This is a genomic window from Micromonospora sp. CNZ295, from assembly GCF_004217535.1.
The window spans coordinates 1-57,671 of sequence record NZ_SHKZ01000001.1; the positions used below are offsets into that span (position 1 = coordinate 1).

At 72.5% G+C, this 57,671-nt stretch carries 49 protein-coding genes (1 of these 49 running past the window's edge); 15 read left to right on the forward strand and 34 right to left on the reverse strand.

Going from position 1 to position 57,671, the window contains the following annotated elements; translation table 11 throughout:
- On the reverse strand, positions 1–4,009 hold a 4,009-nt coding region (locus EV376_RS00005; RefSeq protein WP_130320111.1), incomplete at its 3' end, for an NAD-glutamate dehydrogenase.
- Positions 4,010–4,296: 287 nt separating this feature from the next.
- On the opposite strand from EV376_RS00005, the gene EV376_RS00010 reads away from it, so the two are divergent.
- Complete coding sequence (locus EV376_RS00010; protein ID WP_130320112.1) at positions 4,297–6,255, forward strand: penicillin-binding transpeptidase domain-containing protein; 1,959 nt, start codon at positions 4,297–4,299, stop codon at positions 6,253–6,255.
- A gap of 129 nt (positions 6,256–6,384) precedes the next feature.
- On the opposite strand, the gene EV376_RS00015 is transcribed toward EV376_RS00010, so the two are convergent.
- The 5 genes from EV376_RS00015 to EV376_RS00035 form a co-directional block, all read right to left on the reverse strand.
- Positions 6,385–7,722 (reverse strand): arginase family protein, encoded by a 1,338-nt coding sequence (locus EV376_RS00015; protein WP_486482476.1) that lies wholly within the window; start codon positions 7,720–7,722, stop codon positions 6,385–6,387.
- 67 nt (positions 7,723–7,789) lie between these two features.
- Positions 7,790–8,704 (reverse strand): tetratricopeptide repeat protein, encoded by a 915-nt coding sequence (locus tag EV376_RS00020; RefSeq protein ID WP_130320113.1) that lies wholly within the window; start codon positions 8,702–8,704, stop codon positions 7,790–7,792.
- A 95-nt stretch (positions 8,705–8,799) separates the two neighbouring features.
- Positions 8,800–10,488 carry a coenzyme B12-dependent isobutyryl-CoA mutase large subunit gene (gene icmA, locus EV376_RS00025; RefSeq protein WP_130320114.1) on the reverse strand — a complete coding sequence of 563 codons (1,689 nt, stop codon included), beginning with the start codon at positions 10,486–10,488 and terminating at the stop codon, positions 8,800–8,802.
- Between the two features lie 105 nt (positions 10,489–10,593).
- Positions 10,594–11,529, reverse strand: coding sequence for a methylmalonyl Co-A mutase-associated GTPase MeaB (gene meaB / locus EV376_RS00030; RefSeq protein ID WP_486482845.1), 936 nt, complete (start codon positions 11,527–11,529; stop codon positions 10,594–10,596).
- Between the two features lie 62 nt (positions 11,530–11,591).
- Complete coding sequence (locus EV376_RS00035; RefSeq protein WP_130320116.1) at positions 11,592–12,791, reverse strand: acetyl-CoA C-acetyltransferase; 1,200 nt, start codon at positions 12,789–12,791, stop codon at positions 11,592–11,594.
- Between the two features lie 63 nt (positions 12,792–12,854).
- On the opposite strand from EV376_RS00035, the gene mce reads away from it, so the two are divergent.
- From mce to EV376_RS00060, 5 genes are all read left to right on the forward strand, one after another.
- Positions 12,855–13,319 carry a methylmalonyl-CoA epimerase gene (mce, locus tag EV376_RS00040; RefSeq protein ID WP_130320117.1) on the forward strand — a complete coding sequence of 155 codons (465 nt, stop codon included), beginning with the start codon at positions 12,855–12,857 and terminating at the stop codon, positions 13,317–13,319.
- A gap of 306 nt (positions 13,320–13,625) precedes the next feature.
- The gene (ccrA, locus tag EV376_RS00045) at positions 13,626–14,981 is read left to right on the forward strand and encodes a crotonyl-CoA carboxylase/reductase (RefSeq protein WP_130328462.1); all 1,356 of its coding nucleotides are present in this window, start codon (positions 13,626–13,628) and stop codon (positions 14,979–14,981) included.
- Positions 14,982–15,261: 280 nt separating this feature from the next.
- Positions 15,262–16,533 (forward strand): DivIVA domain-containing protein, encoded by a 1,272-nt coding sequence (locus tag EV376_RS00050; RefSeq protein ID WP_130320118.1) that lies wholly within the window; start codon positions 15,262–15,264, stop codon positions 16,531–16,533.
- Positions 16,534–16,704: 171 nt separating this feature from the next.
- Entirely contained in the window at positions 16,705–18,945 is a 2,241-nt protein-coding gene (locus tag EV376_RS00055) for a hypothetical protein (protein WP_130320119.1), read from the forward strand.
- 140 nt (positions 18,946–19,085) lie between these two features.
- A complete protein-coding gene (locus EV376_RS00060; RefSeq protein ID WP_486482477.1) occupies positions 19,086–20,369 on the forward strand; it encodes an AI-2E family transporter in 1,284 nt (427 codons plus the stop codon).
- A gap of 24 nt (positions 20,370–20,393) precedes the next feature.
- On the opposite strand, the gene EV376_RS00065 is transcribed toward EV376_RS00060, so the two are convergent.
- The 5 genes from EV376_RS00065 to EV376_RS00085 all read right to left on the reverse strand — a co-directional run bounded on the left by EV376_RS00065 (position 20,394) and on the right by EV376_RS00085 (position 25,563).
- Positions 20,394–21,200, reverse strand: a complete 807-nt coding sequence (locus EV376_RS00065; protein ID WP_130320120.1) for an alpha/beta hydrolase family protein — start codon at positions 21,198–21,200, stop codon at positions 20,394–20,396.
- A 73-nt stretch (positions 21,201–21,273) separates the two neighbouring features.
- The gene (locus EV376_RS00070; RefSeq protein WP_486482478.1) at positions 21,274–21,600 is read right to left on the reverse strand and encodes a hypothetical protein; all 327 of its coding nucleotides are present in this window, start codon (positions 21,598–21,600) and stop codon (positions 21,274–21,276) included.
- An 88-nt stretch (positions 21,601–21,688) separates the two neighbouring features.
- Positions 21,689–23,479 carry a 3-hydroxybutyryl-CoA dehydrogenase gene (locus EV376_RS00075; RefSeq protein WP_130320121.1) on the reverse strand — a complete coding sequence of 597 codons (1,791 nt, stop codon included), beginning with the start codon at positions 23,477–23,479 and terminating at the stop codon, positions 21,689–21,691.
- A 296-nt stretch (positions 23,480–23,775) separates the two neighbouring features.
- Complete coding sequence (locus tag EV376_RS00080) at positions 23,776–24,843, reverse strand: alpha/beta fold hydrolase (protein ID WP_207227982.1); 1,068 nt, start codon at positions 24,841–24,843, stop codon at positions 23,776–23,778.
- Positions 24,844–25,056: 213 nt separating this feature from the next.
- Positions 25,057–25,563, reverse strand: a complete 507-nt coding sequence (locus EV376_RS00085) for an FHA domain-containing protein (RefSeq protein WP_130320123.1) — start codon at positions 25,561–25,563, stop codon at positions 25,057–25,059.
- A 319-nt stretch (positions 25,564–25,882) separates the two neighbouring features.
- Between EV376_RS00085 and EV376_RS00090 the strand changes: the two genes are divergently transcribed.
- Complete coding sequence (locus EV376_RS00090) at positions 25,883–27,379, forward strand: aldehyde dehydrogenase family protein (RefSeq protein ID WP_130320124.1); 1,497 nt, start codon at positions 25,883–25,885, stop codon at positions 27,377–27,379.
- 17 nt (positions 27,380–27,396) lie between these two features.
- Here EV376_RS00090 and nucS read toward each other — a convergent pair whose 3' ends face one another.
- On the reverse strand, positions 27,397–28,056 hold the full coding sequence (nucS, locus tag EV376_RS00095) for an endonuclease NucS (protein ID WP_130320125.1): 660 nt from the start codon (positions 28,054–28,056) through the stop codon (positions 27,397–27,399).
- A 71-nt stretch (positions 28,057–28,127) separates the two neighbouring features.
- Here nucS and EV376_RS00100 point away from each other — a divergent pair, with 71 nt between their 5' ends.
- On the forward strand, positions 28,128–28,745 hold the full coding sequence (locus EV376_RS00100) for a DUF4126 domain-containing protein (protein WP_130320126.1): 618 nt from the start codon (positions 28,128–28,130) through the stop codon (positions 28,743–28,745).
- A gap of 302 nt (positions 28,746–29,047) precedes the next feature.
- Here the strand turns inward: EV376_RS00100 and EV376_RS00105 are convergent, their stop codons facing one another.
- The gene (locus tag EV376_RS00105) at positions 29,048–29,638 is read right to left on the reverse strand and encodes an isopeptide-forming domain-containing protein (RefSeq protein ID WP_130320127.1); all 591 of its coding nucleotides are present in this window, start codon (positions 29,636–29,638) and stop codon (positions 29,048–29,050) included.
- A gap of 688 nt (positions 29,639–30,326) precedes the next feature.
- On the opposite strand from EV376_RS00105, the gene EV376_RS00110 reads away from it, so the two are divergent.
- On the forward strand, positions 30,327–30,626 hold the full coding sequence (locus EV376_RS00110) for a DUF1540 domain-containing protein (protein ID WP_130320128.1): 300 nt from the start codon (positions 30,327–30,329) through the stop codon (positions 30,624–30,626).
- 42 nt (positions 30,627–30,668) lie between these two features.
- On the opposite strand, the gene EV376_RS00115 is transcribed toward EV376_RS00110, so the two are convergent.
- Positions 30,669–32,675 (reverse strand): protein meaA, encoded by a 2,007-nt coding sequence (locus tag EV376_RS00115; protein WP_130320129.1) that lies wholly within the window; start codon positions 32,673–32,675, stop codon positions 30,669–30,671.
- A 151-nt stretch (positions 32,676–32,826) separates the two neighbouring features.
- Here EV376_RS00115 and EV376_RS00120 point away from each other — a divergent pair, with 151 nt between their 5' ends.
- Positions 32,827–33,675 (forward strand): ABC transporter ATP-binding protein, encoded by an 849-nt coding sequence (locus EV376_RS00120; protein WP_130320130.1) that lies wholly within the window; start codon positions 32,827–32,829, stop codon positions 33,673–33,675.
- Positions 33,672–34,517 (forward strand): ABC transporter permease, encoded by an 846-nt coding sequence (locus EV376_RS00125; protein WP_130320131.1) that lies wholly within the window; start codon positions 33,672–33,674, stop codon positions 34,515–34,517. Before EV376_RS00120 ends, EV376_RS00125 begins: the two co-directional genes overlap by 4 nt.
- A gap of 89 nt (positions 34,518–34,606) precedes the next feature.
- On the opposite strand, the gene EV376_RS00130 is transcribed toward EV376_RS00125, so the two are convergent.
- A complete protein-coding gene (locus tag EV376_RS00130) occupies positions 34,607–35,455 on the reverse strand; it encodes a 3-hydroxyacyl-CoA dehydrogenase family protein (RefSeq protein WP_130320132.1) in 849 nt (282 codons plus the stop codon).
- Between the two features lie 76 nt (positions 35,456–35,531).
- Entirely contained in the window at positions 35,532–36,968 is a 1,437-nt protein-coding gene (gene murA, locus EV376_RS00135) for a UDP-N-acetylglucosamine 1-carboxyvinyltransferase (RefSeq protein WP_130320133.1), read from the reverse strand.
- Here murA and EV376_RS00140 point away from each other — a divergent pair.
- Positions 36,967–37,539, forward strand: coding sequence for a cob(I)yrinic acid a,c-diamide adenosyltransferase (locus tag EV376_RS00140; protein WP_130320134.1), 573 nt, complete (start codon positions 36,967–36,969; stop codon positions 37,537–37,539). The two genes, murA and EV376_RS00140, sit on opposite strands and share 2 nt — an antisense overlap.
- Positions 37,515–37,967, forward strand: coding sequence for a VOC family protein (locus EV376_RS00145; protein WP_130320135.1), 453 nt, complete (start codon positions 37,515–37,517; stop codon positions 37,965–37,967). The genes EV376_RS00140 and EV376_RS00145 overlap by 25 nt, the downstream gene beginning before the upstream one ends.
- 52 nt (positions 37,968–38,019) lie before the next feature.
- Here the strand turns inward: EV376_RS00145 and EV376_RS00150 are convergent, their stop codons facing one another.
- The 13 genes from EV376_RS00150 to EV376_RS00210 all read right to left on the reverse strand — a co-directional run bounded on the left by EV376_RS00150 (position 38,020) and on the right by EV376_RS00210 (position 49,026).
- Positions 38,020–38,475 carry a DUF2550 domain-containing protein gene (locus tag EV376_RS00150; protein ID WP_130320136.1) on the reverse strand — a complete coding sequence of 152 codons (456 nt, stop codon included), beginning with the start codon at positions 38,473–38,475 and terminating at the stop codon, positions 38,020–38,022.
- Positions 38,476–38,487: 12 nt separating this feature from the next.
- A complete protein-coding gene (locus EV376_RS00155) occupies positions 38,488–38,772 on the reverse strand; it encodes a F0F1 ATP synthase subunit epsilon (protein WP_130320137.1) in 285 nt (94 codons plus the stop codon).
- Between the two features lie 120 nt (positions 38,773–38,892).
- Positions 38,893–40,041, reverse strand: coding sequence for an LCP family protein (locus EV376_RS00160; RefSeq protein ID WP_130320138.1), 1,149 nt, complete (start codon positions 40,039–40,041; stop codon positions 38,893–38,895).
- A 245-nt stretch (positions 40,042–40,286) separates the two neighbouring features.
- Complete coding sequence (atpD, locus tag EV376_RS00165) at positions 40,287–41,726, reverse strand: F0F1 ATP synthase subunit beta (RefSeq protein ID WP_130320139.1); 1,440 nt, start codon at positions 41,724–41,726, stop codon at positions 40,287–40,289.
- On the reverse strand, positions 41,726–42,655 hold the full coding sequence (locus EV376_RS00170) for a F0F1 ATP synthase subunit gamma (protein ID WP_130320140.1): 930 nt from the start codon (positions 42,653–42,655) through the stop codon (positions 41,726–41,728). Before EV376_RS00170 ends, atpD begins: the two co-directional genes overlap by 1 nt.
- A 3-nt stretch (positions 42,656–42,658) precedes the next feature.
- Positions 42,659–44,311 (reverse strand): F0F1 ATP synthase subunit alpha, encoded by a 1,653-nt coding sequence (atpA, locus tag EV376_RS00175; protein WP_130320141.1) that lies wholly within the window; start codon positions 44,309–44,311, stop codon positions 42,659–42,661.
- A gap of 94 nt (positions 44,312–44,405) precedes the next feature.
- Entirely contained in the window at positions 44,406–45,227 is an 822-nt protein-coding gene (locus EV376_RS00180) for a F0F1 ATP synthase subunit delta (protein ID WP_130320142.1), read from the reverse strand.
- Positions 45,227–45,766: a F0F1 ATP synthase subunit B gene (locus EV376_RS00185; protein WP_130320143.1), complete on the reverse strand. Its 540-nt coding sequence runs from the start codon at positions 45,764–45,766 to the stop codon at positions 45,227–45,229. Before EV376_RS00185 ends, EV376_RS00180 begins: the two co-directional genes overlap by 1 nt.
- A gap of 28 nt (positions 45,767–45,794) precedes the next feature.
- On the reverse strand, positions 45,795–46,022 hold the full coding sequence (locus EV376_RS00190) for an ATP synthase F0 subunit C (RefSeq protein WP_130320144.1): 228 nt from the start codon (positions 46,020–46,022) through the stop codon (positions 45,795–45,797).
- Positions 46,023–46,087: 65 nt separating this feature from the next.
- The gene (gene atpB / locus EV376_RS00195) at positions 46,088–46,885 is read right to left on the reverse strand and encodes a F0F1 ATP synthase subunit A (RefSeq protein WP_130320145.1); all 798 of its coding nucleotides are present in this window, start codon (positions 46,883–46,885) and stop codon (positions 46,088–46,090) included.
- 12 nt (positions 46,886–46,897) lie between these two features.
- A complete protein-coding gene (locus tag EV376_RS00200) occupies positions 46,898–47,134 on the reverse strand; it encodes an AtpZ/AtpI family protein (RefSeq protein WP_130320146.1) in 237 nt (78 codons plus the stop codon).
- Between the two features lie 178 nt (positions 47,135–47,312).
- Positions 47,313–47,747, reverse strand: a complete 435-nt coding sequence (locus EV376_RS00205; RefSeq protein ID WP_207227984.1) for a hypothetical protein — start codon at positions 47,745–47,747, stop codon at positions 47,313–47,315.
- Positions 47,740–49,026: a serine hydroxymethyltransferase gene (locus EV376_RS00210; RefSeq protein WP_207228474.1), complete on the reverse strand. Its 1,287-nt coding sequence runs from the start codon at positions 49,024–49,026 to the stop codon at positions 47,740–47,742. Before EV376_RS00210 ends, EV376_RS00205 begins: the two co-directional genes overlap by 8 nt.
- Positions 49,027–49,067: 41 nt before the next feature.
- Here EV376_RS00210 and EV376_RS00215 point away from each other — a divergent pair, with 41 nt between their 5' ends.
- Positions 49,068–50,564 (forward strand): SDR family oxidoreductase, encoded by a 1,497-nt coding sequence (locus EV376_RS00215; RefSeq protein ID WP_130320148.1) that lies wholly within the window; start codon positions 49,068–49,070, stop codon positions 50,562–50,564.
- On the opposite strand, the gene EV376_RS00220 is transcribed toward EV376_RS00215, so the two are convergent.
- The 4 genes from EV376_RS00220 to prmC all read right to left on the reverse strand — a co-directional run bounded on the left by EV376_RS00220 (position 50,539) and on the right by prmC (position 55,073).
- A complete protein-coding gene (locus EV376_RS00220) occupies positions 50,539–52,647 on the reverse strand; it encodes a transglycosylase domain-containing protein (protein ID WP_130320149.1) in 2,109 nt (702 codons plus the stop codon). The two genes, EV376_RS00215 and EV376_RS00220, sit on opposite strands and share 26 nt — an antisense overlap.
- 112 nt (positions 52,648–52,759) lie before the next feature.
- Entirely contained in the window at positions 52,760–53,371 is a 612-nt protein-coding gene (locus tag EV376_RS00225; RefSeq protein WP_130320150.1) for an arsenate reductase/protein-tyrosine-phosphatase family protein, read from the reverse strand.
- On the reverse strand, positions 53,372–54,016 hold the full coding sequence (locus EV376_RS00230; RefSeq protein ID WP_130328466.1) for an L-threonylcarbamoyladenylate synthase: 645 nt from the start codon (positions 54,014–54,016) through the stop codon (positions 53,372–53,374). It lies immediately after the preceding gene.
- A gap of 148 nt (positions 54,017–54,164) precedes the next feature.
- Positions 54,165–55,073, reverse strand: a complete 909-nt coding sequence (gene prmC / locus EV376_RS00235) for a peptide chain release factor N(5)-glutamine methyltransferase (RefSeq protein WP_130320151.1) — start codon at positions 55,071–55,073, stop codon at positions 54,165–54,167.
- Positions 55,074–55,147: 74 nt separating this feature from the next.
- Between prmC and EV376_RS00240 the strand changes: the two genes are divergently transcribed.
- Positions 55,148–56,698: a GGDEF domain-containing protein gene (locus EV376_RS00240; protein WP_130320152.1), complete on the forward strand. Its 1,551-nt coding sequence runs from the start codon at positions 55,148–55,150 to the stop codon at positions 56,696–56,698.
- A 5-nt stretch (positions 56,699–56,703) separates the two neighbouring features.
- Here the strand turns inward: EV376_RS00240 and prfA are convergent, their stop codons facing one another.
- Positions 56,704–57,671 carry the 3' portion of a peptide chain release factor 1 gene (gene prfA / locus EV376_RS00245; protein ID WP_130320153.1) on the reverse strand. The gene runs 121 nt beyond the window's last position, so the window shows 968 of its 1,089 coding nt (coding positions 122–1,089); the start codon falls outside the window, past its right edge; the stop codon is at positions 56,704–56,706.

The following is a 57,671-nucleotide window of genomic DNA, read 5'->3' on the forward strand; positions in this document are numbered from 1 at the left end:
CCGCCAGTTCCTCGTCCGGCGGCAGCGCCTCCAGCGCCCGGTCCAGCTCACCGGAGCGCTCCAGATCAGTGATCATCCGCCGGTGCACCGGCAGCAGTGACGCGGCCTGGGCCTGGGCGTTGTTGATCGCCCGGGCCTGGTCGTAGTTGTCCCGCAGCACCAGCTCGGCGACCTCGTCGGTCATCTCGGCCAGCAGCCCGTCCCGCTCGGCGACCGACAGCTGCCCGTCGGCGACCGCCGTGTTCAGCAGGATCTTGATGTTCACCTCGTGGTCGGAGCAGTTCACCCCGGCCGCGTTGTCGATGAAGTCGGTGTAGATCCGGCCGCCGCCCAGCGCGTACTCGATCCGGCCGAGCTGGGTCCAGCCCAGGTTGCCGCCCTCGCCGGCCACCCGGCAGCGCAGATCCTTGCCGTTGACCCGGATCGCGTCGTTGGACTTGTCGCCCACCTCGGCGTTGGTCTGGCTGGACGCCTTCACGTAGGTGCCGATGCCGCCGTTCCAGAACAGGTCGACCGGCGCGGTGAGGATGGCCTTCATCAGCTCCTGCGGCGACATCTGCGTGACGTCGTCGTCGAGGTCGAGCACCGCGCGCACCTCGGGCGAGATCGGCACCGACTTGGCGGTACGCGGGAACACCCCACCGCCGGCCGAGATCAGCTCGGCGTTGTAGTCCTCCCACGACGACCGCGGCAGGTCGTACAACCGCTTCCGCTCCGCCCACGAGATGGCCGCGTCCGGGTCGGGGTCGAGGAAGATGTGCCGGTGGTCGAACGCGGCCACCAACCGGATGTGCTTCGACAGCAGCATCCCGTTGCCGAAGACGTCGCCGGACATGTCGCCGACACCGACCACGGTGAAGTCCTGCGTCTGGGTGTCGTGCCCCAGCTCGCGGAAGTGCCGCTTCACCGACTCCCAGGCACCGCGTGCGGTGATGCCCATCTTCTTGTGGTCGTAACCCGCCGACCCGCCGGAGGCGAACGCGTCCCCCAGCCAGAAGTTGTGCGCCGTGGAGATCTCGTTGGCGATGTCGGAGAACGTGGCGGTGCCCTTGTCCGCCGCGACCACCATGTACGGGTCGTCCCCGTCGTGGCGGACCACGTCCTCCGGCGGCACGATCTCGCCGCTGACGATGTTGTCGGTGACGTCCAGCAGCCCGGAGACGAACGCCTTGTAGCAGGCGACCGCCTCGTCCCGGTCACCCGGCTTCTGCTTCAGCACGAAGCCGCCCTTGGCGCCGACCGGCACGATCACCGCGTTCTTCACCATCTGCGCCTTGACCAGGCCCAGCACCTCGGTCCGGAAGTCCTCCCGGCGATCCGACCAGCGCAGCCCGCCCCGGGCCACCGGCCCGAACCGCAGGTGCACGCCCTCGAACCGGGGCGAGTAGACGAAGATCTCGAACTTCGGCCGGGGCGCCGGCAGGTCCGGGATCGCCTGCGGGTCGAGCTTGAGGGCCACGTACGACTTCGGCCGCCCGTCGGCCCGCTTCTGGTAGAAGCTGGTCCGCAGGGTGGCCTGGATCAGCGTCAGGTACGACCGCAGGATCCGGTCCTGGTCCAGGCTGGCCACGTCGTCCAGCGCGGCGTGCAGCTCGGACACCAGCTCCTTGCTCTGCTGCTGGCGCTGCTCCGGGCTGGTCGCCCCGGGCGCGAACCGCGTCTCGAAGAGCCGCACCAGCAGGGCCGCGATCCGCGGGTACGCGATGAACGTCGACTCCATGTACTCCTGCGAGAAGACCGTGCCCGCCTGGCGCAGGTACTTCGCGTACGCCCGCAGCACGACCACCTGCCGCCAGGTGAGGCCGCCGCGCAGGACCAGCTCGTTGAAGCCGTCCACCTCGGCCTCGCCGCGCCACGCCGCCGCGAAGGCGTTCTCCACGTGCGGGCGCACCTCGGCCAGCTCCTGGTGCCCCTCGGGCAGGCGCAGCCCGAAGTCGTACAGCCAGATCCGGCCGTCGACCCGCTCCACCTCGTACGGGTGCTCGTCGACCACCCGCACGCCGAGCGAGTGCAGCACCGGGAGCACCGCCGACAGCATCATCGGCTCGCCGTACCGGTAGACCTTGAACCGCACGTCCATCGACTCGTCGACGTCCGTCGCGCGGCTGCCGGCGCGCGGCGCCAGCTGTTTGCGGAACAGGTGCATCTCCAGCTGGCCGGGCTCCTCCAGCAGCTCCAGCTTCGCCAGGTCCTTCATCGCCTCGTACGGCGTGTGCCCGTCCTTGTAGCCCTCCGGGAAGGCGTCGGCGTACCGGGCGAACAGGTGCTTGGCCTGCTCGTCGCCGAGCTTGCGCTCCAGCACCAGTCGGTAGTCGTCGTCCCAGAGGCGGGTGGCGTCGGCCAGTTCCTCGGCGAGCAGGTCCGCGTCGATGTCACCCGGCGGCTTGGTCGGGTCGGTCCGGACGATGAAGTGCACCCGCGCGAGCATCGACTCGGTGACCCGGGTCGTGTAGTCCACCCCGACACCGTTCAGCTCACGCAGCAGGATGTCCTGCATCCGGAGCCGGTTCTGGGTGGTGAACCGGTCCCGCGGGAGGTAGATCAGGCAGGAGATGAACCGCCCGTACGCGTCCCGCCGCAGGAACACCCGCAGCTGCCGGCGGCCGGCCATGCGCAGCACGCCGATCACCGCGTGGTAGAGGTCGTCGGTCTTGATCTGGAACAGCTCGTCGCGCGGGTAGGTCTCCAGGATCTGGAGCAGGTCCTTGCCCGAGTGGCTGCGCTGGCTCAGGCCCGAGCGCTCGAGCACCTCCGCCACCTTGCGCCGCACCACCGGCAGCTCCCGCACGCTGGTGCGGTACGCGGCGGTGGAGAACAGGCCGAGGAAGCGCCGCTCCCCGACCACCTCACCGGCCTCGTCGAACACCTTGAAGCCGATGTAGTCCAGGTACGCCGACCGGTGCACGGTGGCCCGCGAGTTCGCCTTGGTGATGATCAGCAGGCGCTTCTCGGTGACCCGCTCGTGTGCCTCCGGCGTCATCGACGACAGGACCCGCGCCTCGGTGGAGTCCGACCGCAGGATGCCCAGGCCGGTGCCGAGCACCGCCTGCAACGCCTGTCCGCTGCCACCGTCGGGCGCATCCACCAGGCGGTACTCCCGGTAGCCGAGGAAGGTGAAGTGGTCGTGGGCCAGCCACCGCAGCAGCTCGACCGAGTCGGTGATGTCCTTCTCCGGCACCGGCGGCCGGTTGTCGCTGGTACGGGCGGCGGCCAGCTCGTCGGCCAGCCCCAGCGCCCGCTGGCGCATCTTCGGCCAGTCCTCGACCGCCTCCCGCACGTCGGTGAGCACCCGCTGGAGCTCCCGGCGCAGGTTGTCCCGCTCGCCGGCGTCCCGGACCGGGTCGATCTCGATCCGCATCCAGCTCTCGACCAGATCGCCGGCGATCGCGTCGTCGGGCTCCACGTCGGCGGCCACCTCGACCAGCCGGCCGAGTGGCTCGCGCCGGACCACCACGAGCGGGTGGACCAGCAGGTGCACGTCGAGGTGGTGCGAATTGAGCAGGGCGGTCACCGAGTCCACCAGGAACGGCATGTCGTCGGTGACGATCTCGACGACCGTGTGGTGCTGGTCGGCGTCGGGTGAGTGGATCCGCAGCTTCAACTCGCCCGGTACCCGCTGCTGGGCGAGCTCCCGGTGGGCCCGCGCCGCCTCGAGCATCTCCTCGGCGGTGAAGCCGATCAGCTCCTCGTCCGGCGCGTACCGCCAGTAGCGGCCGACCAGCGACGCCGCGTCGTGGTCGTCGCCGGCGAGCGCGACCGCCTGCGCCACCAGGCGTTCCGCGTTGGGTACCGGTTCGTCGAGCTCGGCGTCCTCCGCGTCCCCGGCCAGCGCGTCGGCGGGCAGGCCCAGGTCGTAGATGGTGTCGATGCTCGAGCCGGTCAAGCCGGTCACGCCGGTGTCGACGTGGCCGAACCCGTCGGAATCGGTCGCCGAATCGAAGTTGTCGTCCCGGCCGGTGTCAACCTGCCGGAGGTCGGGTCCCGGTTTAGTAGCCGGACGCCGGTCCATCGGTGCCACTCCCCTCGACCCACCGCGTTGTGGGTCACTCTGCCGCCCACCATAGGCCCTGCCGATCCGCGCCTTGGTCGGCGGACCGTGGTGCGGACGTCCGGTTCAGGACTGTCGTCCTTTCACCTCTTGCGGTACGCGGTCGGCCCGTCCCGGGATACCCCGCCTCCGGTTGTTCATCACACCGTCCCGGGTGCGTCTTTCCACCCGCCCCGGCCCGACGGGGTACGAGGGGGACGGCACGGTCGTACTACGGTGCAGGCAGTCCATACCTCGGGGGAAGATCAATGCACCTACCGTACCGACGTCGTCACCGATCGTCACCACGACCGCTCGCCCTGTTCGCCACCGCCCTGCTCGCCGCCGCCGGGCTCACCGCCTGTTCCGGGGAGGACGGGCCGGACCGCAGCGTCGACGCCTTTCTGAAGGGCTGGCGGTCGGGGGACCTCAACGCGGTCGGCTTCGTCGACGCCACCGGTGCCCGCGTGCCGGCGGCCGACGTGGCGCAGGCGATCAAGGAGCTCTCCGGCGAGCTGGCCGGCAACCCGCCGGCGCTACGGCGCAGCGGGGAGTCGACGGTCACCGCCAACACGGCCACCGCCAAGGTCCACGTCGAGTGGACCCTGCCCGGCGACACCCGCTGGGCGTACGACCGGCCGGTACGGCTCATTCGGGGCAGCGGCGACGACTGGCAGGTCATCTGGGAACCGCAGATCGTCCACGAGCAGCTCACCCGGGGGGACCGGTTGGGCCTGCGCCGCGAGTCCGGGCCCCGGGCGGCGGTGCTGGACGCGGCCGGCCGGCCGCTGGTGGCGCCGCGGCCGGTGGTCCGGGTCAAGCTCGTCCCGCAGGAGATCTCCGACGTCCCGAAGGTCGTCCGGCAGCTCGACGCCGCGTTCAAGGCGATCCGGCCGGCGCTCGTCCCGCCGGTGGACCTCTCCGACCTCCCCAAGCGGCTCGCCGAGGCCAAGCCCGACGCGCTCGTCGAGGTGGTGACCCTGCGGGACGAGGCGTACCGGCAGATCAAGCCCCGCATCTACGACCTGCCCGGCACCCGGTTCCCGGCGGACAAGCTCGACCTCGCGCCCACCCGCGAGTTCGCCCGGGCGGTGCTCGGCACGGTCGATCCGGCGCAGGCCGACGACCTCGCCAAGCACCCCGACCGGTACGCCCGCGGCGACCTGGTCGGCCACGGCGGCCTCCAGGGCCGGTACGACGAGCGCCTGCGCGGCGTCCCCGGGCTCACCGTGATCGTCAACCGCGCCGGCCCGGAGGGCACGCTCGTCCCCACCGGCGCCGAGCTGTTCCGGCGGGAGTTCCGGCCGGGTGAGCCGCTGAAGATTACCCTCGACGTGGCGACCCAGAACGCCGCCGACGCGGCGCTGCGCGCCGAGAAGCGGCGGGCCGCCCTGGTGGCCGTGCGGATCAGCGACGGCGCGGTGCTCGCCGCCGCCAACGGCCCCGGCCCGGCCGGGGAGAACCTCGCCTTCACCGCCCAGGTGCCGCCCGGTTCCACCTTCAAGATGGTCAGCGCGCTGGCCCTGCTCGACCGGGGCGCGGTCACCCCCGACCAGCGGGTCGACTGCCCGAAGGTCCGCGAGGTCGACGGCCGCACCTTCAAGAACTCCGACAACTTCGAGCTCGGGTCGGTCCCGTTCCGCACCGACTTCGCGAAGTCCTGCAACACGGCCTTCGTCGCCCTGGCCCCGCAGCTCGGCGCCGACGGGCTCGCGGTCACCGGCCGGTCCCTCGGGCTGGAGGGCGACTGGGACCTCGGCCTGGACGCGTTCACCGGCAAGGTCTCCGCGAACGGCGGCGCGACCGAGCAGGCCGCCGCCGCGATCGGCCAGGGCACCACGATCGTCAGCCCGCTGGCCATGGCCTCGGCCACCGCGGCGGTGGCCCGGGGCCGGTTCGTGCAGCCCAAGCTGGTGCCGGACCCGGCACCGGCACGGCCGGCCGCCGACGGGCCCGAGCTGGCGGCCGAGCCGGTCGCGGCCGTGCGGGCGATGATGCGTGAGGTGGTCACCGCCGGCAGCGGCAGCGCGCTGCGCGACGTGCCCGGGGACCCGGTGCACGGCAAGACCGGCACCGCCGAGTACGACGACAACCCGGCGAACACGCACGCCTGGTTCGTGGGCTGGCAGGGGGACGTCGCGTTCGCCGTTTTCGTCGAGCGGGGCGGCTCCGGCAGCGCCACCGCGGTCCCGATCGCCGAACGGTTCCTGCGCGCCCTGGGCCGCTGACCCGGGCCGCGGGTGCGGCGCGCGCATGGCGATTCCCCGATGCCGGCGGCATCTGGGCTCGGGGCCCCCGCGCCACCCCCGCGCCACGCCGGGAGTCGACCATGGTGGGGGCCCGCGCGGGTCGCGGGGTCAGGCGCCGCCGGCCGCCGTCTGCGGCGGGTCGTCCGCCGTGGCCGGGCGACCGTCGCCGTCCTCGTCCGCGGACAGGTTGCGGCGGAGCAGGCCCGGCCCGGCCGAGGCGGGCGGCCCGACCGGCTCCAGCAGGTCGGCGCGCGGCGCCGCGGAGCTGGTGGGTTCCGGGCTGGCGGGACGCGGCGCCTCCGGCAGGGCGGTGGTCTCCCGGCGCTCCCGCCGGATCTCCGGCACCGCGGGGACCTCCCGGCGCTCCCGCCGGATCTCCGGCACGGCGGTGGTCTCCCGGCGGTCCCCCGGCACGGTGGGCTGGAGCGCCGGCCGGCGGTCCGGGCCGGTGACGACCACCGGACGCTCCGGGCCCCGGCGCGGTGACGGGGTGGCGGACGGCTCGGTGACCAGCCGGGGCGGGACCGCCCCCGGCGCGGACACCGGTCGCAACCCGGCCACCAGGGTGTTGACGATCTCGGCCGCGTACGACCCGTCCGGGTCGTAGTCGGGGTCGAAGACGGTCAGCTCGACGCCGAGGCAGTGCGGGGTGTCGACCAGGCCGGCGAGCAGGATCTCCAGCTCGGCGAAGGCGATCCCGCCCGGGTCGGGGGCGTCGACGGCGGGCATCACCGCCGGGTCCAGCACGTCCACGTCGACGTGCACCCAGTAGCCGGCACAGTCGGCGAGCTGCTCGTGCGCCCACTGGGCGGTGCGGGCGGCGCCCTCGGCGCGCAGCGCCGGCACCGGCCGGGTGGTGATCCCGGCGGCCTGGAGGTCGAGGCGGTACTCGTCCTGCGCGCGGATGCCCAGCACCACCACGTCGATGTCCCGGAAGTACGGCCGCCGCCCCTCGATGGCCGCCAGGTCGGCCTGGCCCCGGCCGGTGACCAGGGCGAGGTCCTCACCGGCGGCCGCGCCCACGTAGGAGGCGTTGCCGGGGTGCCGGAAGTCGGAGTGGCCGTCGACGAAGACCAGCCCGATCCGGCCGCCCACCGCCTCGCCGAGCCGGTGCATGGCCAGCGCCGAGCCGAGCAGGACCGAGCAGTCCCCGCCCAGCACCAGCGGGAACTCGCCCCGGTCGATGATCGCGCCGATCCGCTCGGCGAGTGCCGCCGAGTAGTCGGCGATCTCGCGGGCATGGCAGACGCCGTCGCCGGGCCGCCAGTCACCCGGGTCGTACCGGGGCGGGGTCAGGCAGCCGGCGTCGCGTGCCCGGAGGCGGGCGAGCAGGCCGTGGTCGCGCAACGCGCCGGGGGCCTTGGCACAGCCCGGCACCGAGGTGGGCGTCGGCGGGCGCAGGCCGAGGTTCGTGGGCGCGTCGAGGACGGCGATCCGGCGCATCATGGGCTCCCGTCCTCTAGGTGTCGGGCGGGCCGGCCGGTCACGCCGGCCCGCGCTGGCGTGCGATGGGTCAGAAAAGGGCGCTGGCCAGGGCCCGGCGCGCCGAGGCCACCGCGGGGTCGTCCGGGCCGGCGATGGTGAACAGCCCGACCAGGTGCTGGCGTACCTTCTCCCGGTCGTCGCCGGCGGTGCGGCGGACCACGCCGACCAGGCGCTGGTAAGCCTGCTCGGCCATGCCGCTGAGCACCTCGATGTCGGCCGCCAGCAGTTGGGCGTCGACGTCGTCCGGGTCGGCCGCCGCGGCGGCGAGCGCCGCCTGCGGGTCGGCGCCGGCGACCCGGCGGGCCAGCCCGACCTGGGCCAGCCCCGCCTCCGCCGCGGCGTCCGACGGGGCCTCGGCGAGGATCTTCCGGTACGCGCGCTCCGCCGCGTCCAGGTCGCCGCTCATCAGCGCGTCGTCGGCCTCGTCGAGCCGGGGATCGCTCGACTCGGCCACGGTCACGCCGCCGGCCTTCAGGACCGCCTGGATCCACTGCCGCAGCTGGGCCTCCGGCACCACCCCGGAGAACGCGTCGACGGGCTGGCCGCCGACCACCGCGTACACCATCGGGATGCCCTGCACCCGGAACATCTGGGCGAGCCGCGGGTTGGCATCCACGTCGACCTTGGCCAGCACCCAGGCGCCGCCGCCCTCGACGGCGAGCCGCTCCAGCACCGGCGAGAGCTGCTTGCAGGGCTCGCACCACTCGGCCCAGAAGTCGACGACCACGGGTGTGCTGAGCGACCGTTCGAGGACCTCGGCCTGGAAGGTCGCCTCGGTCACGTCGACGACGGTGACCGCGCTCGCGACGGCCCCGCCGGGCGCTCCGGCGGGAGGACCGGACTGGACCGGTGCGGTGGTCGGGGTCGGTGCGGGGGTGCGCAGCGCGCTGAGGTCTACCGCGCCGCGGGTGAAGATCGACGAGGTGATCCGTGGGTCGCTCATGGTTACCTAGTCTCGCACGCGCGACGCCGATCTCCGCTCATCGGCAACGCCGAAGGTCGCAGTTCTCACGCAGGTCACCGCCCCCGCACCCGGCGTCAGAAGCGGGCTGGTTCGCGGTAGATGCCCCATTCGGCGCGGAGGGCGTCGCAGATCTCGCCGAGGGTGGCCTCGGCCCGTACCGCGTCGAGCATGGCCGGGATCATGTTCTCCTCGGTACGGCTCACCGCGACCATCCGCTCGATCGCCGCCTTGACGGCGGTCTCGTCCCGGGTCGACTTGCGCTCGGCGAGGACGCGCTTCTGCTCCAGCTCGACCTCGTGCGAGATCCGCAGGATCTCCAGGTCCTTCGCCACCGTGCCGGTGTGGCAGTTGACCCCGACGATCTTCTTGTCGCCCTTCTCCAGCGCCTGCTGGTACACGAACGCCGCCTCGGCGATCTGCGAGGTGAACCAGCCGTCCTCGATGCCCCGCAGGATGCCCGAGGTCATCGGGCCGATCTGGTGCGGGCCCTCGCCGCCGAGCTGCCGGATCCGGGCGAAGATCTCCTCCGCCTCGGCCTCGATCTTGTCGGTGAGCGCCTCCACGTACCAGGAGCCGCCCAGCGGGTCGGCCACGTTGGTCACCCCGGTCTCCTCCATCAGCACCTGCTGGGTACGCAGGGCGATCTCGGCGGACTCGTCGGTGGGCAGCGCGAGCGTCTCGTCGAGGGCGTTGGTGTGCAGCGAGTTCGTGCCGCCGAGCACCGCCGCGAGCGCCTCCACGGCCGTCCGCACCACGTTGTTGACCGGCTGCTGCGCGGTCAGCGAGACACCGGCGGTCTGCGTGTGGAACCGCAGCCACTGCGCCTTCTCGCTGGTCGCGCCGTAGACGTCACGCAGCCAGCGGGCCCAGATCCGGCGGGCGGCGCGGAACTTCGCGATCTCCTCGAAGAAGTCCACATGGGAGTCGAAGAAGAAGCTCAGGCCCGGCGCGAAGACGTTGACGTCCAGCCCGCGCGACAGCCCCAGCTCCACGTACCCGAAGCCGTCGGCGAGCGTGTACGCCAGCTCCTGCGCGGCCGTGGAGCCCGCCTCCCGGATGTGGTATCCGGAGACCGACAGCGGCTTGTACCGGGGGATCTCCCGGGCGCAGTACTCCATCAGGTCGCCGATGAGGCGCAGGTGCGGCTCGGGGTCGAAGAGCCACTCCTTCTGCGCGATGTACTCCTTGAAGATGTCCGTCTGGAGCGTGCCGTCCAGGCGGGACAGGTCGGCGCCCTGCCGTTCGGCGGCCACCAGGTACATGCAGAACACCGGGACGGCCGGCCCGGAGATGGTCATGCTCGTCGTGACGCCGCCCAGGTCGATGCCGTCGAAGAGCGTCTCCATGTCGGCGGCGCTGTCCACCGCGACGCCGCAGTGGCCGACCTCGCCGAGCGCCTGCGGGTCGTCCGAGTCGCGGCCCATCAGGGTGGGCATGTCGAAGGCGACGGAGAGCCCGCCACCGCCGGCACCCAGGATCATCTTGTAGCGCTCGTTGGTCTGCCGCGCGTTGCCGAAGCCGGCGAACTGCCGGATCGTCCACGTCCGCCCCCGGTAGCCGGTCGGGTACAACCCCCGGGTGTACGGGAACTCGCCCGGCCAGCCGATCCGTTCGAACCCGGGGTAGGCGGCGCCCTCGGGCGGCCCGTACACGGGGTCCACGCTCATCCCGGACAGCGTGGTGAAGTCGGCGTCCCGCTTGCGCGCGGCGTCATAGCGGGCCTGCCAGCGTGCCCGTCCGGCGGCGATCTCGTGGGCGTTCATCCGCGGGGCTCCTCCTCGAGTCCTCGACTGCACCCCGAGTGTAGAGCCGGAGCCTGAACGATCGCTAAGGAAGTTCGTACCGTCCGGTAACGTGGCTGGCCGCCGTCAGGAGGCGAGCTGGTCGAGCAGCTGGTCCGCCGCCGCGTACGGGTCGAGCGACCCCTCGGCCACCTTGGCGGCGAGCGCCGGCAGCTCCGTACCGTCGCGCAGCGAGCCGATCCGGTCCCGCAGCGCGCCGAGCGCGATCGCCTCGATCTCGGCGGCGGCCCGGGCCTCCTGCCGGCGGCGCAGCTCGCCGTGCTCGACCAGCCAGCCCCGGTGCTTGTCGATCGCCGCGGCGATGTCGTCGATCCCCTCGCCGCGGGCGGCGACGGCCCGCACCACCTGCGGCCGCCACTCCCCCGGCCCCCGCTCGCCCAGCGCGATCATGCCCTGGATGTCGCGGACGGCGGCGTCGGCGCCGTCCCGGTCGGCCTTGTTGACCACGAAGACGTCGGCGATCTCCAGGATGCCGGCCTTCACCGCCTGAATGGCGTCCCCCATCCCGGGCGCGAGCAGCACCAGCGTGGTGTCGGCCAGGGAGGCCACCTCCACCTCGGCCTGCCCGACGCCGACGGTCTCCACGAGCACCACGTCGCAGCCGGCGCCCTCCAGCACGCGCACCGCCTGCGGGGTGGCCGCCGACAGCCCGCCGAGGTGGCCGCGGCTGGACATCGACCGGATGTAGACGCCCGGATCGGTGGCGTGGTCCTGCATCCGGATCCGGTCGCCGAGGATCGCGCCGCCGGTGAACGGGCTCGACGGGTCGATCGCCAGCACACCCACCCGGTGCCCCCGGGCCCGCAGCGCCCGGACCAGCTCGTTGGTGGTGGTCGACTTGCCCACGCCGGGCGAGCCGGTCAGGCCGACCACCTGGGCCTGACCGGCGTAGGGCGCGAGCGCCGCCGCGATCCGCGGCAGCGTCTCGTCACCGGACTCGACCAGCGTGATGAGCCGGGCGACCGCGCGGGGGTCCCCCGCGCGCGCCCGCTCGACCAGCATGGGTACGTCCCGGCTGCGGCGCACCGGCGTCGCCGCGGCCGGGGCGTTGTCGACGTTCTCGCTCACTGACCACCCTCGGCGCCCGCCGGCACGTGGATGATCAGCGCGTCGCCCTGGCCGCCACCGCCGCACAGGGCCGCCGCCCCGGTGCCGCCGCCGCGCCGCTTCAGCTCCAGCGCCAGCGTCAGCACCAGCCGGGCGCCGGACATGCCGATCGGGTGGCCGAGGGCGATCGCGCCGCCGTTGACGTTGACCTTGTCCGGGTTGATCCCGAGGTCCCGGGTCGACTGGATGCCCACCTGGGCGAACGCCTCGTTGATCTCGATCAGGTCGAGGTCGTCGACGGTCAGGCCGGCCTTGCGCAGCGCGTGCTGGATGGCGTTCGACGGCTGCGAGTGCAGCGAGTTGTCGGGGCCGGCGACGTTGCCGTGGGCACCGATCTCGGCCAGCCAGGTGAGCCCGAGCTCCTTGGCCTTGGCCTTGCTCATCACCACCACCGCGGCGGCGCCGTCCGAGATCGGCGACGAGCTGCCGGCGGTGATGCTGCCGTCCCTGGTGAAGGCCGGTCGGAGCTTGGCCAGCGTCTCGACGGTGGTGTCCGGGCGGATCCCCTCGTCCTCGCTGATCACCAGCGGGTCGCCCTTGCGCTGCGGGATGACCACCGGGGTGATCTCGTCGGCGAAGTGGCCGTTCTTCTGGGCGGCGGCGGCCCGCTGGTGGCTGGCCGCGGCGAAGGCGTCCTGCTCCTCGCGGGAGATGTTCTTGGTCGTGCCGTGCCGCTCGGTCGACTCGCCCATCGCGCAGCAGTCCCAGGCGTCGGTCAGCCCGTCGAGCGCCATGTGGTCCTTGACCACCACGTCGCCGTACTTGTAGCCGCCGCGCTGGCCGAGCAGCAGGTGCGGGGCGTTGGTCATCGACTCCATGCCGCCGGCCACCACGATGTCGAACTCGCCGGCGCGGATCAGCTGGTCGGCCAGGGCGATGGCGTCCAGGCCGGAGAGGCACACCTTGTTGATGGTCAGGGCCGGGACGGACATCGGGATGCCCCCCTCGACGGCCGCCTGGCGGGCCGGGATCTGCCCCGCTCCGGCCTGGAGCACCTGGCCCATGATCACGTACTGAACCTGGTCGGGGGCGACGCCGGCGCGCTCCAGCGCCGCCTTGATGGCGATGCCGCCGAGCTTGGTCGCGGGGAGGTCCTTGAGGTTGCCCAGCAGGCGCCCCATGGGGGTCCGAGCGCCGCTGACGATCACCGAAGCCATACCTGCCTCCGAGGGGGGGTGCCGACCTGTACGCCTTAACGATTGTTCGGCCAGACTAGCGCCATGGCTGAGAACTCCCCCGTCGAGTCCGCTGCGGACTACATCACAGACATCGGGCTGCGCCGGATCGACCACGTCGGTGTCGCCGTGCCCGACCTGGACGCCGCCATCGACTTCTACCAGCGGACCTTCGGGATGCGCTGCGTACACACCGAGACCAACGAGGAACAGGGCGTCCGCGAGGCGATGCTCGCGGTCGGCCCGACCGCCGAGGGCGGCTGCGTGCAGCTGCTCGCCCCGTTGAGCCCGGAGAGCACCATCGGGCGGTTCCTCGACCGCAACGGCCCGGGTGTGCAGCAGGTCGCGTACACCGTGGCGGACATCGACGCCGCCTGCGCCAAGCTGCGCGAGCGGGGCGTCCGCCTGCTGTACGAGGAGCCGCGGCGCGGCACGGCGAACTCCCGGATCAACTTCGTCCACCCGAAGGACGCCGGTGGCGTCCTGGTCGAGCTGGTCGAGCCGGCCTGACCGGCTCGGACGGGCCCCTTGTCGACGCCTCGGGCGCAGCAGGGGGCCCGGTCAGACGCCCGCCACCAGTCCGCGAAGCACGGCATTGCGCGATTCGCAACCGGTGCAGGCAGCTTCACGCATCGGCGGGTGCCGTTTTTCACACAGGACTTCCGACTCTAGCTACCGTTCAGTAACGTCCGGCCTCACAGCAGCGCGGTCGTGCCGGATGTGTCGGATACCGACATGGTGGAGCGGCCGCACCGGCGCCGACGATGGCAGCACCTGTGCCCGCGGCGCGCGGGTGCGGACGAACGGGAGGTCGACGTGCAGGACATCCTCGAAGCGATCATGGCGGCGGAGGGCTCCGCGCAGCCGGAGCGTGAGCTCGCCGGCCTCGCCGGCCTCCCGGTACCCGACTCCTACCGGGGCGTCGTCGTGCGCGCCGAGGAGACCCGGATGTTCGACGGGATGGCCACCCGGGACAAGGACCCGCGCAAGGCGCTGCACGTGCAGGAGGTGCCGACCCCGGAGCTGGGCCCGGGTGAGGCGCTGGTCGCCGTGATGGCGAGCGCCATCAACTACAACACGGTCTGGACCAGCATCTTCGAGCCGCTGGCGACCTTCAAGTTCCTCCAGCGCTACGGCCGGCTCTCCGAGCTGACCAAGCGGCACGACCTGCCGTACCACGTGGTCGGTTCGGACGCGGCCGGCGTGGTCCTGCGCACCGGCCCGGGCGTGACCCGGTGGAAGGCCGGCGACGAGGTGGTCGCCCACTGCCTCTCGGTCGAGCTGGAGGACGCGGCCGGCCACGACGACACCATGCTCGACCCGCAGCAGCGGATCTGGGGCTTCGAGACCAACTTCGGCGGCCTCGCCGAGCTGGCGGTGGTCAAGGCGAACCAGCTCATGCCGAAGCCCCGCCACCTCAGCTGGGAGGAGGCGGCGAGCCCCGGCCTGGTCAACTCCACCGCCTACCGGCAGCTCGTCTCCCATCACGGCGCCAACATGAAGCAGGGCGACGTGGTGCTGATCTGGGGCGCCTCGGGCGGCCTCGGCAGCTACGCCACCCAGATGGCGCTCAACGGCGGGGCGATCCCGGTCTGCGTCGTCTCCTCGCCGGACAAGGCGGAGCTGTGCCGGAAGATGGGTGCCGAGCTGGTCATCGACCGGGCCGCCGAGGGCTTCCGGTTCTGGAAGGACGAGCAGACCCAGGACCAGGACGAGTGGCGCCGCTTCGGCGAGCGGATCCGCGAGCTGACCGGCGGCGAGGACCCGGACATCGTCTTCGAGCACCCGGGCCGGGAAACCTTCGGCGCCAGCGTCTTCGTCACCAAGCGCGGCGGCACGATCGTCACCTGCGCGTCGACCAGCGGCTACCAGCACCAGTACGACAACCGCTACCTCTGGATGCACCTCAAGCGGATCGTCGGCAGCCACTTCGCGAACTACCGGGAGGCGTGGGAGGCGAACCGCCTGATCGCGCTCGGCAAGATCCACCCGACGGTGTCGAAGACCTACGAGCTGGCGCAGACCGGCCAGGCCGCGTACGAGGTGCACCGCAACGCGCACCAGGGCAAGGTCGGCGTACGCTGCCTCGCCCCGACCGACGGCCTCGGCATCCGGGACGCGGAGTTCCGGGCGCGGCACGAGGCGGCGATCAACCGGTTCCGCGGCCACTGACCGTACGGACGAGGCGGCGGCAACCATTGCGGTGACCCGCGATTGCCTTTCCATCGGGCAGGTCGGGTACCCATTGGAGTGATCCGGGAAAGGGCCGCGGGGGCAGACCCCGCGGCTCTTTTTCCATGCCGCGTCCCGCGCCGCCCGCGGCGTCCGGGAGCTGCCAAGATCGCCATTTGGTCCGGTCTGTGCGACCCCCGGAGTTGACCATGTAATGAGGACACGAAAGGTCGGGGGACGCTCTTGCGAAGGCCCCCGGGGGGTCTGCCAGTATGTCCCAATGCCCCAGCAGCAGTCCTCCCCTCTCGCGTTCTTCGAAAACGCGAACACCCAGCCCGATTTCACCGTCGGCCTGCGCGGGTACAACACCGGCCAGGTCGACGACTTCATCGGCCGGCTCACCGCCAAGCTGACGCAGGCCGAGCAGGCCACCGCCGAGGCCGAGCAGCGGATGAACGACGCGCAGCGCCGGCTCCGCCAGGCCGAGCAGCGCATGAGCACCCTTGAGCAGAAGCTCGCCGAGGCCACCAAGCAGCTCGAGGAGAACAACCGCCCGACGCTCTCCGGCCTGGGCACGCGGGTCGAGCAGATCCTCCGGCTCGCCGAGGAGCAGGCCAACGACCACCGCAACGACGCCAAGCGCGAGTCCGAGGGCATCCTCTCCGCCGCCCGCCTCGAGGCGCGGGAGATCACCGACAAGGCGCGCGCCGAGGCCGCGGCGATGAAGGCGACCGCCGAGCGGGAAGCGGGCAACGTCCGCACGGCCGCCGAGCGGGAGGCGGCCGAGGTCCGCGTCCAGGCCCGCCGGGAGGCCGACACGCTGCGCGCCGACGCGGATCGGGAGACCAAGCAGCTGCGCACCGTCACCGCACACGAGGTGGCCGAGCTGAAGTCCACGGTCGAGCGGGAGGTGGCCACCCTCCGCGCCACCGCCGAGCGGGAGATCACCCAGCAGCGGGCGAAGGCCGCCCGCGAGGCCGAGGAGAAGCGCGCCGAGGCGACCAAGCTCCTCACCGACGCGCGGGACAAGCGCGACAAGGATCTGCAGGCCCTGGAGCTGCAGCTGGCCGAGCGGCGGGAGAAGGCCGAGCGCGAGGAGTCGGAGCGGCACGCCGCCCAGGTCGCGCAGACCCAGAAGCTGGTCAACGAGGCCGAGCAGCGGGCGCGGGCCGCGCAGGAGCGGGCCAAGGAGATCGAGCAGCGGGCCGAGGCTCGCCGGGTCGAGTCCGAGCGCACCGCCAACGAGACGGTCGACAAGGCCAGGGCGCTCGCCGAGAAGACCCTCAACGACGCGAAGGCCGAGGCGCAGCGCGTGCTCACCGAGGCCCGCACGGAGGCCGAGCTGACCACGCAGGCGGCGGCACGCGAGGTCGAGGACCTCACCCGGCAGAAGGACGCGGTGACCGCCCAGCTCGTTCAGATCCGCTCCAGCCTCGCGGGCCTCGCCGGCCTCGTGCCGGGAGTGGCGGACGTGGTCAAGCCGGAGGCCGCGGAGGCGGCGCCGAGCAAGCCGGAGGGCTCCGCGCAGGTCGCCGCCGAGTCGGCCGGCTGAGCCGCCACTCGCACCGGGGCATGGTCCACGGCGCGGGGTGACACCGGGTAGCCGGTGTCACCCCGCGCCGTGCTCGTTTTCCAGCACCCGGAAGACGCCCGGGTCAACCGGCCGGGGATCCGACGCGTCCGTATCGCCCCAGGAGGGCCCGTTGCGTGTGAGGATGGGGGTATGTCGCACGGCGAGGAACTGTTCGCTCTCGGCGGGGACGTGACCACGGAGCCAAGCTTCGAGTCCGCTCTGCGGGGGTACGAGAAACGACAGGTCGACCGGTACGTCGCTCGTGCGGAGCACGAGATCGCCGCCCTGACCGCGGAACGGGAGCAGGCCTACACCCAGATCCACAAGCTGGCCGGCCAGGTGGAGGTGCTCCAGCGGGATCTCGCCCAGGTGCGCAAACAGGTCGGAGTGGTCGACCGCGCGTCCTTCCGCCACCTCGGCCCCCGCGTCGAGCAGATCCTCAGCCTCGCCGAGGAGCAGGCCGAGGACATCCTCGCCGCGGCGAACGAGGAGATCGAGGCACGCCGGGCGACGGCGGAACACATCATCGACGAGGCCCGCGCGGAGGCCGCCAAGGCCCTCAAGGACTTCGAGATCGCGCTGGCGGCCCGGCGCGCCGAGGAGGAGCGGCACACCGCCGCCCGGAAGGCGGAGGCGGACGCCGCGGTCAAGGCGGCGACCGAGGAGGCCGCCCGGCTGCGCAAGACCGCGCAGGAGGCGCTGGCCAAGGCCCAGCAGGAGGCCACCCAGCTCCGCGACACCGCGAAGGAGATCCACACCCGGGCCCAGCAGGAGGCCACGAAGCTGCGCGAGTCGGCCCGCGAGACGCACGCCAAGGCCCAACAGGAGGCCACCGAGCTGCGGGAGGCCGCCAAGGAGGTGCACGCCAAGGCCCAGCAGGAGGCCAAGCGCCTCGTGGAGCAGGCGACCGAGGCGAGCCGCGCCACCCACGCGAAGGCGCAGCAGGAGGCCAAGCAGATCATCGACGACGCCAGCACCGCCGGGCGGGCCACCCGCAACAAGGCGCGGCAGGAGGCCGAGCGGCTCACCGCGCAGGCCGGCGAGGCGGCGAAGCGGCAGCGCGCCGAGACCGAGGCGTACGTCCAGCGGATGCGTACCGAGACCGAGGCGTACGTGCAGCACGCCCGGGCCCAGACGCAGCAGGAGCTGGGTGCCTGGCGGGCCGGTGTCGAGAAGGAGGTCAACAGCCGTCGCGAGGCGGCCGACCGGGAGCTCGCCCAGCGTCGCGCCGCCGCCGACCAGGAGTTCGCCGGCCGCCGGGACGAGCTGGAGAAGCAGTACAAGACGCGGCACGCCGAGCTGACGAAGCAGCACACGGCCCGCCAGCAGGAGCTGGAGACCGGCTTCACGGCCCGGCGCACCGAGTTGGAGTCCGGCTTCGAGACCCGCAGCGCCGAGCTGGAATCGAGCTTCGAGACCCGGCGGGCCCAGTTGGAGTCCGAGTACACCGCGCTGAAGAACGAGATCGAGGGAGCCGCGGCCGAGATCCGCCGGTCCGCCGAGCAGGACGCGCTGACCATGCGCCAGCGGGCGGAGGAGGAGGCGGCGGCCCTGCTGGGCCGCGCCGAGGAGGAGGCCGCCGAGAAGCGCCGCACGGCCGACGAGCACGTCGCGACGTCCCGACGGCAGTTCGAGGAGTACGCCGCCACCACCCAGCAGGCCCTGGCGACCACCCAGCAGCACCTCGCCGCCACCCAGCAGGAGGCGGCCGCCGGCCGCCAGCAGCTCGCCCAGGTGATGCTGGAGATCGCCCAGGCGCAGCAGCAGCTCGCCGACCTGCGGCAGGAGACCTGGCGGTCGCGGCAGGAGTCCGACGAGCTGCAGCGGCAGGTGGCGGAGCTACGGCTGGAGCTGGCGGCCGCACCCGCCCGGCCCACCGGCGTCACGACACCCGACGGCGCCACCGGGTCCTCCGCCGGCCCGGACGGGGCGGCGACGCCCGCCGGTGCCGCGTCGTCCGGCCCGGCCTCCGCCAACGGCAGGGCGCGCTCGGCGGCATCGGCCGTGCCGGCCACCGCCGACTCCGGAGGCGCCGCCGGAGCGGCCGCCGCCGACGGTCGGGCCGGGTCGGCGACGAAGCCGGACGGCGACCGGTCCCGGTCCGGCAAGGTCGCACCGGCGGAGGCCGGCCAGCCGGCGCGGGGCCGCATCGAGCCGGCCGGCGACGATTCGGCCAAGGGCGCGGTGAAGTCGGTGACCACGAAGGACGGTGAGTCCGCCAGCGCCGGGGTGGACGGCGAACCGACCGTCGCCGCCGTGCCGGGCGAGGGCGGCCGGGACGCCGCGGCCACGAAGATCACCAGCACCGGCGAGAACGGCAACCGGCCGGCGAAGCCGACCACCGACGATCGCAGCGCCAAGCCGAGCAAGGTCGTCGTCGAGAAGGACTGACCCGCGCCGTCGGGTGAGCGCCTCGTGGGCGATGCCGCTCGCGAAGGCCGTTCCCGATCGTTACGCTCCCGGTTGGACCCGCGATCGCGGGCCGGTGTCGGGCTTCGGCGGTCGCCGGAGCGTGATCCGCAGGAGGTCCGGTGGCGGGACGCGACCCGGAGCCACGCGAGTCGGCAGACCAGCCCGAACGCCGGCCACCGGCGGACGCCGCCCCCAGCCCGGAGCGGCCCGCCGCGCAGGCCGCCGAAGGCCCGCCGGTTGAGGACCGGGACGCGCCACGCGAGGACGCCTCGGACCGGGCCGCCCCCGAGCAGCCGGCCGGCCGGGCGGCGACGGACCGGCCGGCCGGTCCCGGCGGCCCACCGGACAACGGGTCGGGGCGGTTCGGCGTACCCGGGCGGCCGTTGCGGCGCAGCAGCTTCCTGATCGGGTTCACCGGCGGTCTGGGCGCGCTGACCGCGTACGCGTTCTTCCTGGGCCTGCGGAACGCCACCGGGATCCTCGTCCTCGTGGTGATCGCGCTGTTCCTCGCCGTCGGGCTCTACCCGGCCGTGGCGCGGCTACGGCGGCTCGGGCTGCCGCACGGCCTGGCGGTGACGGTCGTGGCGCTGACCCTCCTGCTGCTGCTGTGCGGCGGCGTGGTCGCCCTGCTGCCCCCGATCGTCACGCAGTCCGGCCAGTTCATCGAGCAGCTGCCGAACTATGTGGAGTCGTTGCGGCGCAACGAGACGATCAACGACCTCGTCGAGCGGTACGACGTGATGCAGCGCGTGCAGAACGCGGCGAACGCCGACACGATCGGCCGCGCCCTCGGCGGGGTGCTCGGCGGCGCCCAGCTCATCTTCGGCACCGTCTTCCGTACGCTGACCGTGCTGGTGCTCACCATCTACTTCCTGGCCTACTTCAACCGGCTGCGGTCCCTCGGGTACGCGCTCGTCCCCCGGTCCCGGCGGCAGCGGGTCCAGCTCATCGGCGACGAGATCATCGCCAAGGTCGGCGCGTACATGGTCGGCGCGCTGACCATCGCGGTGCTCGCCGGCACGACCACGTTCGTGTTCGCGTTGATCGCCGGGCTGCCGTACCCGTTCGCGCTCGCCGTCGTGGTCGCGGTGACCGACCTGATCCCGCAGATCGGCGCCACCCTCGGTGCGGTGATCGTGAGCCTCGTCGGCTTCGCCACCGACCTCCCGGTGGGCATCGCCTGCGTGCTGTTCTTCCTGATCTACCAGCAGCTGGAGAACTACCTGATCTACCCGAAGATCATGCGCCGGTCGGTCAAGGTGAACGAGGTGGCCGCCCTGGTCGCCGCGCTGCTCGGCGTCGCGCTGGTCGGCGTCATCGGGGCGCTCGTCGCGATCCCCACGGTCGCCGCGATCCAGCTGATCCTGCGCGAGGTGGTGCTGCCCCGGCAGGACCGGCGCTGAACCGTCGAGGACCGGCGGTGGGGGTCAGTCGTTGTCGGTCTGCGGTCCGGGCACCGGGCGGTCGGCGAAGGCCGCCACCGTGCGGTCGGCGTACGCGCTCACGTCACCGGTCTCCATCGGGCCGTCCCAGGTCGTCGGCAGCGGCACCGGGACGGCCGGGTTGACCCGCTTGACGATCTCGTCGAGCACGGTCTCGGCGTCGCCGACCCACAGGTGCTTCGCGCCGGGCACCCCGACCACCTCCGCCTGCGGGATCGCGGCGAACCGCTCCCGCGCCTCGTCGGGCCGCAGGTAGTCGTCGAACTCCGGCACCAGGGCGGTCACCGGCCGGCCGGAGGACGCCCATTGCGCCAGGTCGTCCGCGGTGGAGAAGCGCAGCGGCGGGGAGAGCAGGATCGCCCCGTCCACCGCCGGGTCGCAGCCGTACTTCAGGACCAGGTCGGTGCCGAACGACCACCCCAGCAGCCAGATGTCCGGCAGCTCGTGGAACTCCGCGTACTCGATGGCGGCGGCGACGTCGTACCGCTCGCCGACCGCGTTGTCGAAGGAGCCCTCGCTGGTGCCGCGCACGCTGGTGGTGCCCCGGGTGTTGAAGCGCAGCACCGCCAGGTCGGCCAGGGCCGGCAGGCGCCAGGCGGCCTTGCGGAAGACGTGGCTGTCCATCATCCCGCCGTGGGTGGGCAGCGGGTGCAGGCAGACGAGCGTGGCCACCGGCTCCCGGTCGGCCGGGCGGGCCAGCTCGCCGACCAGGCGCAGCCCGTCGGCGGTGTGCAGCTCGATGTCCTCGCGGCGGCCGGGCAGGATCGACGAGGCGCGGATGGGAGTGCTCACCCGACCAGTCTCCCGCGCCGGCGGCCGGGCCGCCCGCCGGGGCGCAAACACGGTGATCCAGATCGCCCCGGGCTCAGCCGTGCCGGGGCGCGCCGCGGCCGCGCTGCACGATCGGCGCCCGCCGCTCCCGGGCCCGCCAGCAGCCGCTGTGCCAGTGCCGGCGGTCGGTCAGGTCGCCCCAGCCGTCCGCCGGCCAGGCCACCACGTGCGCCACGCCGGGCCGGATCTCCTGGTCGCAGCCGGGACAGCGGTACGTCTTGACCGACGCCCCGCCGCTGATCCCACGGACCTGCCAGTCGCCGTCACGCCACTGCTGCACCGAGGCGACGCCCTGCCGGGCCCGCTCGGTGTCCAGGTGCGGCGTCTCCTCACGGCGGGACCGGTTGCGACGGGGACTCACGCTTTCCAGCGTACGGCCGCGCCGGCGGTACCGACCGGCCGGCCGGCGGGGACGGGCGCGGCGCCCGCCCGACGGCGGCCGGCCCCGGTCAGCGGCGGGTGTGGTCGCGGAAGCCGCGACCCGTCTTGCGGCCCAGGTAGCCGGCCGTGACCAGGTGCTCCAGCAGCGGGGCCGGCGCGAAACCGGGCTCGCGCAGCTCCAGGTACAGCTCGCGCTGGATGGCCAGCGACACGTCCAGGCCGACCACGTCGAGCAACTCGAACGGGCCCATCGGGTACCCGCAGCCCAACTTCATCGCGTGGTCGATGTCGTCGGCGGTCGAGTAGCTGGCCTCCAGCATCTTCACCGCGTCGTTCAGGTACGGGAAGAGCAGCGCGTTGACGATGAAACCCGAGCGGTCGCCGCAGACCACGCCGGTCTTGCCCAGCCTCGCGCAGACCGCCCTCGCGGTGGCGGTGGTCTCCGCCGAGGTGCGGATCGTCTGCACGATCTCGACCAGCGGCATGATCGGCGCGGGGTTGAAGAAGTGCAGGCCCACCACGTCGGCGGGGCGCTGGGTGGCCATCGCCACGTCGATCACCGGAAGCGACGAGGTGGTGGTGGCGAGCACCACCCCCGGCTTGCAGATCTCGTCGAGGCTCGCGAACAGCGCCTTCTTGACGCTCAACTCCTCGACGACCGCCTCGACCACGAGATCCACGTCGGCGAGGTGCTCCAGCGTCGCGGACCAGGTGATCCGGCCCAGGGCGGCGTCCCGGTCGGCCTCGCTCAGCTTGCCGCGCACGACGCCCTTGTTCAGCGAGGTCTTGACCGCCTCGAAGACCTTCGCGGACTTCTCGGCGCCCCGGGTCACCGAGACCACCTCGTACCCGGCCTTGGCGAACACCTCGATGATGCCGGTGGCCATGGTCCCCGAGCCGACCACGCCGACCTTGGCCGGCCCGCGGGCGCCGTCGGCGAGCGCCGACTCCGTGCCCACCGGCGTCTGCTCGTCCGGTACGACCACCGGCGAACCGGGCCGCTCGTAGGTGTAGAAGCCACGCCCGGACTTCCGCCCGAGCAACCCGGCGGTGACCATCTGCTTGATCAGCGGCACCGGGGCGTGCCGGCGGTCCCGGCCACCGCGCCGGTACATCGTGTCCAGGATCTCGTACGCGGTGTCCAGACCGATGAGGTCCATCAGCGCGAGCGGGCCCATCGGAAGGCCGCAGCCCAGCTTCATCGCCGCGTCGATGTCCTCGCGGGTGGCGTACCGCGACTCGAGCATGCCGACCGCGTGGTTGAGGTAGCCGAAGAGCAGCGCGTTGGCGATGAAGCCGGCCCGGTCGCTGATCGTCACGTCGACCTTGCCCAGCCGCTCGCAGAGCGCCTCCACGTCGGCGACCACCTCCGGCGAGGTGACCACGGTGCGGACGATCTCCACCAGCTTCATCACCGGCGCCGGGTTGAAGAAGTGGATGCCGATGACCTGGTTCGGACGGGTGGTGGCCACCGAGATCTCGGTGACCGAGAGCGACGAGGTGTTGGTGGCGAGGATCGCCTCCGGCTTGCAGACCCGGTCCAGCTCGGCGAAGATCCGCTGCTTCAGGTCGAGGTGCTCGGGGACCGCCTCGATCACCAGGTCCACGGAGTGCAGCGCGTCCAGCCCGACCTGCCAGTCGACCCGGGCCAGCAGGGCGTCCCGGTCGGCCGCCGCGAGCTTGCCCTTGGCCACCGCCCGGTCGGTCGAGCCGGTCAGCGTGGTCCGGCCGCGCTCCAGGGCCGGGTCGGAGATCTCGACCGCGACGACGTCGATGCCGTTGCGGGCGAACACCTCGACGATGCCGGCACCCATGGTGCCCAGACCCACCACACCCACACTGGTGAACTCGCGCGCCACGACCGGCCTCCCCTGGTTCGCTCCGCGCAGCCGGCATGAACGGCCGCTAAGGTTATGCGCGCGAGTCTGCCACGTGACGCATGGTTGTCGAGGCGCCGTGGGATATTTCACGGCTCGCCGCCATCGATGGACCGCCGCCCCGGCGGGCCCCGGTGTCGGCCCGCGCGGGCGGGGTGCCGGATCAGCCGCGTGGGCCCGGTCGCCGCGTCACGTCAGCGGCGCGGACCGGGTCGCCGCGTCACGCGGTGCGGCCCCGCTCGCCGCGTCAGCGGCGCGGACCGAGTCGCCGCGTCGCGTCAGCGGTGCGGGCCGACCAGGGCGAGGAGTTCGGCGGCGAACTCGGCCGGCCGCTCGATGTGCGGGCTGTGGCCGCAGCCCGGGAGCACCACCTCCCGGTACGACCCACCCGCCGCCGCGTAGCGCTCCAGCACCGCCCGGGTCTGCCCGACCATCGGCTGCGGCGGGCACTCCCCCTCCCCCGGCCAGCCGGGCACCACGCCCAACGACCCCAGGTACGCCAGGTCGAACAGCGAGGTGTCGGAGACGATCACGTCGGCGTCGCCGCGTACCCAGGTGACCGGTGGCTTGGCCGGCACGGCGAGCAGGTCCTCGGCGATCCGGAAGTGGGTCGGCGCGAGGGCGTTCAGCACTCCCCGCTCGCCGGGGGCGGTCCCCGGCCAGTTGGCGGACGGCTCGGCCGTTCCCGGGTAGTTGTCCTCGCCGGTCGCGGTGGACAGGACGGTGTCCAGCAGCAGTTCCTCGTCGTCGCCGAGCGCCGCCGGATCGGCGACGTAAGCGCTGCGCAGGACGGCCCGCGGGCTCGTCGGCCCGTCGGCACCGCGGTCCTGGGCGGCCAGCCGCCGGACGAAGTCCGCGTTCGCGGTTCCGGCCCCGGTGCCCGCGAAGTCCGGCGTGGTCGGGGTGCCGTCCGGGCCCCGCGTCCCCCCGAAGCCGTACGGCGAGACGGGCGCCTCCAGCAGCAGTCCGGCCACCCGGTCGGGGTGGTCGACCAGGAGCCGCATCGCCACGCCGCCACCGAGCGAGTGGCCGACGACCACCGGCCGGGCGCCGGCCGGGAGGAGCGACTCCAGGTCGAGCAGGGCGGCGACGTCGTCGGCGAAGTCGGCCAGGCCGCGCGTCGCGTCGACCGGCGCGGTCTCCGTCTCCCCGTAGCCGCGCAGGTCCGGCGCGATCACCCGCAGGTGGTCCGGCAGCCGCCGGACCAGCGGCTCCCAGAACAGGGCCGACGAGCAGTTGCCGTGGATCAGCAGCACCGGCAGGCCGTCCGGCGGCCCGGCCACCCGCACCGACTGGGAGATCCCGTTGGCGGACACGACCTGCTGCTGAGTCTCCATCCGCGGCATGTTGCCAGGCCACCCGCGACCCGTCCATGGCGCCCGCCGACATGAGTCGACCACCCCGCGTGTGCGTCACACCCGGGGTGCTGGCGGCGATGCCCGGCCGGACCACGCTGGACAAAATCCGCCCGCCGCGGCTCCGCGGCCGGGCCCGGAGGGCGCCGGCCGGCCCGGCGACCGAGTCAGGCCGAAACGGCATCCGCCGGCCCGGCGACCGAGTCAGGCCGGAACGGCATCCGCCGGCGCGGCGGCCGGTTCCGCGACGGCCGACAGCGCCCGCTCGGCGGCCGGAGGGCCCGCCTCGACGGCGGCCGGCGCGGCCCGCTCCGGGGTGGCGATCGGCAGCGGCAGGGTCGGCCGCTGGTCCCGCCGGCCCAGGCCGAAGGTCAGCCCGACCGGATCGGTACGGGCCACGCCCGGGTCGTACACCCGCAGTTCCGTACGGCCGATCCGGATCACGTCACCGTCGGCGAGCCGCGCCATCCCGCTGATCCGCCGGTCGTTGAGCCAGGTGCCGTTCGTCGAGCCCAGGTCGAGCACCGACGGGCCCTCCGGATCCAGCCACAGCTCGACGTGCCGGCGGCTCAGGTGCGGGTCGGCCACGACGACGTCCGCCGTCGGCGCCCGCCCGACCACGAGCCGGTTCGGCCCGAGCCGGAAGCTCATCCCCCGCATCGGCCCACCGGCCACCGTCACCAACGGCAGAAACTCCGGATGCTCCTCCATGGACAGTCCGCCCCTCCACCCCGCGGTCACCCCGTGCGTCAGCCTGCCATCAGACGGTAGTTGTCTTCACCGCCCGGCCGGACATCTCCCCTCGCCAGCCGGACACCTTCCGTTCAGTGTTTCGTCGTCCGGTGCCCGGTATCAGGGGATGTGCCCCCACCCTACGTACTCCCTGCCCGATGACACGGCTTGCGGCGCCGCCGTGTTCAACGCCGCCGCGCCGATCAGGCGGCACGGCCGGAAGCGGCACCGGGCCGGGTCCGAGCGGCAGCCTCGCGCGCCCCTACCGGCGAGTAATTCTCGGGTCTAGACTTCCGCCATGACGGCTGTGCATGTGCCGGGCACCCCGGTGATCGAGGATGGTCGGCTCGTGTCGACGAGCCCGGCGACCGGCGCGGAGGCCGGGCGGCTGCCGGTCGCGACCCCCGCCGACGTCGAGGCGGCCGTGGTGCGGGCCCGCGCCGCCGCCGGCTGGTGGGCCGGTCTTGGCTTCGGCGGCCGGCGGGAACGGCTGCTGCGCTGGCGGGCCCTGCTGGCGAAGCGGATCGAGGAGCTCGCCGAGCTGGTACACCTCGAGGGCGGCAAGCCGGTCGCCGACGCCGTCGTCGAGGTGGTCACCGCCGTCGAGCACGTCGACTGGGCTGCCCGCAACGCGCGGCGGGTGCTCGGCCCGCGCCGGGTGCGTTCCCGGCTCGTGCTGGCGGAGTTCTCCGCCCACCTGGAGTACCAGCCGTTCGGGGTCATCGGCGTCATCGGCCCGTGGAACTACCCCGTCTTCACCCCGATCGGCTCCACCGCGTACGCCCTGGCCGCCGGCAACACCGTGGTGTTCAAGCCCAGCGAGTACACGCCGGCCGTCGGCCAGTGGCTGGTCGACACGTTCGCCGAGGTCGTCGGCGAACAGCCGGTGTTCAGCGCGGTGCACGGTCTCGGCGACGTCGGGGCGGCGCTCTGCCGGTCCGGCGTCGACAAGGTGGCCTTCACCGGCTCGACGGCGACCGCCCGGCGGGTGATGACCGCCTGCGCCGAGTCGCTGACCCCCGTCCTCATCGAGGCCGGCGGCAAGGACGCGATGATCGTCGACGCCGACGCCAACCTGGACGCCGCCGCCGACGCCGCCGTCTGGGGCGGGCTCACCAACGCCGGCCAGACCTGCATCGGCATCGAGCGGGTGTACGCCGTCGAGCCGGTCTTCGACGCCTTCGTCGACAAGGTGGTCCAGCGGGCCGGCCGGCTCACCGTCGGCGCCGACGGCACCGACATCGGCCCGATCACCATGCCGAGCCAGCTCGACGTCATCCGCCGGCACATCGACGACGCGCTGTCCCGGGGCGGTCGTGCGGTGCTGGGCGGCGCCGACGCGGTCCAGCCGCCGTACGTGCACCCAACCGTGCTGGTGGACGTCCCCGAGGACTCGATCGCCGTACGCGAGGAGACCTTCGGCCCCACCCTGACCATCAACCGGGTCCGCGACACCGACGAGGCCGTCGCCCGAGCCAACGCCCTGCCGTACGGCCTGGGCGGCTCGGTCTTCGGCCGGCGTCGGGCCGTGGCGGTCGCGGCGCGCCTGCGCTCCGGGATGGCCTCGGTGAACTCGGCCCTGACCTTCGCCGGAATGTCCACCCTGCCGTTCGGGGGTGTCGGCGAGTCCGGCTTCGGGCGGATCCACGGCGAGGACGGGCTGCGCGAGTTCGCCCGCGCCAAGGCCGTCACCCGCCGCCGGGCCCGGTCGCTGCTGCCCGCGATGACCTTCGACCGCACGCCGGCCGACGTCGCCCGGCTGGTCAAGGTCGTCAAGATGATGTACGGCCGTTGACGCGCCGGCCGGGCCGATCAGAACAAGGTCAGCTCGTCGCGCTCGATGCCGCGCAGCTTGTCGTAGTCGACCACCACACAGCGGATCCCCCGGTCCGTGGCGAGCACCCGGGCCTGCGGCTTGATCTCCTGCGCCGCGAAGACACCGCTGACCGGGGCGAGCAGGGGATCCCGGTTCATCAGCTCCAGGTAACGGGTCAGCTGCTCCACACCGTCGATCTCGCCGCGCCGCTTCACCTCGACCGCGACGGCCGCGTTGTTCGCGTCCCGGCAGAGCAGGTCGACCGGGCCGATCGCCGTCATGTACTCCCGGCGGACCAGCGTGAAACCCTCGCCCAGCGTCTCCGGGTTGGCCGCGAGCAACTCCTGGAGATGCGCCTCCACCCCGTCCTTGCGCAGCCCCGGGTCGACACCCAGGTCGTACGACGTGTCCTGGAAGATCTCCTCGAGGGTGATGCGCAGCTCCTCGCCGGCCTTGTTGACCACCCGCCACACCCCCGGTGCCTCCTCCAGCCGGCAGGGCGGGCTCATCCAGTTCAGCGGCTTGTACGCCCGGTCGTCCGCGTGGATCGACACCGACCCGTCCGCCTTCACCATCAGCAACCGCGTGGCCAGCGGCAGGTGGGCCGAGAGCCGTCCGACGTAGTCCACCGAGCACTTCGCAATCACCAACCGCACCCGACGAGGGTAGCGGAGGGGCGGTCAGGTGCCGCCGAGCGCCACTGGCGCGCCGGTGCGATGCTGAGACGGTGCTCGAAGTGCTCACCGGTACGGGCCTCGCCGCCTCGGCGGGCCTGAACGCGTACATCCCGCTGCTCACCATGGGCCTGCTCGCCCGCTACAGCGACGTCATCGACCTGCCGTCGGGCTGGCAGTGGCTCGGAAACGGCTGGGTGCTGACCATCCTGGCCGTACTGCTCGCCGTCGAGGTGGTCGCCGACAAGGTCCCGGTGGTCGACCACGTCAACGACGTGGTGCAGACCGTGGTCCGGCCGACCGCGGGCGGGCTCGCCTTCGGCGCCGGCGCGACCTCGGAGACGGTCACGGTGAGCGACCCGGGCAGCTTCTTCTCCTCGAACCAGTGGATCCCCGTGGTGACCGGCGTACTGATCGCGCTGGGCGTGCACCTGCTCAAGGCGGCGGCCCGGCCCGTCGTCAACGCGACCACGGCCGGGTTCGGCGCGCCGGTCGCGAGCACGGCCGAGGACGCCACCAGCGTGGTGATGTCGGTGGTCGCGATCCTGTTGCCGGTCCTGGTGCTGGCGTTCCTGCTCGGTCTGGTGCTCTTCGTCGTCTGGTTCGTCCGCCGCCGCGCCGACCGTCGCCGTGAGCGCGCTGCCGCTCGGGCCGCGGGCTTCCGCGTCTGAACCGCGCCGGGCCGGCTCCCTTGCGGGGGTCGGCTCGCCTGGCTTCGGCGCGGTTGCTTCCGGCCCGCGTGGGTTGCGGTTGGGGGCGTGCCTGCCGTGCCTGGCTTCGTGCTGGTCGCGGTTGCGGGGTCGGGTGTGCTGTCCCTCGGGGGTCGGTCGGGCCTGCCGACGGTCGGGCCGGCCGGGCCGGGTTGCCGGTCGGGCCGGTCGGTCGGTGGGGACGCCGCTGGCCGGCACCCGGGTGTCGGGTGCCGGCCAGCGACTTCATTTCCCCCTGTGAGGAAGGTCTGCGGTTGTGTGGGTCAGTTCCAGTGCTTGGCGACCAGGTCGGCGGCCTGCTGTTCCCACTGGGCGTAGTGGTCCGGGTAGGCCGAGACCTGCACGGTCTGGGCGGCCTTGGTCAGCGGCATGTCCTGCCAGCCGTCGACCTGCTGGAGGCCCTTGAGGAACGCCATGGTCGAGTACTCGGGGTCGGTGATCTGCTCCACCGTGCCCCACCCGCTGGACGGGCGCTGCTGGAACAGGCCCTGCGAGTCGTGGTCGTTGCGCTCACCCAGGTGACCCAGGTTCTCCAGCTTCGACTCCTGCAGCGCGGTGGCGATCGCGACCACGGCGGCCCGCTCGTCCATGCCGGACTTCTTCGTCGCCGCGATGATCGCCTTCACATTCGCGGTCTGCTCATCGGACAGGTCGATGCGCGACTGCTTGCCCTGCACACCGTGCGGGATCAGCTTGCCCGCATCGGGCTTGTCAGCCCGCACCACAGCGGCAGCGGCGGTGGGGGTGGTTTCGAGGGTCGGGGCGGCGTGCGCGGCGACCGGGCCACCGACCAGACCACCAGCAAACGCCAGACCAGCAATACCCAGAACGCTCTTACGCATGATCGTGTTCATGATGAAGCTCCATTCGGGGGTCGGCACCACCAGCCCAAAAGGGGGGGACGGGCGTAGGCGGTGCAAGCACCATCCGAGGCGCTCAAAGACTTGGGGGAAAGAACCACCGGCATCCGAGGGGGCGGGGGGATGGCCCCTTCACGGTGCCGGGTCCAGGTGTAACGACCGACCGGCCACCAACATTCCGGCGACCACTGGGCCAACCAGGATCCGGCTGACACCAGAGGCAACCCACACCACCAGGGGCGGGGCTCGGTTGCGGTGCCACAGCCGGGCGATCGTGCCGTAGCCGGGCGATGACGTAAACGAGTCAGGTCCACAGCCGCCGACCCGGGCCCATCAGAACCTGCCCGGCCCGCCGGCCCTGCTCGATCGTCCAGTGGATGTAACGACCCCGAGCCCGCGACCATTCCGCCCCCACGATGCCCCCGACCACACCCCCAAACCCGACACCCCGACACAGAAGAGGACATCCGATCCGGACACCCGACACACACTGCACAACCCGCGAGCAGTGCCCCAGAAGACCCCCGGGCCCCGCCGGGTCACGCTGACGGCCCGAAGCCGGACACGGCGGGCCACCCGCCAACCGCAACCACCGAGCCAGAGCCGCAACCACCGAACTTATTCAAAGCCGCCAACCCTCCCAAAAGCCTAGAATCGGACCAGGACTCACGAGGAGGTTGGCATGACCGCAGCGATGGAGATGCCCCGCGTCCAGGAGTGCGTGGTGACTGCGTGCGGGTACAACCACACCGGCGACTGCCACGCCTTCGCCATCACGATCGGCAGCAGGGATCACGCCCACTGCCACACGTTCATCGAACTGCCGACGGTGCGGGCTGGGGTGGACGGGCTGATCGCGCAGGTGGGTGCCTGCCAGCGGGCGGACTGCCAGCACAACGACCAGCTGGAGTGCCACGCGCCGGGCATCAAGGTCGGGCCGGACAACGACATGGCCGACTGCCTCACGTACGTCAGCCGCTGACCGGCCGCGTCCGGAAGGGGAACGGCGAGCGGCCCCTTCCGGTCAGCTCAGGCCGTTGGCGTCGCGGACCACGGTGACCAGTTCGTCGATGATGCCGGTCAGCGCGAAGTCCTTCGGGGTGAAGACCCGGGCGACGCCGGCCTCCCGGAGCGCCCGGGCGTCCACGGCCGGGATGATGCCGCCGACCACGACCGGCAGGTCTCCCCGGCCGGCGGCGCGCAGGCCGTCCAGCACCGCCGGCACCGCGGCGAGGTGCGAACCGGAGAGCACGGACAGGCCGACCAGGTCGACGTCCTCCTCGACGGCGGCGGCCACGATCTGCCCGGCGGTCAGCCGGATGCCCTGGTAGACGACCTCGAAGCCGGCGTCACGCGCGCGTACCGCGATCTGCTCGGCACCGTTGGAGTGTCCGTCCAGGCCGGGCTTGCCGACGAGCAGTCGCAGCCGGCCGCTGCCCAGTTCGCGGGCGGTGGCGGCGACCCGCTCCCGCACGGCGGCCAACGTCGCGTCCCCGCCGGCCCCGGCGGCGCCGGCGAGACCGGTGGGCGCCCGGTACTCGCCGAACACCTGTCGCAGCGCGCCCGCCCACTCGCCGGTGGTGACCCCGGCCCGCACACACTCCAGGGTCGCCGCGATCAGGTTCGTGGTGGTCGCGGCGTCCGCGCGGAGCCGGGCGAGTGCGGCGTCCACGGCCGCGCCGTCCCGGCCGGCCCGCCACTCGCGTACGCCGGCGGCGGCGGCCACCTCGACCGCCGGGTCGACCTGCTCGATGGCCTCGGCGCCGGCCGCGGTCAGCGGGGACGGCTCGGTCTCGGTGAACCGGTTGACGCCGACCACGACGTCGGTGCCGGCCTCCATCCGGCGGCGCCGTTCGGCCAGCGAGGCGACCAGGGCGCTCTTGAGGTAGCCGGTCTCGACGGCCGCGACCACGCCACCCATCTCCAGCACCTTCTCCAGCTCGACCCGCGCCCCGGTGACGATGTCGTCGACCAGCGCGGTCATCACGTGCGAGCCCTCGAACAGGTCCGGGTACTCCAGCAGATCCGACTCGTACGCGAGGACCTGCTGCATGCGCAGCGACCACTGCTGGTCCCAGGGGCGGGGCAGGCCGAGCGCCTCGTTCCAGGCGGGGAGTTGCACGGCACGGGCCCGGGCGTCCCGGGAGAGGGTGACGCCGAGCATCTCCAGCACGATGCGCTGGACGTTGTTCTCCGGCTGCGCCTCGGTCAGGCCGAGCGAGTTGACCTGGACGCCATACCGGAAGCGGCGCTGCTTCGGGTCGGCCACGCCGTACCGGTCGCGGGTGATCTCGTCCCAGAGCGCGCCGAACGCGCGCATCTTGGCGATCTCCTCGACGAAACGCACGCCGGCGTTGACGAAGAAGCTGATCCGCTGCGCCACGTCGCCCATCCGGTCGGCGGGCACCTGGCCGGAGTCGCGCACGGCGTCGAGCACCGCGACGGCGGTGGCCAGCGCGAAGCCGACCTCCTGCACCGGGGTCGCGCCGGCCTCCTGGAGGTGGTACGAGCAGATGTTGACCGGGTTCCACTTGGGCATCTCGCGCAGCGTGTACGCGATGACGTCGGCGGTCAGCCGCAGCGACGCCGCCGGCGGGAAGATGTACGTCCCGCGCGACAGGTACTCCTTGATGATGTCGTTCTGGGTGGTGCCGGCGCACCGGTGCAGCTCGGCACCCTGCTCGGCGGCGACGGTGCCGTACAGGCCGAGCAGCCACATCGCCGGGGCGTTGATGGTCATCGAGGTGTTCATCTCGGCCAGCGGGATGCCCTCGAACAGCGCCCGCATGTCGCCGAGGTGCGCCACCGGCACGCCCACCCGGCCGACCTCACCGGCGGCCAGCTCGTGGTCGGGGTCGTACCCGGTCTGGGTGGGCAGGTCGAAGGCGACGGAGAGCCCGGTCTGCCCCTTCGCCAGGTTGCGGCGGAACAGCGCGTTGGTCGCGGCGGCCGAACTGTGCCCGGCGTAGGTGCGCATCACCCACGGGCGGTCCCGCTCGGGCAACCGGCCTGGGAGTGCCTTCTCGTCCATGGCGGGAGTTTAAGTTACCGCTAAGTAGATCGGGTTGTGGAAAACCACACAGGTCCATGTCGCGGACAGCGCGGACGCAAGCGCGCGGTGTGTCCGCGATCGCCACACCCCGGACGTCACCCGGCCGTGACCAGGCAGCACACTTGACGGCATGGATGACGAGCTCGCGATCTCCGTACGGGGGCTGCGCAAGGCGTACGGCGAGACCGTGGCGGTGGCCGGGGTGGACCTCGACGTCCGGCGGGGCGAGGTGTTCGCCCTGCTGGGCCCGAACGGCGCCGGGAAGACCACCACGGTGGAGATCCTGGAGGGCTACCGGCGGCGGGACGCCGGCGAGGTGTTCGTGCTCGGCAGCGACCCGGCGAGCCCGGCGGGTGACTGGCGCTCCCGGGTCGGCATCGTCCTGCAGGGCACCGGCGAGTTCGATGAGCTGACCGTCGCCGAGGTGGTGCGCCACTTCGCCGGCTTCTATCCCGAGGCGGACGACCCGGACAAGGTGATCGCCCGGGTCGGCCTGGCCGGCAAGGCACGCGCCCGCACGCACACCCTCTCCGGCGGGCAGAAGCGCCGCCTGGACGTCGCGCTCGGCATCATCGGCCGGCCCGAACTGCTCTTCCTGGACGAGCCGACCACCGGCTTCGACCCGGAGGCACGCCGCGAGTTCTGGGAGCTGATCCGCGACCTGGCGGCCGCCGGCACGACGATCGTGCTGACCACGCACTACCTCGACGAGGCGGAGACCCTCGCCGACCGGGTCGGCGTGATCGCCGGCGGACGGCTGGTCGAGGTGGCCGTACCCGATCGGTTGGGCAACCGGCAGGAGGCCCTCGCGACGGTCTCCTGGCGTACGCCGGATGGGGCCGCGGAGAGCGCGGAGAGCGCGACGCCGACGGCGCTGGTGGCGGAGCTGGCCGCGCGCTTCGGCGGCGAGGTCCCCGGCCTGACGGTGACGCGGCCGACCCTGGAGGACGTCTACCTGAGGATGATCGGACAGCGATGACCACGACGTTGAAGCCCACCACGCCGGCCGCCGACGCCCCGCCGCGGCGGCCCGGCCCGCTCGCCCTCGGGCTGCGGCAGGGCCGGCTGGAGATCACTCAGTTCCTGCGCAGCCGGGAGTCCGTCGTCTTCACGATGGGCTTCCCGGTCATCATGATCCTGATCTTCGCCGCCATCTTCGACGGCGAGATCGCACCGGGCGTGAGCTACCCGCAGTACTTCATCACCGGCATGATCGCCGCCGGCCTGATGACGGTGAGCTTCCAGAACCTCGGCATCTGGATCCCGATCGAGCGGGACCGGGGGGTGCTGAAGCGCTACCGGGGCACGCCGATGCCGAAGTGGGTGTACTTCGCCGGCAAGGTGATCATGGTGGTGGTCATCGGCGTCGCGGAGACCGCGCTGCTGCTCGCCGTCTCGGTCGCCCTGTTCGACCTGGAACTGCCCGGCACCGCCGCCAAGTGGCTGACCTTCGGCTGGGTTTCCACCCTGGGCATCACCGCCTGCACGCTGTGCGGCATCGCGATCTCGTCGCTGGCGCGGACGGCGCGCAGCGGCTCGGCGGTGGTCACCCCGGTGGCGCTGGTCCTGCAGTTCATCTCCGGGGTGTTCTTCGTCTTCACCCAGCTGCCCAGCTGGATGCAGCAGGTGGCGGCGCTCTTCCCGCTCAAGTGGATGTGCCAGGGGCTGCGCTCGGTGTTCCTGCCGGACACGTTCGGCGCCCAGGAGCCGGGCGGCTCGTTCGAGCTGGGCCGGGTCGCCCTGGTCCTGGCCGCCTGGTGCGTGATCGGCCTGCTGCTCTGCCTCGGCACGTTTCGCTGGACCACGAAGCGGGACGGCTGAGGTGCGCGGAAGGGCCTCGTTCAGCGCCGTCGGTAGCGGAGGGAGCCCTTGTTGACAGCGAGTGTCAACAAGGGGCCCCTCCTTCCACCTCAGTACGCGTAGAAGCCCTGGCCGGTCTTGCGGCCCAGGTCCCCGGCGGTGGCCATCCGCTGGAGCAGCTCCGGCGGGAAGAACTTCTCGTCGGCGGTGTCCGTGTAGATGTTCCGCGTGGCGTTGAGCAGCACGTCCACGCCGGTCAGGTCGACCGTGGCCAGCGGACCCATGGCGTGGCCGAAGCCGAGCTTGCAGGCGGTGTCGAGGTCCTCGGCGGAGATCACGCCGGACTCCACCAGCTTGATCGCCTCCATCGCCAGCGCGCAGATCAGCCGGGTGGTCACGAAGCCGGCGATGTCCCGGTTGACCACCACCACGGTCTTCCCGACGCCCTCGGCGAACGCCTTCGCCGTGGCGAGGGTCTCCGCACTGGTCTTGTAGCCACGGACCAGCTCGCAGAGCTTCATCATCGGCACCGGCGAGAAGAAGTGCGTGCCGACGACCGACTCCGGCCGCTCGGTCGCGGTGGCGATCTGGGTGACCGGGATGGCCGACGTGTTGGTGGCGAGCACCGCGTCGGCCTTGCAGATCTTGTCCAGCGCCCGGAAGACCTCGTGCTTGATCTCGATCTTCTCGAAGACCGCCTCGACCACGATGTCCGCGTCGGCGGCCGCCTCCAGGTCGGTGGTGGGGGTGATCCGGCCGAGCGCCGCCTCGACGTCGGACGCCTCGAGGACGCCCTTCGACGCGAACTTCTCCAGCGACTTCCGGATGCCGTCCACGCCGCGCCGGGTGGCCGCGTCGTCCACGTCCCGCAGCGTCACCTGCCAGCCCGCCTGCGCCGCCACCTGGGCGATGCCCGAGCCCATCAGCCCGGCCCCGACGACCGCCAGTCGACCCGCCATCTGCTCACTCCCTCGCCTGATTGGGTGCCTACCCGACAGACCCTAGTCGGCGAGCCTGAACGACTGCTAAGGGCGGTCAGATCACCAGGTCCGGCTCCTCGGGCGCGGTGCCGCGGTCGACCTCCACACCCAGGGCCCGCAGGTCCGCCACGAAGTCCGGGTAGCCCCGGTCGACGTGGTGCACGTGCGAGACCTCCGTGACGCCGTCGGCGCAGAGGCCGGCGATGATCAGGCCGGCGCCCGCCCGGATGTCGGTCGCCCGGACCGGCGCGCCGGAGAGGCGGTGCCGGCCGCGTACCACGGCGTGGTGCCCGTCGGTCTTGATGTCCGCTCCCAGGCGCATCATCTCGTTGGCGAACATGAACCGGCCGTCGAAGATGTTCTCGGTGATCAGGGAGGCGCCGTCGCTGACCGCGGCGAGCCCGATCGCCATCGGCAGCAGGTCGGTGGCGAAGCCGGGGTACGGCAGCGTGACCACGTCCACGGCGCGCGGGCGGTCGGCCATCCGGATCCGGAAGGCGTCCTGGCGGGTCTCCACCAGCCCGCCCGCGGACACCAGCTTGTCCAGGGCCACTTCGAGGAAGGCCGGAGGCACCCCGGTCACGGTCACGTCCCCACGGGTCATCGCCGCGCCGAAGGCCCAGGTCCCGGCGACGATCCGGTCGCCCACCGTGGCGTGCCGCACCGGGCGCAGCCCGGGGACCCCCACGATGGTCAGCGTCGAGGTACCGGCCCCGTCGATGCGGGCGCCCATCTGGTTGAGCATCGTGCAGATGTCGACGATCTCGGGTTCCCGGGCGGCGTTGTCGATGACCGTCGTGCCCTCGGCGAGCACCGCCGCCATCACCAGGTTCTCGGTGGCGCCGACACTCGGGAAGTCCAGCACGATGTCGGCGCCGCGCAGGCCGTCCGGGGCCGAGGCGATCACGAAGCCGTGCTCGCCGGAGATCTCGGCACCCATCCGGGTCAGCCCGGACACGTGCATGTCCAGCCCGCGCGAGCCGATCGCGTCGCCACCCGGGTGCGCGACGCGGACGCCGCCGCGGCGGGCCAGCAGCGGGCCGAGCACGCAGATCGACGCGCGCAGGCGGCGGACCAGGTCGTAGTCCGCCTCGGTCCCGGGCACGTCCGGTACGTCGATGACCACCGACCGGGACCGGGCGACACCGCCGTGCGCCACCATCGGGTCCACCGGGTCGTCCGCGTCGAACCGGACCCCGCAACCGAGCCGGCGCAGTACCTCCCCCATGATCGCGATGTCGGTGATCCGCGGGACGTTGGTGATGACGCTACGGCCGGGCGCGAGCAGCGCCGCGGCCATGAGTTTCAGGGCCGAGTTCTTGGCGCCCACCACGTGCACGGTCCCGGCCAGCCGGGCGCCGCCGCGGACCCGGATGACGTCGACGTCGCAGGCCGCCGGATCCGCCGCGGTCCCGGGCCCCACGCCGGCCGGCCAGCCCGACTCCGGCCGCGCCGGGATGGTCAGTTCCGGTATCCGTAGGCTGTGCGTCATGGCCGTCCACCTCACGCGCATCTACACCAAGGCCGGCGATGCCGGCACGACCAGGCTGAGCAACAACGAGCAGGTGCCGAAGACCGATCCGCGCATCGCCGCGTACGCCGACGTCGACGAGTGCAACGCCGCGATCGGCGTCGCACTCGCTCTCGGACAGCTCGACGAGGAGTTGCGGACGGTCCTCGGGTCGATCCAGAACGACATGTTCGACGTGGGTGCCGACCTGTCCACCCCGGTCGAGCCGAACCCGAAGTACCCGCCGCTGCGCGTCACCGAGGAGTACGTCGAGCGCCTCGAGGGCTGGTGCGACGAGTACAACGCACGCCTGAGCAAGCTCGACTCCTTCATCCTCCCCGGCGGCACCGCTGGCGCGGCGCTGCTGCACGTGGCGCGGACGACCGCCCGGCGCGCCGAGCGCACGGCATGGGCCCTGGTCGCGCACGATCCCGACCGGACCAGCCCTCTCCCGGCAAAGTATCTCAACCGGCTCTCCGATCTGCTCTTCATCCTGGCAAGAACGGCAAATCCGGACGGCGATGTGCTATGGGTGCCGGGCGGCAACCGCTGACCCCGCAACCGTCTGATCCGTCGGCTCCCCGCGCCGGCGCGCTGCATCACGTCGAGGTGTGGGTACCCGACCTGGCGGCAGCCATCCGCAGTTGGGGCTGGCTCCTTGGCGAACTGGGCTGGCTGCCGTTCCAGGAGTGGCCGGCCGGCCGCTCCTGGCGGCTCGGCCCCACCTACCTGGTGTTGGAGTGCTCCCCGGCGCTCTCCGGGCAGGTCCACGACCGCCGCTCCCCCGGCCTCAACCACCTGGCCTTCCACGCCGGCCCGCCGGCCGCCGTCGACCGGTTGGTCGCGGCCGCGCCGGCGCACGGCTGGTCACTGCTGTTTCCGGACCGCCATCCCCACGCCGGCGGCCCGGAAACCTACGCCGCCTACCTCGCCGACAACCAGGGGTACGAAGTCGAACTCGTCGCCTCGGCAAACCGGTGACGACAGGAGACAGAAGGCATGGTGACGCGCTGAAGCCGCACCCAGGACGGACTCAGGCAGCGGGCCAGTCCTGGGAGGCCAGACGCGGCGAGACCGCCCCCGGAGGGGCGGCCTCGAGCCAGGAGAGGAACCCGGTTACGGTGGAGCGCGCCATGGCGATCTCGACCGGGGCATGGTGACTGGTACAGCGGAGGATGACCCAGTCGGCGGGCATCGCGAGCCGCTCCTGCCCCTCGGGCAGCCGCCGTCGCTCGACGGCCAGCCCCTTGCGGGAGAGAACCCGCTTGGGGCGGAGGGCGAAGCTGAACATCCGGTACCACCGGAGCTCGTCGCCGACGAACCGGCCGAAGCCGGGGGCCCAGCCTCGACCGTCGAGCATCGTGGAGGTCCGGACGCTGAGCCGGATGATGCCCCCGCTGCGGGCGACCAGCGCCCGCCGGACGAAGAGGATCAGGAGCGCGCCGAGGATGACGGCGACGCCGATTCCGATCCCTTCGACGATCTCCATCTCGGGCGAAGCTCAGCGGCCCTGCGCGGCGGAGACCGGGGTGGCGCTCTCGGCCAGGACGGTGACGCCCGCATCGCTCACCGAGAGGAAGCCGCCGGCCACCTCGTAGGAGATCTGCTCACCGCCGGCCAGCTTGATGCGGACCTGGCCGGGCTCGGCGAGCTGGCCGAGCAGGGGCGCGTGCCCCGGCAGCACACCCAGCTCACCCTCGGTCGTCCGGGCGACGACCATCTCGGCCTCGCCGGACCAGACCTTCTCCTCGACGGCTACGAGCTCGACGTGAAGCTGCTGTGCCACGCTGTCTCCTTGCTGCGGCGGCGGGATGCCGAAAGTCTAGTCTCGCCACCTGCTGGCCCGTAACGCGGGTGGCGAGACCTACGCCACTCGGGCCCGTCCCGGCCGGGAACGGGTGGGCGGTCAGCCCGCCTCGTTCTGGAACTTGGGGTGCTCCAGCAGGAACGCGTCGAGCTGCTCGGCCTGCAGCGCGTCGAAGAAGTCCTGCACGGCCGGCTCGAAGCGCTCGCCCCGGTACTTCCCGCCCTCGATGATGCCGCCACCCGGCAGTTTGATCATCTGGATGTTGTTCGGGCGGAGGTTCTTCAACGCGAGGGCGAAGTCGACCACGCTGTGCCCCCGACCGTTGAAGACCAGCGACTGACCGGCGGCCCGGAGCACCCGGTCCAGCTTGATCGGGTTGGTCACCACGTCGGCGCTGAACGCCTGGCCCGCCATCGCCTTGACGAACTGCTGCTGGTGGCGCTGCCGGCCGTAGTCGCCGTCCGGCACGCCGTTCTTCGGGTAGCGCTGGCGGACGTAGTCCAGCGCCTGCCAGCCCTCCAGGTGCTGCTTGCCCTTCGGGTAGACCGCCTGCGGGCCGACGTACCCCCCGCCTCCGGGCCTGGGCTCACGGTGGGTGCCGTCCGGGCGGCGGTGCTCCGAGCGCACCTCGCGCTCGATGTTCATCGTGACGCCGCCCATCGCGTCGACGATCTTGACGAAGCCACTGAAGTTGATGATCGCGCCGGCGTCGAACCGTTCGATTCCGGTCACCTGCTGGACCGTCTTCGCGAGCAGTTCGAAGCCCTGTGCCGCGCTGGGGTTCTGGCCGTTCTTGCGGCTGCCGTACGACATCGCCGCGTTCAGCTTGTCCCGACCGCCGTTGTAGCCGCCCTTCTCGAAGCGGGGGATCTCGACGTAGAGGTCACGCGGCAGGGAGAACAGGTACGCCCGGTCGAGGCTCTCCGGTACGTGCAGCACCATGATCGAGTCGGCCAGCGGCGGCTGCTCCGGCCTTCGGGGGTCGATGCCGACCAGCAGGATGTTGAGCGGACCCTTGATGTCGCTCTTGCGTTCCTTTGCGCCGGCCGCCTGGTCGCCGAAGAGGTCCGCCTTGCCCACCGCGCCCTCGTAGCGGGCCATCAGGGCCTCGGTGCCCACCAGCACCGCGCCGCTGAGGAGCATCAGTACAGCACCGAAGACCGTGCAGACCTGGGCCCACCGCGGTACGCCCGCCCACACGGACGGCTTCTTCGTCCCGCGGCCCTTTCCGGCCTTACCCACGATCATCTCCGTTCGTCACGCCCACGATCAGGAGACGGGCGCACGCAGCCGAATGGTTGCACGATTCCGCGCGCATGCTCGGACGCGCGCGCATGAACGGTACCTCGCACCCGGCATGATCGCCGACTGCCGGAAACGGACAGCGACGATCACGGGACGGAGAAGAAACGGGAGGCCGCCCCGAGATCACTCGGAACGGCCTCCCGGGTCGCCGACGGGTGGTGCCCGGCGGCGGTCGCCAGCGGCGGGGCTCAGCCCTGCGCCATCAGCTCCTTGGCCTTGCGCTCCAGGTCCTCAAGACCGCCGCACATGAAGAAGGCCTGCTCGGGGAAGTGGTCGTACTCGCCCTCGCTGATCTTCTTGAACGCCTCGATGGTCTCCTTGATCGGGACCGTCGAGCCCGGCACGCCGGTGAACTGCTCGGCGGCGTAGGTGTTCTGCGACAGGAAGCGCTCGATCCGGCGGGCCCGGCCGACGGTGAGCTTGTCCTCCTCGGAGAGCTCCTCGATACCGAGGATGGCGATGATGTCCTGCAGGTCCTTGTAGCGCTGCAGGATCCGCTTGACCTCGGTGGCCACCGCGAAGTGCTCCTCGCCGACGAACTCCGGCGCGAGGATCCGGGACGAGGACGCCAGCGGGTCCACCGCCGGGTAGATGCCCTTGTCGGAGATCGACCGCTCCAGGTTGGTGGTCGCGTCCAGGTGGGCGAACGTGGTGGCCGGCGCCGGGTCGGTGTAGTCGTCGGCGGGCACGTAGATCGCCTGCATCGAGGTGATGGCCTGACCCCGGACGGAGGTGATCCGCTCCTGCAGCTCGCCCATCTCGTCGGCCAGGGTCGGCTGGTAACCCACGGCGCTCGGCATACGGCCGAGCAGCGTGGACACCTCGGAACCGGCCTGGGTGAAGCGGAAGATGTTGTCGATGAAGAGCAGCACCTCCTGCTTCTGCACGTCGCGGAAGTACTCCGCCATGGTCAGGGCGGAGAGGGCGACCCGCAGCCGGGTGCCCGGCGGCTCGTCCATCTGGCCGTAGACCAGCGCGGTCTTGTCGATGACGCCGGACTCGGTCATCTCGGCGATGAGGTCGTTGCCCTCGCGGGTGCGCTCACCCACGCCGGCGAAGACCGAGGTACCACCGAAGTTGCGGGCGACCCGGGTGATCATCTCCTGGATGAGCACCGTCTTGCCCACACCGGCGCCGCCGAACAGGCCGATCTTGCCGCCCTTCACGTACGGGGCGAGCAGGTCGATGACCTTGATGCCGGTCTCCAGCATCTCGGTCTTCGGCTCCAGGTCCGCGAAGGCCGGGGCCTTGCGGTGGATCTGCCAGTGGTCGTCCGGGTTGAGCGTCTCGCCCTCGCGGAGGTTGAGGACCTCGCCGATCGCGTTGAAGACGTGGCCCTTGACCGCGTCGCCCACCGGCACCTTGATCGGCGAGCCGGAGTCGCGTACCTCGGCGCCACGCACCAGACCGTCGGTCGGCTGCATCGAGATGGCGCGGACCACGTTGTCACCCAGGTGCTGGGCGACCTCGAGGGTCAGCGTCTTCTCGCCGCCGGACAGCGTCACGTCCACGTGCAGGGCGTTGAACAGTTCCGGCATGGCGTCGCGCGGGAACTCGGCGTCGACGACCGGGCCGATGACCCGGACCACGCGACCGGTGGCCGTCTTGGTCTCTACTGGGGCAGTCATCACACTTCACTTCCCGACGCGGCCAGCGCGTTCGCGCCGCCGACGATCTCACTGATCTCCTGGGTGATCCCGGCCTGGCGGGCCGAGTTCATCTCGCGCGTGTACTTCTCGATCATCTCTTCGGCGTTGTCGGTGGCGCTCTTCATCGCCCGCCGCCGGGCCGCCGACTCGCTCGCCGCCGACTCGATCAACGCCGCGTAGATCCGCGTGTTGATGTACTTCGGCAGCAGCGCGTCGAGCAGCGCCTCCGCCTCCGGCTCGAACTCGTACGCCGGGAGCAGGCCCTCGGACCGTGGCCGGTCCTCGACCTCCATCGGCCCGATGATCTTCGCGACCGGGGTCTGGGTCATCAGGGACTTGAACTCGGTGTAGACGATGTGCAGCTCGTCGATGCCGAGCACCCCGTCGGGCCCGGGGGCGCCGTCGACGTCGTCCGCGCCGGCCGAGAACGCCTTGATCAGCGTCTGGCCCACCTCGCGGGCGTCGGCGAAGGTCGGCTGCTCCGAGAACCCGGTCCAGTTCGCCTCGATCGGCCGGTTGCGGAACCGGTAGTACTGGACGCCCTTGCGGCCGATGACGTAGAGCACGGGCTCCTTGCCGTCGGCGCGCAGCCGGGCGATCAGCGACTCCGCGGTCTTGATGGCGTTGGTGCTGTAGCCACCGGCCAGGCCCCGGTCGCTGGTGACCAGGAGGACACCGGCCCGCCGCACCCGCTCACGCGGGGTGAGCAGCGGGTGGTCGATCCGCGCGTTGGACGCCAGCGCCGTGAGCACCCCGGTGATGGCCCGGGCGTACGGCAGCGACGCCTCCACCCGGGCCTGGGCCTTGGCGATGCGGCTCGTCGCGACGAGCTCCATCGCCTTGGTGATCTTCTTCATCGACTTCGCCGCGCGGATCCGTTGGCGAAGTACGCGTACCTGGGCGGCCATCGGTCAGCTCTCGGCCGGACGGTCGGTGGTGCCGTCGCGGAACCGGGTCACCGTCTCGCGGTTCTCCTCGCCCTCCAGCGGCTTCGCCTCGGGGTCGTTGACCCGCCGCTCCTCCTCCTTGCCAAGGAAGAGCTTCTTGAAATCGGTGATCGCCGCGTCGAGGGAGCCGACGATCTCGTCGTCCCACTTGTTGTCCGCGATCCCCGCCAGGACGCCCTCGTGCTTGTGGCGCAGGTACTGGAGGAACTCGGACTCGAAGCGCCGGACCTCGCCGACCGGGATGTCGTCCAGCTTGCCCTCGGTGCCGGCCCAGACCGAGACGACCTGCTCCTGCACCGGGTACGGCGAGTAGTTCGGCTGCTTCAGCAGCTCGACCAGGCGGGAGCCGCGCTCCAGCTGGGCCCGGGAGGCCTTGTCCAGGTCGGAGGCGAAGGCGGCGAACGCCTCCAGCTCGCGGTACTGGGCGAGGTTGAGCCGCAGCGAACCGGCGACCTTCTTCATCGGCTTCACCTGCGCGGCGCCACCGACCCGGGAGACCGAGGTGCCGACGTTGATGGCCGGCCGGACGCCCTGGTTGAACAGGTCGGTCTCGAGGAAGATCTGGCCGTCGGTGATCGAGATGACGTTGGTCGGGATGAACGCCGAGATGTCGTTCGCCTTGGTCTCGATGATCGGCAGACCGGTCATCGAGCCGCCGCCCATCTCGTCGGAGAGCTTCGCGCAGCGCTCCAGCAGCCGGGAGTGCAGGTAGAAGACGTCACCCGGGTACGCCTCCCGGCCCGGCGGGCGGCGCAGCAGCAGCGACACGGCCCGGTACGCCTCGGCCTGCTTGCTCAGGTCGTCGAAGACGATCAGGACGTGCTTGCCGCCGTACATCCAGTGCTGCCCGATGGACGAACCGGTGTACGGGGCGAGGTACTTGAAGCCGGCCGGGTCGGAGGCCGGGGAGGCGACGATGGTGGTGTACTCCATCGCGCCCGACTCCTCCAGGAGGCCCTTGATCGAGGCGATCGTGGAGGCCTTCTGGCCGACGGCGACGTAGATGCAGCGGACCTGCTTCTTCGGGTCGCCGGAGCGCCAGTTGTCGCGCTGGTTGAGGATCGTGTCCAGGGCGATGGTGGTCTTGCCGGTCTTGCGGTCACCGATGATCAGCTGACGCTGACCGCGGCCGATCGGCGTCATGGCGTCAACGGCCTTGATGCCGGTCTGCATCGGCTCGGACACGGACTGCCGGGCCATCACGTTCGGGGCCTGGAGCTCCAGCTCGCGGTAGCCCTCGGTCGGGATGTCGCCGAGGCCGTCGATCGGCTGGCCGAGCGCGTTGACCACGCGGCCGAGGAAGGCGTCGCCGACCGGCACGGAGAGCACCCGGCCGGTGCGCTTGACGCGCTGCCCCTCCTCGATCCCGGCGAAGTCGCCGAGGACGACGACACCGATCTCCCGGACGTCGAGGTTCAGCGCCACGCCGAGCGTGCCGTCCTCGAACTCCAGGAGCTCGTTGGTCATGGTCGAGGGCAGGCCCTCGACGTGGGCGATGCCGTCGCCGGCGTCGGCGACGGTGCCGACCTCCTCACGGGAGACGTCGGACGAGATGGCGGAGACGTAGCGCTCGAGGGCGCCGCGGATCTCCTCCGTCGAGATGGTCAGCTCGGCCATCCTCTGCTTCCTTAAGTTTCAGGGGCCCGGGATACCTAGTACCGACCGGTCCGAATGGCGTCTAGTCAGGGCGCGCTGGCGCGGCGGCGCCGGCTCAGCGCTTCGCGAGCGCGTTGCGGGTCTCGTTGAGGCGGCGCAGAACGGTGCCGTCGTACAGGTCGGAGCCGACCCGGACGCTGACGCCGCCGAGGACCTCGGGGTCCACCGTCTGCTTGACGGAGACCTCCCGACCGTATATCGCGGAGAGGGTCGCGCCCAGCCGGCGCTCCTCCTCCTCACTCAACGGGGCCGCGACGGTCACGTACGCCACCTGCCGGTCGCGCCGGTCGGCGGCGAGCTCGACCAGCCGGGTGAGCGCCCCGACGAAGGAGCGTCCCCCGAACCCGCCCAGCGCCACCTCCACGAGGCGGACGGTGACCGGGCGGGCCTTGCCGGCGAGCAGCTCACGGGTGAGCACGGCCCGCTGGGCGGGCGGGGCCATCGGGTCGGACAGCGCGTTGGACAGCGCCGACTGACCGGCCACGACCTGACCGAAGCGGAACAGCTCGTCCTCGACCTCGCCGAGGTCCCCCGCCTTGTCGGCGGCGGCCAGCAGCGCCTCCACGCCGATCCGCTCGGCCCCTTCGAGGAGTTCCGACGGGGCCGACCAGCGGCCGGAGACCAGGACGGTCAGCAGGTCGAGCGCGTCCGCGCCGACCTTGCCGCCGAGGATCCCGGTGAGCAGGCCGGCACGGTCCTCGCCCGAGCGGGCCGGGTCGGAGAGCGCCCGGCGCAGCCGCGGCTCCCGGCGCAGCAGGTCGGCGACGGAGAGGAGCTCGTCGGCGGTGGCGGCCACCACCGACGGCTCCGCGCCACGGACGTACGCGTCGAGGCGGTCCGCCGCGACCTTGTACGACTCCCGGCTGGCGGCCTGCATCAGCGGGCCCCCGCGCTCTCGAGACCGCTCAGGAACCGGTCGACGGTGCCCTTGCGACGCGCCTCGTCGGCGAGCGACTCACCGACGATCTTGCTGGCCAGGTCAACCGCCAGCGCGCCGACCTCGGTGCGCAGCTCGCGCACGATGGTGGCCCGCTCGGCGGAGAGCTGCTCCCGGCCGGCCGCGATGATCCGGTCGGACTCCTCCCGCGCCTTGGCGAGGATGTCCTGGCGGATGCCCTCCGCGTCGGCCCGGGCGTCGTCCCGGATCTTGGCGGCGTCGGTCCGCGCCTCGGCGAGCTGCGCCCGGTACTGCTCGAGGAGCTGGTTCGCCTCGGCCTGCGCGGCCTCGGCACGCTTGATGCCACCCTCGATCGCGTCGACCCGCGCCTGGAACGTCTGCTCCATCCGCGGGAAGACGAACTTCATCAGCACGAAGGCGAGCACGGCGAAGGCGATGCCACCGACCACGATCTCCTGCCAGATCGGGACGATCGGGTTGTGGCCGCCTTCACCACCTTCTGCGGCGAGGAAGTACATGGGAAACCTCCCGGTCGAAGGGCGGGGGTCAGCCAGCCCAGATGAAGCCGAAGGCGATGCCGAACAGCGCGAGCGCCTCGATGACGGCGAAGCCGATCCAGACGTACGGCAGGGTCATCCGCGACGACTCCGGCTGGCGGGCGGTCGACTGGATGTAGGCGGCGAAGACCAGGCCGACGCCGATACCCGGGCCGATGGCGGCGAGGCCGTAGCCGATGGCGGCGGTGCTGCCCTCTACCGCGGCGACGATGTCCATTAGTGGGTTCCTCCTGGTTATCACGCGTGACGGTCACGCGGGACGACAACGGTTGGTGCGGTGGATCAGTGTTCGTCGGCGAGCGCGCCCTGCACGTAGCTGGCGCTCAGCACGGTGAAGACGTAGGCCTGCAGGACGATGACCAGCGCTTCGAGGAGCGTCAGCGCCACGGTCATCACCCAGGACAGCACCGAGACCGGCGCCAGCAGGACGTTGGCGTTGAGCATCGTGAAGCCGCCGAGCGTGAAGACCAGCAGGAGCATGTGGCCGGCGAACATGTTCGCGAAGAGACGCACGGCCAGCGAGAACGGCCGGATGATGAAGGTCGAGAACGCCTCGATCGGCACCAGCAGCGGCAGGATGTACCAGGGCGCCGGCGGAATGAGCGAGTTCTTGAAGAACTTCCCCGCGCCGTGGTGCCGGATGCCGGCGTAGATGAAGAGCACGTAGCTGATCACCGCGAGGAACGCCGGGAAGGCGATGTGCGAGTTCGGCGAGACCTGGAACAGCGGCACGATCGCGAAGAAGTTGGTCAGCAGGATGAAGCAGAACAGCGTGGTGAAGTACGGAGCGAACCGCACCCCCGCGTGCCCGATCATGTCGACCGCGATGTTGTTGCGCACGAAGCCGTAGACCGACTCGGCGACCCACTGCTTCTTCGTGGGCACCAGCTGCGGCTTCCGGTAGCTGGCCAGGAAGAAGATGATCAGCACGCCGACGGCGAGCCAGACCATCAGGGTGATCTTGGTGAACCAGTAGGAGTTCGCCGCACCCCAGGGCACGATGCTGGGCAGGTAGAAATCCTCCACGCTGGGAGGGAATGCTGCCTCGCCCTGTGCCAGGACGTTCGCCGTTCCGAACACCCGCGTCCCTTCCTAAGTAGGCGTGCCGAGCTTGCGGATGACCAGGATGACGCCCCCGGCCATGCCGAGCACGATCCCGATCCCGGTGGCGACGCCACCGGTGTCGAGCCACCGGTCGACCAGCCAGCCGATGAAGCCCCACACGCCCATGCCCGCGATCAGGTAGGAGAGCGCGGTCCAACCCTGGCCGGCACCGGACGGAACATCGTCCGGGCCGCCGCTGGGTCGGGGGGTTTGGTCACCAGCCATGACGGGGCGAACGATATCAGCCGGGAATACGAGGCTGTGCCTCACCCCCCGCACAACCGGCGTTGTGTGGGCGTCGGGCGGCCAGCGTCGTCTGTGGGCACGCTACTCCCGTTCCGCCACCGAGAGAATGACCCATGCCGGACACATTTCGCCGGCGTCCGAGCTGTGGGACGGGCAGCTAACCCGACCGGCGCGCGTGGACCCTGGTCAACCACCAGAAGTGCGCGCCGGTCCACACCACCACGCCGGCGGCGATGCCGAGGCAGAGCGGGACCAGCCCGGCCCAGCCGGTCGCGGCCACGCTGACCATCACCACGCCGAGCAGGGTGAACTTGGCGGCGTACAGGCCGAGGCCGAACGGGAGCACCAGCTGCGGGTTGACGCTGTCGGCCCACGCCAGCACGACGGTGGTCAGGGTGTAACTGGCGACCGTCACGGCGACCCCGAGCGCCGCGCCGAGCGCCGCCTCGGCACCGCCGGCCAGCGCGCCGACCACCGCGGCCGCCGCCGCGAGCAGACCGCTGGCCGCGAGCAGCACCGGCAGGTGCCGCAGGCGCCACCGCCGGTCGCCGGCCGTCCGCGCCGCCGGCTCGCGCACCTCCGGCTCAGCCACGGGGGTACGCCGGGAACTGGGCGACCAGCTCGGTCACCTCGGTGGCCACCCGGGCCAGCTCGGCCGCCCCGCCCGGTGCCTCCGGATCGGTGCGGACCGCCCGGGCGATCAGGCCGGCGATGCGGCGCATCTCCGCCTCGCCCATGCCCCGGGTGGTGACGCTGGGCGTGCCCACCCGGATGCCGGAGCCGACCATCGGCTTCTGCGGGTCGTACGGGATGGCGTTCTTGTTGAGCGTGATGCCGGCGGCGTCGCACCGCACCTCGGCCTCGGCGCCGGTCACGCCCAGCTCGCGCAGGTCGAGCAGGGCGAGGTGGGTGTCGGTGCCACCGGAGACCGGGCGCATCCCCTCGTCGGCCAGCCCGGCGGCGAGCACCTGCGCGTTGGCGACCACCTGCGCGGCGTACTCCCGGAAGGCGGGCTGCGCGGCCTCGCGCAGCGCGACCGCCTTGGCCGCGACGGCGTGCATCAGCGGCCCGCCCTGGGTGAACGGGAAGACCGCCTTGTCGATGCGCTGGGCCAGCGACTCCCGGCAGAGGATCAGGCCGCCGCGCGGGCCGCGCAGCACCTTGTGGGTGGTGAAGCAGACGACATCGGCGTGCGGCACCGGCGAGGGGATGACCCCACCGGCGACCAGGCCGATGAAGTGCGCGGCGTCGACCATGAGGTACGCGTCGACCTCGTCGGCGATCGCCCGGAAGCGCGCGAAGTCGATCAGGCGGGGATACGCCGTCGCGCCACAGATGATCATCTTCGGCCGGTGGGCGAGGGCCAGGTCCCGCACCTCGTCGTAGTCGATCAGCTCGGTGTCCCGCCGCACCGGGTAGCCGACGGTGGCGAACCACTTGCCGGAGAAGTTAACCCGGCTGCCGTGGGTGAGGTGACCGCCGTGCGGCAGGTCCATCGCCAGCACCGTGTCGCCGGGCTGGACCAGGGCGGCGTACGCGGCCAGGTTCGCGCTCGCGCCGGAGTGCGGCTGGACGTTGGCGTGCTCGGCGCCGAACAGCTCCTTCGCCCGGGCGATCGCGAGCTCCTCGGCGCGGTCCACCTCGGCGCAGCCGCCGTAGTAGCGCCGGCCCGGGTAGCCCTCGGCGTACTTGTTGGTGAGCGTCGAGCCGAGCGCCGCGAGGACGGCCGGCGAGGTCAGATTCTCACTGGCGATCAACTGGAGACCGTCCCGCAGCCGGGTCAGCTCGCCGAGGACCACGCCGGCGATCTCCGGGTCGGTCGCCCGTAACCGGTCGAAGTCCGGTCCCCAGAAGGTCGGCGTCGTCTCGATGTCCACGACGCCAGAGTCTATTGGGCCGCACACTGGAAGCCGTGCGATGCCTGGTCACCGGAGCGACGGGCTACATCGGCGGGCGCCTGGCGCCCCGCCTGCTGGCCGAGGGACACACCGTACGCTGCCTGGTCCGCAGGGCCGGCCGGCTACGTGACGTGCCGTGGGCGTCCCGCACCGAGGTGATCGAGGCCGACCTGCGGAAACCGGAGACGCTGGCGCCCGCACTGGCGGGGATCGACGTCGCCTACTACCTGGTGCACTCGCTCGGTCAGGCCGGGTTCGAGGCCGCCGACCGCGAGGCGGCCACCAACTTCGCCGAGGCGGCCCGCGCCGCCGGCGTACGCCGGATCGTCTACCTCGGCGGGCCGGAGCCGCCGGCGGGCGCGGCGGCCACCTCCGCCCACCTGCGCTCCCGGGCGGAGGTGGGGCGCATCCTGCTGGCCAGCGGCGTGCCCACCGCGGTCCTGCGCGCAGCGGTGATCATCGGGTCGGGCTCGGCCTCGTTCGAGATGCTGCGCTACCTGACCGAGCGGCTGCCGGTCATGGTGACCCCGCGCTGGGTGCGCAACCGGATCCAGCCGATCGCGATCCGCGACGTGCTGCGCTACCTGCTGGGCGCGGTCCACCTCCCGCCGGAGGTCAACCGCTCCTTCGACGTGGCCGGCCCGGACGTGCTCACGTTCCAGGACATGATGCAGCGGTACGCGCGGGTGGCCGGCCTGCGCCGCCGACGCATCGTGCCGGTCCGCGCGCTGAGCCCGGCGCTCTCCTCGTACTGGGTCGGGTTGATCACGCCGGTGCCGAACGCGATCGCCCGGCCGCTGGTGGAGAGCCTGATCCACGAGGCGGTGGCGCACGAGCGCGACCTCGCCGCGTACGTGCCCGACCCGCCGGAGGGGCTGACCGGCTTCGACCGGGCGGTCGAGCTGGCGCTGGCGAACGTCCGCGACGCGCAGGTGGAAACCCGGTGGTCCACCGCCGCCGGCCCGTACGCGCCGGCCGAGCCGCTGCCGAGCGACCCGCGGTGGTCCGGCGGCACGGCCTACACCGACGTCCGGGAGCGGGCCGTGGCCGCGCCCCCGGACGCCCTGTGGCGGGTGATCGAGAGCGTCGGCGGCGAGCACGGTTGGTACTCGTTCCCGCTGGCCTGGTCGGTGCGCGGCTGGCTGGACCGGCTGATCGGCGGGGTGGGCCTGCGCCGGGGCCGGCGCGACCCGCACCACCTCCAGGTCGGCGAGGCGCTGGACTTCTGGCGGGTGGAGGAGATCATCCCCGGCGAGGTGCTGCGGTTACGCGCCGAGATGCGCCTGCCCGGGCGGGCCTGGCTGGAGCTGCGGGCGCTGCCCGGCGACGACGGCGGCAGCCGGTACCACCAGCGCGCCGTCTTCCTGCCGCGGGGCCTGGCCGGCCACGCGTACTGGGGTGTGGTGGCGCCGTTCCACGCGGTGGTCTTCGGCGGGATGGCGCGCAACATCGCGCGGGGCGCGGAGACGGCGGCACCGCCCGGGCCTAGTCGCCCCGCCGGCCGTCGGTGACCTCGAAGGCGACCACCTCGCTCGGCGGCACGAAGTCCAGCACCGGCTGGTCGCGCAGGGCGAAGGACATCAGCTCGGCCACCGCGCCCACCATCCGGCTCTGCACCGTCCGGCCGACCGCGTCCCGCGGGTCGTCCGGGTTGGCGGCGATCGCCGCGACCGCGAGCTGCGGCGTGAAGGCGACGACCGTCTCCGTGCCGTACCCCTCCGAGCTGCCGGTCTTGCCGGCCACCGGGCGACCGAGCTGCCGGCGCAGGTCCTCCGCGGTGCCGCCGTCGCATTCCCGGTACATCGACTGGTCGCCGACCGAGCAGCGCGCGGCGTCCGCCGCCGCCCGGGCCACGTCGCGGTCCACCACCTGCCGGCAGTCCGGCTGGGCGGCGTCGACCGGCCGCCCCGCCGCGTCGGTGATCTTCACGACCGGCAGCGGTGCGCACCAGGTCCCCTCGGCCGCCACCGTGGCGTACGCGTTTGCCACGTCGAGCGGGGTGGTCGCCGACACGCCAAGCGTGAACGGTCCCCACTCGCGGGCGCCGTGGCGGGCCAGCCGCGCGTCGTCCTCGGCCCGGAACACGACGCCCAGCCGCTCGGCCATCTCCACCACCCGGTCCGCGCCGACGCGCTCGGTCAGCCAGGCGAAGTACGTGTTGACCGACACGCCGAACGCGGTCCACATGGTGTGCTCGCCGGCCATCGACGAGTTGGCGTTGCGCGGGCACCAGTACCCGTCGCAGCTCGCCGGGCCGGAGGCCGGATAGTCGGTCCGGATGCGGTCGGGCGCGTCGAACTCGGTGGCCAGCGGCAGGCCCGACTCCAGCGCGGCCAGCATGGTGAACAGTTTGAACGTGCTGCCGGCCTGGTAACCCTGGATCGCACCGCCGCCGGCCACCAGCTGGTTCACCGTGTTCGGACGGTTCTTCCACCCCGCCGGGTTGGCCTCCACGCTGTAGTTCCGGTTCACCGCCATGGCCAGCACCCGGCCGGTGCCGGGCTGGACCACCGCGGTCGGCAGCGCGTACCGGGCATCCGCCGGGTAGATGCCCCGGGCCTGCTCGGTGGCGGCCCGCTGCACCCCCGGGTCCAGCGACGCCACGATCGAGTAGCCGCCCCGGCGCAGCGCGAGCTGCCGCTCGTCGACGGTCTTCCCGAACGCCTCCTGCGCGTTCCACCAGCGGGTGAACCAGTCGCAGAAGAAGCCCCAGTCGTTGTGCGCCGCCGGCACCGCCGTGCAGTCGTTCGGCGTCTCGCTGGGGTGCAGCGTGAGCGGCTCGACGTTGGCCCGCGCCGCCTCGGCGGGCGGCACCTGCCCGGTCTCGACCAGCTGGGTCAGCACGTACGCGCGGCGCTGCACGGCGGCGTCGGCGTCGCCGTTGATCGGGTCGTCGGAGTGCGGCGAGCGGACCAGCCCGGCGAGCAGCGCCGCCTCGGCCAGCGTCAGCTCGGCCGGCGACTTGGAGAAGTAGCGCTTGCTCGCGGCGGCCACCCCGTACGCCCCGGCGCCGAAGTACGCGATGTTGAGGTACCGGGTGAGGATCTCGTCCTTGCTCAGCTCGCGTTCGAGCGCGAGCGCGTACCGCATCTCCTGGACCTTGCGGGTGGTGCTGATCTCCGTGGCCGCGCGGCGCTGGCGCTCGGTGAGCCGCGGGTCGTTGGAGAGCACGTTCCGGACGTACTGCATGGTCAGGGTCGACGCGCCCTGCCGGGTCCCGCCGCTGCTGTTGTTCGTGAACGCGCGGATCACGCCGCGCAGGTCCACGCCGCTGTGCTCGTGGAACCGGGCGTCCTCGGCGGCGACGATCGCCTGGCGCATCACCGGGGCCACCTCGTGCAGCGGCACGTCCACCCGGTCCTCCTGGTAGAAGGACGTGATCAGCGTGGTGCCGTCGCTGGCGTACAGGTTGGACCGCTGGGCGGTCGGCGGCGTCCGCAGCGTGTTCGGCAGCTCCGAGTAGGGCGCGGCGAGCGCCGAGAAGCCGACCCCGAACACCAGCGCGGCCGGCAGGGCCGCGGCGGCGAGCACGAGGCCGGCCAGGACGCCGGCGAGCAGGATGGTCATGGTCTTGTCGAGGTGTGCCCGGGTCATCAGCTCTCCCCGCAGGAGCCGTCAGGACCCACCAAGGATGACCTGAATGTGCCTCTTGTCCGCCTCGTTCCCTGGCGGGTAACCCGGGTGGGTTACGGCAGCAACGCCCGGATCACGGCAGCAGCGCCGCCGCCAGGGGGTGGACGGTCTCCTCGATCTCGTCCGCGACCCGGCTGAAACACTGGTCGCCCCGGCCCCACGGATCGTCGAGGTCGTCCGTCGGCAGCGGGACGGCACCCACCCGGGCGGCGTGGGCCGCCCGGACCAGGGCGACACCGCGCTCGTACACGGCCTCCGGCGTCGACCCTGCCGGCGGCAGGTCGGCCGGGTCCACCGCGGCCAGCAGCCGGCCGAACTCGCCCAGCACGAACGTGCGGGGCGCCGCGTCGGGACGCAGCGCCACCACGTACTCCTGCTGGTCGGCCGTAGCGGTGAGGACGAGATCGGCGGCGTCGATGTGGTCCGAACGCAGCTTGCGGGCGGCGAAGCCCGCGGCGCTGCCGCCCCGCGCCGCGACCTGCCGCGCCGCCGGCGGGTTCATCTCCTCGCCGGCGTGCCAGCCGCCGGTGCCGGCGCTGTGGCTGTGCACCAGGTCGTCCACACCGGCCGGGTCCGACCCGCGCCGCTCCAGCCGCTCCCGGACGGCCAGGACCAGCAGCCGCTCCGCCATCGGCGAACGGCAGATGTTGCCCATGCACACGTGCAGAACGGTGAACGGAGGCACTCAGCCCACCCGGCTCTCGACGATGTCCGGTACCACCTCGCGCAGCCGGTCCAACCCGATCGCGCCCGCCCGGACCAGTTGCGGCACCTCACCGGTGAGGTCCACGATCGTGCTCGGCACCGGGTCGACCGCGGGACCGGCCTCCAGGTACGCGCGCACCGAGTAGGCGAGCTGGTCGCGCGCCGCCTCGGCGGTGGTCGCGGCCGGCTGGCCGGCCTTGTTGGCCGACGCCACCGCCATCGGGCCCGTCTCCCGAAGCACCTCCAGCGCCACCGGATGCAGCGGCATCCGCACGGCGACCGTCCCCGACGTCTCCCCCAGGTCCCAGCGGAGGCTCGGCGAGTGCTCCACCACGATCGTCAGGGCCCCCGGCCAGAACGCCTCCACGAGGTCGCGGGCCGCCCGGGGCAGCGAGAACACCAGGCCGTCGAGGGTGTGCCGGGAACCGATCAGCACCGGCGGCGGCGCCGGCCGGCCGCCCTTGGCGTCGAGCAGGGCCTTGACCGCGTACGGGGTGAACGCGTCCGCCCCGACCCCGTAGACCGTGTCGGTCGGCAGCACGACCAGCTCGCCGTTGCGGACCGCCTCGATGGCGGCCGCGATGCCGCGGTCCCGGTCGGCGGGCGACCGGCAGTCGTAGAGCATCACGAGGAAGCAGTCTGCCACGCCCGGCCACGGTCGGCGTGCGGGCTGCCCAGGCTCGGCGTGGGGGCCGACCTTCCCGGCCGCGATCGAGGGCCGGTTGTCGCCGCTGGAGACCGACCGAGGACATCCGTCCCGGGACCGGCCGGGGTCAGGTGGCTGGAGGTCGGCGGGTCGCGGTCGCGAACCGGGGCCGGCCGGTGAGGTCGGCGTGGTCGGTGATCGAGGCGTACCGGCCGTCCTCGGCGAGCAGCCGGGGCACCACATCGCCGTGCGTGTCGTCGTGCTCGACGCCGAGCACGCCGCCCGGGCGCAGCAGCACCGCGGCCCGCGCCAGCACGGGCCGGATCACCGCCAGCCCGTCGGCGCCGCCGAAGACCGCGCCCGCCGGATCGTGCCGGCCGACCTCCGGGGGGACCGCCACGCCCGCCGGAACGTACGGGGGGTTGCACAGCAGCACGTCCACCCGGCCCGCCAGGTCGGCGAGCAGGTCCGGCCCGGTGACGTCGGCCGCCACCACCGCCACCGGCCGGTCCCCCGCGGCCGCCCGGTCGCTGGCGTTGCGCCGCAACCAGGACAGCGCCTCCGGGGCGCCCTCCACCGCCACCACGCGGGCCGCCGGCACCTCCTGGGCCACCGCGAGGGCGATCGCGCCGGAACCGCTGCACAGGTCGACCACCAGCGGCGACGCCAGCCGTCGTGCCTGCTCGACGCCCCAGCCGGCGAGCAGCTCGGTCTCCGGGCGGGGCACGAAGACACCCGGGCCCACCGCCAGTTCCAGGTGCCGGAACGGCGCGACGCCGGTGATGTGCTGCAGCGGTTCGCGGCCGGCCCGCCGCCGGACCAGGCTGTCGAACCGCTCGCGCTGCGCCGGCGTGAACCCGTCCGCCAGGGCCAGCCGCCCCCGCGGCACCCCCAGCACGGACGCGGCCAGCAGCTCCGCCTCCCCGCGCGCACCCGCGACGCCGGCGTCCGCCAGCAGCCGGGCCGCCCGGGCGATCGCCGGCGCGGGTCGCTCCCGGTTCGTCCCTTCGGACGGGTGTTGCGGCAGGGTACTCACGACATAATCATGAAGCGTCGCGGTGACCGGTCACGAGCCGGTGCGGTCAGGCGCACACCGACGGGAGGTCGCGGGTGGGTTGGCTCGACCGGGTCGGCGACCAGGTCGACGCCCTGACACGGGCACGTGCCCTGCAGGAGTCGAGCCGTTCCGCCGAGGCCTGGACGATCCTCGAACAGGTGCTCGGCACCACCACCGACCGGTACGCGCGGGCCGACGCGCTGGTGCAGCGCCTCTCCGCGGTAATCAACCTGGGCCGCACCGCCGAGTACACCCGGGCCATCGAGGAGGCCACCAACGCCGTCCGGGACCTCGCCGAGCCGTACCTGCACGGGCACCTCAACGCGCTCGCCGCGCTCGCCGCCCACCACCAGGGTGCGCTGGACCGCTGCGTCACCCACCTGGTGCGGGCCGCCCGCGCGCTGGGCGCCGTCGAGGACCCCGACCGGGACACCGCGTGGGGCTGGCACGACCTGGCGATGGCCTACTCGTACCTGAGCTTCCACGGGTACGCCCTGAGCGCCATCGAGCGCGCCCGGCAGCTCGGGATGGCCGCCGGCATCCCGGAGGAGACGTTCGCCGCTCCCGGCATCCGGCTGCGCAACGCCGTCGCCCTGGACCACAACGGCGACAGCGACGGCTGCCTCCGGGTGCTCCGCGACATCGCCGCCGACCTGGAACGGTTCCTCCGCGACGGGCGGGCCGGGCGGCTGCGCCCGAGCAGCCTCGCGGCGTACGGCTACGCCGCCGCCCGCCGGGCGGCGCTGGGCGACCGGTTGGAGGTCGGTACGGACGGCTCCCCGGCCCGGCTGCTCGGCCACGGCGGGGACAGCGCCCGCGCCCGGGACATGCGCCAGCTCGGCGAGATCTGCCTGGCCATCGCGGAGGGCCGGCCGGTCGAGGCGGTCACCCGGCTGGACGGGGTGCGCGTCTCCAGCGAGACGCTCGGCGCGGCCGAGCCGGCCCGGCTGCGCAGCATCGCCCTGGGCCGGGCCGGCGATCACGCCGCGGCGCACCGCGCCGACCGGCTGGCGTTCCGGCTCGCCGCGCAGCGCAACGACCGACTGCGGGACGTCTACATCGACGGGATCGCCGCCCGGATCGACCACGAGGAGATGCGCCGCGAGGCGGCCCGCTACGAGGGTGAGGCGCTGACCGACCCGCTGACCGGGCTGCCCAACCGGCGCCGCCTGGAGCGCTACATCGGCGCCGTCCTGGCCCGGGGCGAGCGGGTGGTGATCGGCGTCTGCGACCTGGACGGGTTCAAGGCCGTGAACACCCGCCACGGGCACCACTCCGGCGACCTGGTCCTGCAGCGCGTCGCCGGTGTGGTCAACCGGGTGATGCGCCGGGGCGACTTCGTGGCCCGCTACGGCGGGGACGAGTTCGTCGTGGTGCTGCCGGGCGCGGGGATGGCCGAGGCGGCCGAGGTGGCCCGGCGGATCGAGTCCGCCGTGCGCACCGAGGACTGGGAGTCCCTCGTCCCCGGCACCCCGGTCGCGGTCAGCATCGGCTTCGCCGAGATGCCCGCCGGCGGTCCGGGCGTGCGGGACGCGCTGAGCGCGGCCTTCGAGGCCGCCGACCGGGAGATGCTGCGGGCGAAGAGCCGTCCCCGCGCCTCCTGAGCGGGTCAGCGGCGCGCCAGCTCCGGGTCGCCGGCGAGGCGGGCCGCCCGGTCGGCCTCGGCGAGCGCGTCCAGCACGCCGTCCAGCTCCCCGGCGAGCGCCAGGTCGAGGTTGTACGCCGTGTAGCCGATCCGGTGGTCGGTGATCCGGTTCTGCGGGAAGTTGTACGTGCGGATCCGCTCCGAGCGGTCCACCGTCCGCACCTGTGCCTTGCGGGCGTCCGAGGCGGCCGCGTCGGCCTGCTCCTGGGCCACCGCCAGCAGCCGCGCCCGCAGGATCCGCAGCGCCTGCTCGCGGTTCTGCAGCTGGGACTTCTCGTTCTGGCAGGAGACCACGATGCCGGTCGGCAGGTGGGTGATCCGGACCGCCGAGTCGGTGGTGTTCACCGACTGGCCGCCCGGGCCGGACGAGCGGAACACGTCGATCCGCAGCTCGTTCGGGTCGATCGTGACGTCGACCTCCTCGGCCTCCGGCAGCACCAGCACGCCGGCCGCGCTGGTGTGGATGCGGCCCTGCGACTCGGTGACCGGGACGCGCTGCACGCGGTGCACGCCGCCCTCCCACTTGAGCCGGGACCACACCCCGTTGCCGCCCTCCGGCACCCCTTTGGTCTTGATCGCCAGCGACACGTCCTTCACCCCGCCCAGGTCGGAGTCCTGCGCGTCGATCACCTCGACGAGCCAGCCGCGCCGCTCGGCGTACCGGCTGTACATCCGGAGCAGGTCACCGGCGAAGAGCGCGGACTCCTCGCCGCCCTCCCCCGCCTTGATCTCCACGATGACGTCCTTGGCGTCGTGCGGGTCGCGCGGGATGAGCAGCTCGGCGAGGCGCTCCTCCAGCACCGGCAGGGTCGCCGCGATGGTCTCCGCCTCGGCGGCGAAAGCCGGGTCCTCGGCGGCCAGCTCCTTCGCCGCCGTCAGGTCCGCGCGGGCCTGCGCCAGCTCGGCGGCGGCCTTGTGCACCGGCACCAGCT

Excerpts from the sequence above, each read along its gene's own strand:
- EV376_RS00145 (WP_130320135.1), top strand. The coding sequence starts at position 37,515 with ATGGGTGCCGGGCGGCAACCGCTGACCCCGCAACCGTCTGATCCGTCG.
- EV376_RS00170 (WP_130320140.1), bottom strand. The coding sequence starts at position 42,655 with ATGGCCGCCCAGGTACGCGTACTTCGCCAACGGATCCGCGCGGCGAAG.
- icmA (WP_130320114.1), bottom strand. The coding sequence starts at position 10,488 with ATGAACGCCCACGAGATCGCCGCCGGACGGGCACGCTGGCAGGCCCGC.
- EV376_RS00190 (WP_130320144.1), bottom strand. The coding sequence starts at position 46,022 with ATGGACATCGTCGCCGCGGTAGAGGGCAGCACCGCCGCCATCGGCTAC.
- atpD (WP_130320139.1), bottom strand. The coding sequence starts at position 41,726 with ATGACTGCCCCAGTAGAGACCAAGACGGCCACCGGTCGCGTGGTCCGG.
- EV376_RS00080 (WP_207227982.1), bottom strand. The coding sequence starts at position 24,843 with ATGCCGCGGATGGAGACTCAGCAGCAGGTCGTGTCCGCCAACGGGATC.
- EV376_RS00180 (WP_130320142.1), bottom strand. The coding sequence starts at position 45,227 with ATGCAGGCCGCCAGCCGGGAGTCGTACAAGGTCGCGGCGGACCGCCTC.
- EV376_RS00230 (WP_130328466.1), bottom strand. The coding sequence starts at position 54,016 with ATGCTCTACGACTGCCGGTCGCCCGCCGACCGGGACCGCGGCATCGCG.
- EV376_RS00120 (WP_130320130.1), top strand. The coding sequence starts at position 32,827 with ATGGATGACGAGCTCGCGATCTCCGTACGGGGGCTGCGCAAGGCGTAC.
- EV376_RS00055 (WP_130320119.1), top strand. The coding sequence starts at position 16,705 with ATGTCGCACGGCGAGGAACTGTTCGCTCTCGGCGGGGACGTGACCACG.
- EV376_RS00015 (WP_486482476.1), bottom strand. The coding sequence starts at position 7,722 with ATGATGCGCCGGATCGCCGTCCTCGACGCGCCCACGAACCTCGGCCTG.
- EV376_RS00185 (WP_130320143.1), bottom strand. The coding sequence starts at position 45,766 with ATGTACTTCCTCGCCGCAGAAGGTGGTGAAGGCGGCCACAACCCGATC.
- murA (WP_130320133.1), bottom strand. The coding sequence starts at position 36,968 with ATGACGCACAGCCTACGGATACCGGAACTGACCATCCCGGCGCGGCCG.
- EV376_RS00110 (WP_130320128.1), top strand. The coding sequence starts at position 30,327 with ATGACCGCAGCGATGGAGATGCCCCGCGTCCAGGAGTGCGTGGTGACT.
- EV376_RS00020 (WP_130320113.1), bottom strand. The coding sequence starts at position 8,704 with ATGAGCGACCCACGGATCACCTCGTCGATCTTCACCCGCGGCGCGGTA.
- EV376_RS00050 (WP_130320118.1), top strand. The coding sequence starts at position 15,262 with ATGCCCCAGCAGCAGTCCTCCCCTCTCGCGTTCTTCGAAAACGCGAAC.
- EV376_RS00115 (WP_130320129.1), bottom strand. The coding sequence starts at position 32,675 with ATGGACGAGAAGGCACTCCCAGGCCGGTTGCCCGAGCGGGACCGCCCG.
- EV376_RS00035 (WP_130320116.1), bottom strand. The coding sequence starts at position 12,791 with ATGGCTTCGGTGATCGTCAGCGGCGCTCGGACCCCCATGGGGCGCCTG.
- EV376_RS00140 (WP_130320134.1), top strand. The coding sequence starts at position 36,967 with ATGGCCGTCCACCTCACGCGCATCTACACCAAGGCCGGCGATGCCGGC.
- EV376_RS00150 (WP_130320136.1), bottom strand. The coding sequence starts at position 38,475 with ATGGAGATCGTCGAAGGGATCGGAATCGGCGTCGCCGTCATCCTCGGC.
- EV376_RS00220 (WP_130320149.1), bottom strand. The coding sequence starts at position 52,647 with ATGACCCGGGCACACCTCGACAAGACCATGACCATCCTGCTCGCCGGC.
- EV376_RS00090 (WP_130320124.1), top strand. The coding sequence starts at position 25,883 with ATGACGGCTGTGCATGTGCCGGGCACCCCGGTGATCGAGGATGGTCGG.
- EV376_RS00130 (WP_130320132.1), bottom strand. The coding sequence starts at position 35,455 with ATGGCGGGTCGACTGGCGGTCGTCGGGGCCGGGCTGATGGGCTCGGGC.
- atpA (WP_130320141.1), bottom strand. The coding sequence starts at position 44,311 with ATGGCCGAGCTGACCATCTCGACGGAGGAGATCCGCGGCGCCCTCGAG.
- EV376_RS00200 (WP_130320146.1), bottom strand. The coding sequence starts at position 47,134 with ATGGCTGGTGACCAAACCCCCCGACCCAGCGGCGGCCCGGACGATGTT.
- mce (WP_130320117.1), top strand. The coding sequence starts at position 12,855 with ATGGCTGAGAACTCCCCCGTCGAGTCCGCTGCGGACTACATCACAGAC.
- EV376_RS00125 (WP_130320131.1), top strand. The coding sequence starts at position 33,672 with ATGACCACGACGTTGAAGCCCACCACGCCGGCCGCCGACGCCCCGCCG.
- EV376_RS00160 (WP_130320138.1), bottom strand. The coding sequence starts at position 40,041 with ATGATCGTGGGTAAGGCCGGAAAGGGCCGCGGGACGAAGAAGCCGTCC.
- EV376_RS00010 (WP_130320112.1), top strand. The coding sequence starts at position 4,297 with ATGCACCTACCGTACCGACGTCGTCACCGATCGTCACCACGACCGCTC.
- EV376_RS00085 (WP_130320123.1), bottom strand. The coding sequence starts at position 25,563 with ATGGAGGAGCATCCGGAGTTTCTGCCGTTGGTGACGGTGGCCGGTGGG.
- EV376_RS00105 (WP_130320127.1), bottom strand. The coding sequence starts at position 29,638 with ATGAACACGATCATGCGTAAGAGCGTTCTGGGTATTGCTGGTCTGGCG.
- meaB (WP_486482845.1), bottom strand. The coding sequence starts at position 11,529 with ATGCTGGTCGAGCGGGCGCGCGCGGGGGACCCCCGCGCGGTCGCCCGG.